This window comes from Phycisphaerae bacterium, from assembly GCA_035384605.1.
Lineage (GTDB): Bacteria > Planctomycetota > Phycisphaerae > UBA1845 > PWPN01 > JAUCQB01.
Genome location: DAOOIV010000006.1, coordinates 1 through 57,671 on the forward strand (window position 1 = coordinate 1; position 57,671 = coordinate 57,671).

Below are 57,671 nucleotides of genomic sequence, written 5' to 3' on the forward strand. Positions count from 1 at the left end.
ATCGTGTACCCCCTCCTGCGGCGAGGGAATCCTTGAGAATCAGGCATTTGATACATAATCGGGCCGTCTTACCCGGACAGGAGTGATACGACCTATTGAACGCTGCCGGTGGTCATCGCTTTCGACGTTGACATCTTGCCGGCGGACCGCTCTACTTCTCCCAGCGAGGGAAGACCCGACATGCGTTTGGTTCAAACCACCGTCGCGTGGGCACTTGTGACCTGTCCGGCTGCAGCGACCGAGCCGGTAACGATGCAGTCGCCGGATGGAAAGATGTCTTTTTCGCTTTCAACCGGTCCTCAGGGCCCGGCCTTTGACTTGACGATGGACGGGCAGGCCTTGCCGTTCGACAGCCCTTACACGATCGGGTCGCTGTCAAAGCTCGGCGAGACGCTTATCGGCCCGCCAATGACGCCGGAGATGTCTTGCGGCGAGTGCATGGCGATTACTGAGGCACACCTTCAGGACCATGCCGGACTCTGTCTTGCGACGAGTCCGCGGATGCCCAAGACCCTGCTGACGCGGTTATCGACGCGAGGCAACGAGCGGGCCGTGGTTCGGGTGGCACCTTTCGAGACTCCTTGGCGCGCGATCCTCCTCGGCTGCCGGGCGGGCGATCATCGAGCACCACGGCGAGAAGGGCGTTGGCGTCTGGTTGTGGCTGAGGTGGAGTCACTGCGATGCGGAGATGGCCAAGGCCTTTCCGCTCCACGAGGAAAGGGGCATTGCCGGCATCAAAGTCGACTTCATTAATCGCGACGTCCGGTGGATGGTGAACCGGTGTCGTTCCAGGCGGGATTCGCAGGCCTGGTGAGACCACCCGGCTCATCGCCAAAGGGTTGTCAGATACCGCCCTTGGTTGGCAGAGATGTGTTTCTCGATTGGCAAGCGCCTCAAGAGTAGAATGGCGTTTTGCCTGCGAGCTGGACGGGCCATCCGTACCGCCCGCGGCTCTGGGGTCATGAAACATGGCCGGCTTGATGGACTGGCTCAACTCTCATCCGCTGGTGTTGCCGCTGTTCATCTTCTTCGCGCGGATCACGGATGTGTCGATTGGCACGTTGCGGACCATCTGCATTGTGCGCGGCTTTCGGTACCTGGCGCCGATACTCGGCTTCTTTGAGGTCGCGATCTGGATCATCGCGGTCTCGGGCGTCTTCAGCCATCTGGACCGTTGGTACAATATTGTGGCTTATGCCGGTGGTTTTGCCGCGGGCAATGCGGTGGGCATGTACATTGAGCAACAACTGGCCATCGGCATGCAGGCGATTCGTATCATCTCGCCGGGCCATAGTGCGGCGGTTGCCGCCGGTTTGCGCCTCGCGGGTTATGGTGTCACCGAGATCAAGGGCCGCGGCCTGAATGGCGAGGTGTCCATCTGTTTCGTGGTCGTTCCTCGCAAGGAAACCCCCGTGGTGCTTCGGGTGGCACGAAGCATCGATCCCGACGCATTCAGTACGGTTGAAGACGTCTCTTCGGCCGTCGGGCGGGTCTACCGCGACGAGGTCCGCAAACGTGGATGGCGAAACCTGTTGAAACGCAAGTAGTAAATGTTGCGGGTATGCCTTCGTAACCCGGCCGGGGTGGAGGCTCGCCGCCAGGGCCGCGTCTTCCGCAAGTAATCGGTCAATTGGCAGCCTGTGTCGTCGATGGTGTCAGCGCGAGGATCGGGGTGGCGCCGAGTCCGCCGCGTCCCGGGGCGATTTCCATTGCAGATACCACGGCTTCAGCGTCGTTGACGCCGCGGAAACGGACCTCGATCACCCCGTGGTTTGGGCGGATATCATCAAACACGAGGTCAACCGCACGGTTCAGGCCGTCCCAGATCGGCCTGTTGTTTGCGGTGAAGGCGACGGACGCCGGCCGTCCTGTGGCTGTAGCCGCGATGTCCAGATTGCGAAGCATCGGGCGGCCGTTAATGTCGATGCTCATCAAACGAGTCTCTGGGGTCACCCATCTGGACTCCATCAGTTTCAAGCGGACGTGATAGTCACCCGGCCCGACGGTCACATAGGCGGTGAAGTCCCGGCCGTGCATGCCGTGTCGATACAAAACCGGATCGGCAGTACCGGCAACTGTCAGTCGTCGCGGCGTTGTGTACCAGCAGGCCTCGACGGGATCGGTCAGTTCGCCCACACGAATGACCGCCTCGGTGGCAGGCCGCCACGAGCGGCCCTGTGAATCGACATAGTCCTCACGGCCAGGATAACCGAATACCCATCGCTGCGCGTCGGTCGGACCGCCTCCTTCGCCGAAACCCGCATCGCCGGTCGCCGCGGAGAACTGGACTGCGTCGGCGGTGACGTCGGCGCCATTCGAGCGAGGATTGCCCTTCCCGAATGCGACGATTCTGATCGTATGCCGATCGTTGCTCAGGCCGCTCTTGTGGTACAACACCTGCTGCCGAAGAACATATGGGTTCCAGCAGTCAATCCCGCAGAGCTGCTTGACGTCATCAATGTAAACGTTGGCCAGGCCGCCGTTGGGGCTCACCGCCCCGATCAGACGGAACTGGTTGCCCTCGAACGTGAACGAGAGCTCTGCGCCGGCCTCCGCGGTGAGACGGACCGCGCCGCCGAAATGCCCGGCCAGACTCGCCTCGTCCCACCTGCCGGAGAATGACATCGTGCGTTCGTCGCTCTGTTGTTGCGGATCATCACCCTCGATTATCACCGTCCTGCTGCCGTCGTGTCGAATCGTGACGATGCAGTCGCCGTTGTTCAGCGGCCGGGCAGCATAGCCATTTCCGTCGAGCGAAGGCGATTCAGAAAGCGGCTTGCCGTCGGCCAGGATCCGCGTCGGGCGAAACGCCAGCCGAAGAACATCTTCCGTCCCTGCAGGAGCATCGAAGGTGGTGTACTCGATCCGGCCGTCGCCGTAGATTACTTTCGACACAACCGACGTGCTCCGCATGATGTGGTTCTCGCGGTGGGGACCGAGTACATCCGGCAGCCACGCCATGGCATCCAGAACATAAGCCAGCGGCAGCGGGTGCGCGATTTGCAGCCAATTTCCGGCGACGACGTTACCGCCCTCCATACCGTCCTCGACCACGCCGGTTTCATGGGCATCGTACGTTGCCAGAATGAACTGTCGCCGGGCCAGCTCGCGTGCCCATTCGCTGTCGGCCCGAACGCCGTACTCCGCAAACGCGGCCCCAACCTGCATCGGCGGGTACGACAGCGAACGCCCGCAACATTGAGCCCCCTCCGGATACGCCCAGGCTCCGCTGTAGACGTCTCCGTTCGACTCGGGGGCCACGCACGCACGCTGCAGGAACAGCGACATGATGTTCCGGGCATCAACCCGCCAGTTCCGGAAGACATCCGGCACGGCCATCAGGTATCTTGGAACCATCTCCGACAACGTCTCGCTCTGCACGGGGTGAGACCAGTCCCAGTAATCCCGGCCAAAAGCGTCGTTTTCGAGCCATCGCGGCAGCAGCACGTCCCGAAGGTACGCCCGGCCGGCATCGCGAGCTTCGATCAGGGCGTTGTTCACGCCCGTGTAACCGACGCGGATCAGCTCGTCAAAGAGCCGCAGCAGGACCACGACGCCGCCGGTCTGCCTGTCATCCCAGAACACGTCCTCCGGATTGGCATATCGGTTCCACGGAGACAGGCCGGGTTCGTGGCCTCGTTTAGCCGCCAGCAGGTCTGCCCAATGCCCGGCGGTGTCGAGCCATTCGCGGTTGCCGGTGATCTGGTAGCCGCGGACCAGACCGAGGCCGAACAGGGCAACGAGGTCGAGCTGGATCATGCCTTGCGGGTTGCATTCGCCGTAGGGGGTGCCCTGGTTGGGCACACTGATCAGGAACCTCGGCCAGGGGTGATCGTCAGTCGTCTGACAATGGTTCAACAGCACGTCGGCGATCATGCTGATCTGGGCAATCGCGGACGGGTCGCCGCTGTAGCGGTAGTAATCCACCCATCCGATCATGGCATATGCCCCGCGCTGAGCCAGGTCGCCGTTGCCCCAGTCCTCCAGCTTGCGCGGCCTGATTGTGCCGTCCGGCTTGATCTCCCAACGGCCGTTGTAAATGTAGTCCGGCGCCGGCAGGCCGGTCTTGGGATTCGTCGCCCACGGATAGCGTTTCAGCGTTTCGGCGGCGACGCGCACCCGGAAATCGCACTGACCGTTGAGGCCCTTGTACCACGGAGCGATCACGCCATGGCGATCCTCGACGGCATCATGTGCGAAGTATCGCGGCTGCGTTCGCTGCGCCGACGCCCAGGCGGGGAATACGAGGCAAAATAGAAGTGGTAGGGATATAACCGCCTTCGCAGATGCTTCTTGAGAGTGCTTCATGCAGTGCTCTCCCTGCGCTTCGGCTTGGGACGTCGCGCCGTACAACACCTGCGGAGGCGACATCCGGCATATCGTACAGCCAGGGCTTGGAGCCTGTCACGCCGAGCCGGACAGCCGTCAGGTTTTGTCCACGAAAGCCGCGAGGCTATACTGATTCAGAGTCTGGTTCACCTGGTGTATAGGAGCCGACCTGACGTGATGCCGTATCAGCCGCCATTGCCGCCTCAATATACCGACCTCTCGATCGAGGAGATGTGCGAGCGGATCCGGGCGCACAAGCAGGCCTTCGGCCGGCGTCTGGTGATTCTCGGCCATCATTATCAGCAGGACGACGTGATTCAGTTCGCCGATTTCACTGGCGACAGCCTCAAGCTCAGCCGGCAGGCCTCGCAGCAGAAGGACGCCGAGTTCATCGTCTTCTGCGGCGTGCATTTCATGGCCGAGTCAGCGGACATTCTGTCGGAAGGCCGGGTGGCTGTGATTCTTCCCGACCTGACCGCCGGGTGCAGTATGGCGGACATGGCAGCGCTGGAGCAGGTCGAGGACGCGTGGCAGCGTTTGACTGCGGCGACGGACGCAAAGGTCATCCCCATCACGTACGTGAACAGCTCGGCGGCGATCAAGGCGTTCTGCGGACAACATGACGGAGCCTGTTGCACCAGTTCCAATGCTCGCAAGGTGCTCGAATATGCGTTGACGCAGGGCGACAAGGTCCTTTTCCTGCCGGACCAGCATCTCGGCCGCAACACGGCGTACGCGATGGGGCATCCACTCGATTCAATGGTTCTTTACGATCCGGTCCTGGACGCCGGGGGCCTGACCGACGAGCAGATCCGCAATGCCCGCTTCCTGTTGTGGAACGGCTACTGCAGCGTGCACCAGGTGTTCACGCCGCAGCAGTGCGAGCGTGTTCGGGCAGCCGATCCGGCCTGCAAGATCATCGTCCATCCGGAGTGCCCGTGGGAAGTGGTGCAGCGGGCGGACCTGGCCGGAAGCACCGAATACATCATCAAGATCATTACCGAGGCCCCCGAGGGCTCGCACTGGGCGGTAGGCACGGAGATCAACCTGGTTAACCGCGTGGCCAACCGCTATGCCGGTCGCAAGCTGGTGCGGTCGCTGGCCGACGTACAATGTCTGTGTTCGACCATGTATCGCATCGATCTGCCGCACCTGTTGTGGAGCCTCGACGAGCTGGCCACCGGCCGCGTGGTCAATCAGATTCGGGTCGATGAGCAGACCCGCCATTTCGCCCGAGTCGCCCTTCAGCGTATGCTCGACAACGTCAGCGCCACGCCGATGGCGGCGAAATAGTGGGGACGGGGGATTGGAGGCTGGGGACTGGAGATGAGCAATCGATCGCAGGGCGTGATGTTCCCTTGTCCGTTGGCTGTGATCATCATATCAACTGCCATGTTGCTCGCGGTGGCGTCGGCATTCGGCGAGTCGCCCGCAAGAGTCAATGTATCCACGTTCTACCATGCCCAGGCAAGAGCCAACGCCCAGACAAACGGCCAACGATACGATTGGGCCCGCAAGCAGGTTGATGAGGCGATTGCGGCGGCCGAGCCGTGGCTCAAGACGCCCGATGACGAGTTGTGGCGGATGATCGTGCCGCCAAAGCTCAAGCGGGCGATTATGGTCAACGTCAACCAGGGTTGCCCGAAATGCGGCATGGGCATCTATGGTGACCGCGGACCGCATCCGTATCCCTGGCTGGCGTGGGTCGAAGGCCATCCGTGGAAAGTACAGTGCCCTAACTGCAAAGAGCTGTTTCCGAAGAACGACTTCGGGGCGTTTTACGAAAGTGGAATTGATCCTGAAACAGGCTTGTTCGATCCGGCGCGGGCTGACCGCAAGCTGCTGTTCAACGCGGAGCATGCTGATCCGAGGGATCCGCAGCACTTGTACGCCGTCGATGACGGTAGCGGCTGGCAGCGCTTTCCCGGTGGCCTGAAGGAGCGGGACTGGTACATCGGCTATCATGCTTACTTCGGGCGCAGCGGCCGGGTGGCGTCGGCGATCCGCTCGCTGGCCACGGGCTACGCTCTCACCGGCCGGCCGATCTACGCGCACAAGGCGACCATCCTGCTCGACCGCCTGGCTGATGTGTTCCCCGACTACGACGGCAAGCGGGAGCAGTTCTACAACAACGTTTGGGGCGAGTATTCGGACGGCTTGCTGGGGCCGAACTACTGGGATGGCGGCATGTGGGCTCAGCGGGCGATCGATTATGACATGATTCGTGAGGGCATCGGCCAGGCGCCTGAGACGCTCACGTTCCTGGGCGAGAAGGCCCGCCAGTTCAAGGTGCCGATGCCCAAGACCAGTGTCGAAGACATCCGCCGCAACATCGAGCAGCGCATCCTTATCGACGGCGGCCGCCGCCGCGAACGTATCTGGATGAACGGCACGATCACCGAAATGTGCCGGCTCAAGGTTGAGCTGGTGCTCAACGGACGTGACGCGCTGAAGGAACTGGTCGGCAAGTACATGCCCGCCATCGTACCGCCTGAGCACCTCAATGCGGACGGTTCGGGGAATGAGCGTTCCACCGGCTATGACGCCGGTGCTTTTGGCCAATACTGCAGCCTGATCGAAGAACTGGCGGCGATGGACAAAGACGTCGTACGCGCTGCCCTGGAGAGTCACCCGAATCTCCGCGCTGCCTTCGATTTCTGGCCCGACATCTGGTGTCTGGAGAAGTACATCCCCCAGATCGGCGACGTGGGCGAACCCGGCGCGACCAGCGGGCCGCGCGGCTCGGCGGGTGCCTACCTGGTGCTTTTCGATCTGACTGGCAACGCCAGGTATGCCCAGGCGGCCATGCGCATCGCAAACGGTGACGCCTCCGCGCTTCCTCGCAACATCTACGCCGCAGAGCCCGAGGAATTGGTTCAGCGGGCGATCGAGGCTGACAAAACATCCGGGCCGTGGCACACGCCCAGCATCGTCAAGCGGGACTATCAACTTGGCATTTTGCGCAGCGGCCTCGGTCCGGACGAGCAAGCGCTATGGCTGTTTTACTCCCCCAAGGCCGGAACCAGCAGCCATTCGCACTTCGACGCGCTGAACATAGGTTTGTTCGCCTTTGGCCTTCCACTGATCTGCGAACAGGGTTACCCGCTCTACACCGGCGACTGGCCGGCCCGCTGGGCGTGGACCAGCAACACCCGCAGTCATGCGACCGTCAGCGTGGACAACCGCTGCCAGCGTCATAGCGACGGCGGCAAGCTCTTGGCCTTTGCCGGAGACAACGGCGTGCAACTCATCTCGGCCGAGGCCCCGACGGCTTATGAGAATGTTGCGGTCTATCGCAGGACGCTGGTCGCGGCGGAACTTGGTGCCGGATGTGTCTGCTACCTGGACGTCTTCCGCATTAAGGGCGGCCGTGAACATACGTACAACCTGCCGCTGTTCTACGGCAATCTGCGCGTTCAGGGACTCACGATGATACCGCACGACGATCTGCACGACGGCTATGTGAGCCAGGTGCAGGCTTCGCCGGCCGAGTCGCCGTGGCAAGCCGAAGCAGATCTCTGCGAGGAATACGAAGGGCTGGTCCGTGCGCACATGCGCATTCACGGTCCAGCCGCTGACATGACGATCCTGACCGGCCGGGGGGAGGCGCGTTGGGGCAAGGATGATCCGCGGCGACTGCCATACCTGTTCTTGCGTCACCAGACGAACGCTCGCGAACTCGATAGCTGCTTTGCTCTCGTTTACGAGCCGTATCGCGAGCGGCCGTTCATCGATGAAGGCAGCGTGGTCATACGACCGGAGGCACAGGCCGTTCATTTCGAGGCCCGGCTGGCCGACGGGTCAGGTTCGTTCCGACTGACCTGTCGGGACATGGGCGATTCGCCGGTGACGGCGGAGGGCACACGCACGCTGGCGGGCAAGTCGCAAGACGTCAAGCTCTCGGGAATCATCTCAACTCTGCCGTCGCGCTGAGCCAATTTAATGGTTCCGCATTCTGAAAGTAGGGTCTTTCTCAATAACGCTATGCGCAGGGGCAAGAAGTGGAACCTGATCCTCTTCGATACGGTCAAACTGGGCAGGCTGAACTGAGCGGCCGGATGGAATGAATATCGCGAAGGTGAGCGCCAGGTGAACCGACGCTCACAGTTGTCTGCATCTTGATCGCCTCGGTTTCGATGCTCACCGTCTGTCGCAAGCTGCTGCACCTCTGCAAAGGTGACACGCCTTATTATAGCAAGTGCGGCTACAACTTGACGGACCTGACGTCTCCGCGATGTCCCGAGTGTGGAGGTCTTCCATCCGAGGTGCCCGTGGTGCGAGGGGAGTTGGCCATAGGGCGGTCCCTGCGCATATGGCTGGTCGTCGGGATGCTGTTGATGCTGGTTATCGGCGTCGCCGCTGCCATCGTATGGTGATCAGACCCAGCATCTCGCGGTTACGACCGTGCGATGAGTGAGAGGGACACGCAATGCGGGCATTTGGCTACGAGGGAGACGTTCGCTCAGCGGACCAGCTTGTCCGCCTCGCGGACCATTTCCGTGACGGACCAGTCCGACAGGATCTGATCCCGATCGCGGGTGTAGTCGCCCTGGCCGGTTTCGTATTGCAGGAGCAAACGCATGGCGTTGACGTAGCCCAGCTCGCGGACGAGGATCTCCAGGCCTCGACGTCGCAGTTCAGCAGGATTGGGGATCAGGCTCACGCGGGCAACTCTCTCGTCAACGTCATCAAGTCGACTTCTGTCTTCTCGAGACTCGGTACGGTGTAATATGGCAGGTCAAAGCGTTACGGAACAGCGAAGGGTTGGTGACACATGCTCTACAAAGTGCCCCTCCTCCTCACCCCTCAGCCAGAAGGGGGTTTCACGGTTACTTCGCCGCTCCTGCCGGAATTGGCGGCGGAGGGCGACACTGCCGATGAAGCGCTCGGGAATGTTCGGGATGCGCTCGCCGCAGTTATCGAGATTTACCATGATCTGGGCCGGCCATTGCCTGCCTACGGATAGACCTTGTCCATCATTCGCGGATAGGCGATGGTTTCGCGGATGTGTTTGAGGCCGCAGATCCAGGCGACGGTTCGTTCGACGCCGAGGCCGAAGCCGCCGTGGGGGACGCTGCCGTAGCGGCGAAGGTCGAGGTACCACTCGTAGGGCCCGGTGGCCAGCCCTTCCTCGGCCATGCGCTCCAGCAGCACGTTCAGGTCATCCTCGCGCTGTGAGCCGCCGATGATCTCGCCGTAGCCGTCGGGGGCCAGCAGGTCGAAGTTGCGGACAACCCGCGGGTCTTCGTGATCTCGCTTCATATAAAACGCCTTGCAGCCGCGCGGATAGTGCGTGACGAACACCGGACGGTCATGCAGCCGCGAGATGATCGTTTCGTCGCTGCCGCCGAGGTCCTTTCCCCACTCGAAGTTCGCCGCCAGTTCCATGTGTTTGGGTATGTTCGAGACCTGCTCTTCCAGTTCGGCCAGTTCTTCCCGCTCCGCGATGACCTCGGCCGCGAGTTTCTCCTGCTCATGCTTCTTGACGCCCTGCCGATCGCGGGCTGCTTCCTTGGCCGGGATCGACTCTTTGAGCTGGGTGATGCGGGCGCTCTTTTCGGCCAGGTCCTTCTCCAGGAGTTCGCGGGCCTTCGGGCCGCGAAGGATCTCGGCCGCCTGACTGTAGGTGATGCGGTAAAACGGCTGCTTCACGTTTTCGAGCGCGGCAAGGTCTTGGCCGAGGAATTCCAAGTCCGCGCGGTGTTCCTTCAGCACTCGTTGGACAATCGAGCAGACAAAATCCTCTGCGACATCCATGACATCCTCGAGGACAGCGTACGCGATCTCCGGCTCAACCATCCAGAACTCCGTCAGGTGCCGGCGCGTCTTGGACTTCTCCGCCCGAAAAGTAGGGCCGAAGCAGTAGACCTTGCCGTAGGCCAAGGCCGCCGCCTCGAGATAGAGTTGGCCGGTCTGGGCCAGGTACATCGGCTCGCCAAAGTAGTCCACCGAGAAGAGGGTCTGAGCTCCTTCGCCGGCCGAGGGGGCGAAAATCGGCGTGTCCACGAGCGTGAAGCCGTTGTCGTTAAAGAAGCGGCGGATGGCATCGATGACCGTGTGACGGATCTTCATAATGGCCGTCGGGCGTCGGGATCGCAGCCACAGGTGGCGATGCTTGAACAAAAACTCATGCCCGTGCGGTTTGGGGGTGATGGGGTAGTCGGTCGTGCTGTGCACCACCTCGATGCCGCTGACGTGCAGTTCGTGGCCGCCGGGAGCGCGCTGCTCGGCCTTGACTTGGCCGGTGACCTTGAGCGAAGATTCCTGCCCCAGCCGTGAGGCCGTTTCGAAGACCTCCGGCGGCACATCCTGCTTTCCGACCACGCACTGGCACAGGCCCGTACCGTCGCGGACGACAAGAAAAACCACCTTACTGCTGACCCGCGAGTTATAGAGCCAGCCGGCCAGCGTCACCGTCGAGTCAATGTGTTTGCCGAGATCCCGAATATGAACAGTCATGTCTGTTTCCTTGTGCCTGTTCGCCGAAAGCCTTCCTCAGTCGCATGCCGGGGGATGATACGCGAGCGGCACCGTCAGCAAAAGGGGGCAAGGCAGATCCGGATTCAGATCTTGAGAGAGGCTGACTCCTGCGACGCCTGCTCCGTCGAATTGCGCAAGTTGAGGAGAAACCGCCGCGCCGGCACAATGTTGATCGTTCCGCGTTCGGCATCGATTTGCCCGTCTTCACTGCGAGTCCCAACGGTTCCGATCCCGCCCCCGATTCACCCATCGCCTCGCCCCATGCCATCGCCGTGTCCGGCTTACAGGCAGCCGGTGGTCATTGTTGCCCCATGTGACCGACGCGTTCAGGGAGTATTCGCAGATTATGTCAAGACCGGTTTTTCAAGATCGCCAGCGGGCAATTCTTCGGGTTAACGCGACGGCCTACAACGTCGGCAACGTGTCGTCCGGGGTGTTGGCAGGCATACTCTGTCCCAGGAAATGCAGAAACTGGGTGCGCGTCAGGATCGGGATCGACAGCGACCGAGCTTCCTTGAGCATGGTCTCGAAAGCCGATAGGCGTTTGGCCGCTTGCTCATTGCGCTCGGTGACGGCCGCCTCGTCTTCCGAGCCGGGGATGACCGGGACAGGGCCGGTCGGAGGTGAACCCACAACCAGGAAATCCGTATCGGTATCGACCTTGTTCACGACCTTGCCGCCAAGGCGGTCGATCAGCCGACTCACTTCCTTGCCGGCTATGTCTTCGGGGCGACCGTCAAAGTTCAAATCGAAGTCCCCGATGACCGCGAAGGTGAACTGGCGCGACCGATCGAAAACAGGGTTGGCGATAATATCGTTTACCAAGATCGGCTCGCCGGGCGTGCGTGAGGTCACGCGACATTCTGCCGTCGTCTCGAATACGTTGACGACCTCGATGGTTGCCTTGCCCTTTCCGTCAGTGGGGATGCCGCGAACAGGGGAATAGACCGAGAAGGTCATGCCCAGCCTGACCCCATCACTGCGGCCGAGGTCAATGTAAACGATGTCCCCGGCCGGCACTGTGCGGACGATCACGCCGTCCTTGACCTGGAGGGCTGAGCCGCTGCTGGAGGGCTTGAATTGCGCTAACTGGGCCAGCAGCCCCTCCGTCCGGTTTTTCTCGGCATTCAAGGTCTTCTCGGCCTCATCCCGGGCTTTGCGGGCGGCATCAAGTTCACCGGCCATCTGGTCGCGTTCTTTGGTGCGGGCAGCCTGGAGTTCGGCAAGCTGTCGGTTGCACTCCTCACGGGACTGTTCGCTCTCTTGCATCAACTTCTTGAACTTCTCGTCCAGTTCGGCAACTCGGGTCTCGAAGGCCTTGGCGGCATCGTCTCTGGTCTTGACGGCCTGCTCAAGATCGTTGTTGAGCTTCTTGTGCTGAGCCTGAAGTTCGTCGGCCCGGCCGGCGGTTTTTTGATACAGGCTGAAAAGATTGTTCAGCATCGTGGCCACCGGCTGGTCGGCGGTGATTTTCGCATCCTTGACCTGCGGGTCATTGGCCACGGTTGTCCGGATCTCGTCAATCGCCGACTTGATCTCGGCCAGCGACTCGGCAGGTTTTCCGATGACCTCCTGGGCGACGTCGCTCAAGGCTTGTCGGGCGTCAGCGGCGGCCCTTTGCTGATCGCGGGCCTGCCGTTGGGCTTCGCTGGCGGTTGCCTCGAGGTCCGACTTTTGCGTAAACATGATGATGGTGAAGGTAATGGCGGCCACCGCTGCGACGGCAAAACCGATCGCCGCTGCTTTCAAGCCGCTCGATCCGACCGATCCTTGGGGCCTGGCCACTGCCATGATTCACTGCTCCGTTTCGACCGTTAGGCCCGACGTCGGGTGTCCATGCCGTCCGGTCGGGCTCGGACGGGCCGCGAGGTTCGCCCGCTTCGATTGTCGGCACCGTGGTCCGAGGGAAGTCGATCCAGCCGGCTTTCATCTCGGCGTACGGACGATTTCGAGGAGGGAACCACCTTCGGTCTCAGTGCCGGCAGAACGGCAGCCGCCTCGACTGCCGCCCGGCCACCTGCTCAGGCGGGTAGCCAATCCGTCATTCTCGTTTCCGGGCATGGGCCTGTCAATGTCTCGTGGTCGACCAGGTGCCGCCCGGGTGCGTGACAGTCTGGGCGGGCATGCCGACCAGTCCAGGTTGGGCGATCAAGGCCCTTCAGCGGGTTTTCCCGCCGAAGGCGGGCTGATAGGCCGGCCGTTGTGCGGCCGGTTGGCGGTCGCCCGCGGTTCTTCCTCCTTTCTATGGTCTCAGCCCGTTTCAACAGGATTACCTGACAAGGACAGGCCCGTTAAAACGGGCTTGATGGGGTAGCACAGAGAAGGAGGAGTTGGTCGACCGTGAACCAGTCGTCAAACGGCCGGCCTGTTTGTCCTTCGGGAAAGACCGCTGAAGCGGTCTGCTTCGGCTTGCGGTTCACGACAACCGGGTCAGCCGCGAGGACTGCCGCCGCTTCTGTCACGGGTCCGTGCCGCCCACGGCAGGGGTCCGTGACAGTTCGGGCAGGAGCCGGCCGTCTATTACAGATCCCGGAACATGTCCGTGGGGGGGGCGGCCTCCGTAACCACCGGTGTCCCCACGCATGGGGCAGCAGGGAAGGAGAGTGGCGATGAGCCTGATGCCTCACATACAACTCCAGGTGTTGCCGGTGGCTTGTGTCTTGCAGCGACCGGCGAGCGAGATTGAGCTTCCATCTCTTTTCAGCACGTGCTTGCCTGCAATTCCTCTGCCTCAGCCTCCTCCTCGGTATGACGGTCGTAAGTCTCCTGAAATTGCTGCTCCAATGCCAGGAACGCTTGCACAACGCGGGGGTCGAACTGTGTGCCGGAGGCGGCGGCAATCTCCTTTTTCGCGTACTCATGCCCCTGCGCTGCCTTATACTCGCGCTTCATTCGGATGGCGTCGTAACTGTCGGCGACCGCAACAATCCTCGCGGACAGCGGAATCTGCTCACCGGCCAAGCCCTCGGGATATCCCTTTCCGTCGTACCGTTCATGGTGGTAATGGGCGACGTCCATGGCGGTCTGAAGAAAACTGACCTCGTGTCCGCCACTCATGACGGATCGCAGGGTCTGCGACCCGATGGTGGTATGTCGCTTGATGATTTCGAGTTCTTCAGCGGTCAGTTTGCCGGGCTTGAGCAGGATCCCGTCGGGTATGGCGACCTTGCCGATGTCATGCAGCGGCGCGGCTCGTCCCAGATCATCGATGAATTGTTCGTCGATCGTTCCAGAGATCCTGGGGTCGTCGGCCAAATGTCGCGCGAGGAGGAGAGAAAGGTCCCGTACGCGTTCAAGGTGTTTACCAGTCTCGCGGTGCCGGTATTCGCTAAGTCGTGCGAGCGACAGGATGATGGAATCGCGGGTCACATCGAGCTTCTGTCGGGTGAGAGTGCTGTTGAGGGCCAAGGCGGCGGTGCGGGCGAACTGCCGGAGGATATTGATTTCCTCGGCGGTGTACTCCTGTCCACCGGCTTTCTCGGTGATATTGAGCACCCCGATCACCCCGCTGCCGGCGCTGAGCGGCTCGCAGATCAGGGGCAAACTGGCAAAATAGCAGGACTCATAGGGGCTGCGGGCGATTTGAGGAGCCTCTTGGCGGCCAACAACGATCTCTTGACGGGTTTGGAACACTCGTCCGGCGATGGGACTGTCGACGGGCACGCTTTGGTTTCGCCAGATGTCCGGAGGGATGCCAACGGCGTAGCCGAACCGCAGATGCTCACCGGACTCGTCGGGGATAAGCAGCGAGACGCGCCGGCTGTCGAGTAATTGGGAGGCGGTCTCGACGATGTGCCGGCAGTTGGACTCGATCGAATCGGCGACCAGGGCCGACTCGCTGAATTCGTTGAGTCTGGCCAGGATGCAGGTCTGTTGGGACAGCGAGGCGTTGGCCCGTTCGAGGTCAAGCTGGGCCTCGCGGAGCCGGACCATGGACCGGACGCGAAGCCGGAACTCGCGGGCATGGATGGGCTTGAACAGGTATTCATCGGCCCCGGCAGCCAGTCCGGCAGTGAGATCCTCCTGGTCGGTCTTGGCGCTCACGATGATGATGGGGATCCGCGCGGTTCGAGGATCCGCGCGCAACCGCCGCGTTGCCTCCAGCCCATCCATCACCGGCATCATGATGTCCATGATGATGACATGGGGAAGATGCTGCGTGGCTAATTCGACGGCTTCCTGGCCGTTTACGGCATGCACGGTCACGAGACCGTCCTTGACCAGCAGCCTTTCGAACAGGCGCCGGTTTGCGGGGCAGTCGTCAACCAGCAGTACTGTAGGAGCGTCGTTCCCTTCCATGTGCTCACGGTTCCTCTCCCGGCCGTCCGTTGGTCTGCTCGGGAGGATGTCTACTTGGCCGGCACAGCAGCCGGATTTGTCGCCCGGATTCGAGTCGACCGCACGGGTGACCGGCCGGCAAAAGTGCGTTTGTCGGCAGACCTGTGCTTGCTCAAACCCGGGTTCGGCCGGGGGCGAACTCTCGGGAACTTACTCAGGGGTTGTCCCCGACCTTCAGTCTATGTATCGTTTCGATGAAGGGCCGGCGTAAATACCGAACTCTCATGTTGCTGCTGGAGTCTTGGACTGATGCTTGACGGCAGGCAGCTTACCCGGACGTGGCCGATAATGCTCCTGGCCAGCGTCGGCTGAGCTGACGGTTCTCGGAAACATGGTGTGTCTTCCCCAAAAAAGACCCTTCTGATCTTGGCCTCGGGAGAAACGACGTGTCGAGTATGATGGCCTCCATGGATTGGTTCGGAGATCTTTACAAGGCAGTGCCCTTGCCGCTCTGCGGACTGATCCTCGTGTCGTGCGCGGTTTTCTGCGGAACGCTGATCGGCCTGGAACGGGAACATCGCGCCAAGCCGGCCGGGGTTAAGACCGTCAGCCTCATCTGTATTGGCAGCACGATCTTCACCATTGCCTCCATCCTCATCGCAGGCGAGGGCGGAGCCGACCGGGGTCGCATCGCCGCGCAGGTGGTGACGGGGATAGGGTTTCTGGGTGCAGGGGCGATCATTCGCGATCACAAGACGATTATCGGGCTGACGACGGGAGCCACGATCTGGGTGGCGTCGGCAATCGGTGTCCTGATCGGAGCGGGTTACGCGGCCGGTGGCATCGCGATGACCGTCGTGGTCCTGGGGGTCCTGATTGCGCTCCGCCGTAGCGAGGACTATTTCAGGCGCCGGGCCGGGCAATCGCCTTCCGCGTCATGTCGGGATGACGATGACGCCTGACGCAGAAGGTCGGGGAAACACGGTCTGTCGTCGCTCACGCCGCTCTGATCGGGAGGCGGCGCAGGTTCAGCCGGTGCAACCTGACGACGACGAACGTCCCATAGCTCGTTGGGAACACCGCTGCGACAATTCGTCATTCCTCAGCCGAAAGCCAGGGGTTCATTGAGTCGATGGTGAGGATGGATTCGTGGTTGTTTGTCGAGTGAACGAACTGGGTTGGGCTGATGCTCGATCTGGACCTGGCCAGATTGTCACCGGAAGTCGCCAAGATCATTATGCTGCGCGGCGCGCGGACGCCGTCGTTGCAGTGGCAAGAGCACCAGAACACTGGGGCTAAAAAGACGCTTGACGCGATTGACGATGCCCGCCTCTTCGGTTCCGGGGTCGTGATCAACGAAGGCATGGCAGCCGCAACTCGAAGCCTGCTCTACCTCTGGAACGGCTGGATCGGCGAGTGCAAGATGTACGCCCAAGCCGTGCCGGAGAAAGAGCGGTTCCACATCATAGCCTTCTGCGAACGAATGGAGGGAAACAGCAAATCCGCCAAAGAGTGTTTCCAGAGAATTGGTGAAAGTCCGGTATTCACAGAGTTGCGGACGTATGCGCTCGAGGCGATCAGCCCGGGTGCCGCCCCGGAAGTGCACCGTTTCCGAAAAGTGCTGGAACAGAACGAGGCATGGGAGCCATACGCGTTCTGTGACTTATACATGCAGGTTTTGAGCGGCCAACTGGGCACCAGTTCAGCTTCGCTGGTCACGGGCATCCAGACACGCGAGTTTGCGCTTCTGTTCACTCACTGTTACCAGGCGGCAACAGGCACGGACCTCAAGAAACGGGCGACCGGGGGCCCGCAGACACAGGCACGATCGCCGAAGCTGTTGAAGAAGCGAAAACCGCCTACATCTCGAACAGGGGCCCAGCGGGCCGGAAGGCTGGACAGAGAACCCGAAAGCAAGTTGTTCGGAAAAACAACAGGCGCAGAAAAGACCGCCAGGCCGGCCGGCAGTCCGCCCGTCGTGATCCAGGTCAAGGTCATCTGTCCCTCATGCCGTGAGAAGCTTACCTTTCCGGTTGCCGCGCGGGGCAAAAACCACACGTGCCCCAAGTGTCACACCGAGTTCCTGATCCCTGAGAAGAAGGGCACAGGGACCGGAACATCGTCTTCGGTCGTTCCGGAGAACACAGAGGGGGCTGGAGTGAAGATTCTCTGCCCGCGATGCAAGAGTCTCATGGTTTTTCCGGATTCGGCGCGTGGTGAGCAAAGGAATTGTTCAGCTTGCGGCACACCCTTCATCGTTCCCATCAAGAAGACCGGCGCTGAACCTCAGGCTGAGCCTCTCCAAATCACCTAGAGGGAGCCGGTTGGCGGTTTCTTGTCGGCAGCGGCCGATCATCAGGCGGCTCGATCCGTCCATTTCGACTTGCTCGTGCGGCCGGCGGCAGCGCCTGGAGCCGACGATCCGGGATCGTCGTCGCCGGCCAGACTCAGGATCTGAGACTCCTGCCGCGACGTCCATATGCGAACTTGACGAGGACGGTCTGGGCTGCATCCGATGAGTGAAGAACGTAATCCTTATTCAACTTCCGACTCGGATCGTTCGATGAATCTCATCACGGCAAAATGGGGAGGGAGAACACATGCCAATCGATGCGAATGGCACGGGAGCATGGTTCCCCCTCGGATCGACCTGCCCAAACTCGCTGACCGGGTCAGAGGACGTTCGGGCAAAAAAAAGATGGATTCGGAAAAAAAGGTGTTGACTCCGGACGCAAGGCGCATTAAAAAATCCGTGAATCCCGTTCGCGTCACACGGGATAGTCAACTCCATGAAAGGAGAGTATGCCATGGCTAAGAAGAAAGCCGCAAAGAAAGCCAAGAAGGCGAAGAAGGCCGCGCGGAAGAAGAAATAAGTTCGTAGTGGCCGAATGAAACAGGGCGGATTGCCCCATTTGTATCGGGTAGTCCGCCCGTTTCATGCGCTGACTGGACCGCTCGGTCGGTCGTTCTTCTGTCGCTATCGGCTACTGATTGCGCAGGCCAAACGTGTCATGATGTTCGTCGAGTTTGATGCGTCGATTATGTGCTTGCCTCATGTCACAGCAAAGAAGGCGCGTTACGCCTGTGATGTTGTCTTCGCCAAGCAGTGCGCTGCTGACGAATAATCGTCAACAGCCTGCGGGATGCATGTGTTGGCAGCGAGCGGCGCTATGCAGCGGGCGCCTTCGTCGCGCTGTTCCGGCGTAACCGGTTCTTGGGAGGTGGAAGAGCAGGGATCTGGGCGATGTTGAGAACATAAGTAGTGACCGGTATGCCCAAGAGCATGCCCCAGACGCCGAACAGCTCGTGAGCCACGAGGAGAATGATCAATACAATGACCGGATTGAGGTGAAACCGTGCGGCATAGATTCGCGGGTTGAACACGTAGGCTTCCAGCAGATGCACACCGACGATCATGCCTAGGGCAATCAGCGCCAGGGTCAAACCGTGGCTGTTGAAAGCAATCAGAATGATTGGCACCGATGAGATAAAGACACCGAGTACCGGAATGAGGCCAAAGAGAAACACGATGGTGGTCAGCAGAAGAAGGGGTTGGATGTCCAGGATAGCCATTCCGACGCAGGTGATGGTGGCGTTGAGAAGGGCCACCACGATCTGACATTGGAACGCTCGACCAACGACGCGCGAGAAGTCGACTACGCTGGCGGCAGCCTCGTGAAAGAATCGTCCGACCTGGCTTGTGCGCCACTTGCGAAGCTCGCCGGCGACGGCCTCATAGTCCAGCACGATCAGGAATGACAAGAGTATGGCCAGAAGAAACTGAAGTGTGCCCGAGATCACGCCTCGTATGAAGCGATTGAAGAGGCCGAGAATGCTCGCTCGCAGGTCGTCGCTGCGAGTGGAGCCTTTTGATTCAGGTTCGGATGCGTTCCCCTTGGCATCCTGAACTTGCATGCCGGGCAGCAAGCCGATCGCCAACGTCTGGAGGGTCTTGGCCAGTTCCTGAATGTTCACGCGCTCCGGACCCGACGCCATACCGTCTCCGTCGTTGGCCGGTGCCGTCGTGGAGGTTTCAGTGCCGGCATGGACGAACTTGGCGAGCATGGGCTCCATGCCGTAGTACTCCGCCGATTTCTGCACCTCCTTGGCAAGCTCTTCGAGCAGTCCGGGGACTTTCCGGCCGAACTCCGCCGCCTCGTCGACCACTCTCGGGATCGCCGTCATCATCAGTAAAACCAGGAGGGTCAGTGCCCCGAGGTAGGGAAACACCACGGCCGCCCAATAGGGCATGCGTGTGTTGGCGGTCAGAAACCTGGCCACGTTGCGCATCACGAATGCGAAAATGAAGGTGATGAAAACGAGGGCGAAGAACTGGCGGAGGAGAAACAACCCGGCGAAGAAGACGATCCACATCAGAACGGGCCGGTTGACTCGGTAGAAACGCTGGAGGTCAATTTCCACGGCCATTTCTCCGAAAGCCCCGGACTCCCGAGCCGATCCCGATAGGGAATCGCCTTGTCGTCAGCAACGGTCACTTGCGCGGACGGTTCTTGTCGTCCACGAGGACCACCCTGGGCTTGAAGGTACGGGCCTCTTCCTCGGAGACGTCGCAATAGGTCAAGATCGTGACAATGTCTCCGGGCATTCCCAGGCGGGCCGCCGGGCCGTTCAAGAGCACCGTGCCCGACCCTTTAGGGGCAACGATCGCATAGGTGATCAACCGGGCACCGTTGTGCAGGTTCAACACGTGGACCTGTTCCCCTGGCAGGATGTCGGCCGCTTCGAGCAGGTCCTGGTCAATGGTAATGCTGCCCTCGTAGTTAAGGTCGGTTCCCGTCAGGGTTGCCCGATGAATCTTGGATTTCAGCATGAAACGCCGCATGTCGCGTTTTTTCCCTTCAGCCGTCGTCGGTCGCATCAACATACAGGTATGGCTGAACGGATTATGATACCTCGACGAGTCCGGGAGGGAAAGCCGGTCATCTTGACATCCCGGAGCGGATGCCGGATGCTCCCCCGCCATGCAGACGGCTGATTCCCCGACCGGCATCGATCTGACCGTGCGCCTGGGCCGCCTGGTGCTGCGGAACCCGGTTTTGACGGTCTCGGGCACCTGTGGTTACGGCGATGAGTATGCCCCTTTCATGGACATCAGCGTCCTTGGAGCCTTCACCACCAAAAGCGTGACGCTTAACCAGCGTCGTGGAAATGAGCCCCCCAGAATCGTGGAGACCGCCAGCGGGATGCTGAACGCCATCGGCCTGGCCAACGTGGGCCTTGAACGATTCATCAACGAAAAGCTTCCCGTCCTGAGCGACCTGGATGTGCCCGTTCTTGTGAACGTAGCCGGCCATAGCATTGAAGAGTACAGGACCGTCTGCGGGCGACTTGACCCCTATGATGCGATAGCCGGTCTCGAATTGAACGTCAGTTGTCCCAACGTGTCCGACGGCCTGGTGTTCGGCACTGATGCCGACGCATTGAGCCGCTTGGTCGCGAGCGTCCGGAAAGTGGTCAAGCGGTCCCTGCTGATCGTCAAACTGTCACCCAACGTGACCGACATCACCAAGACGGCTCGGGCAGCGATCGATGCAGGAGCGGATTGCCTCTCGCTGATCAACACGTTCGTCGGCATGGCCATCGATGTCGAGAGACAGCGACCTATTCTGGCCAACCGCACGGGCGGTCTGAGCGGTCCGGCCATCAAGCCGCTGGCCCTGAATCTGGTCAGTCGCGTCTATCGCGAAGTGGCGGGCTCAGCGAACATCCCTCTGATCGGAATGGGTGGCATACGCACCTGGAGCGATGCCGTGGAGTTCATCCTGGCGGGTGCGACCGCCGTCGGCATCGGCACGGCCCTGTTCATCGACCCCACCACACCTGTGAAAGTCCTGGAAGGCGTGGAAGCCTATCTTCGCCGACACCGTCTCAAGTCGGTCAGCGAGCTGATCGGCCGTCTCAGGTTCGACAAAAATGAGCACCCCGCCGGCTGAAGTGTGAACGGGAAATCGAGAATCGGAGACAAAGCAAGCAGAGGCGCGAGACTGCGGCGTCGTCACGGTATCGTCTTACGTCGTCAAGGACCGATGGCCCAAACCTTGTCTAATTCATCGATCCGAGCCGTGGCCAGCGGTCAAGATCCTTCTGACGGACGGTCATCACCTGCACCAGCGTGCGCAGTTCATGTGTAAGAATTCCGGCCCGTCGGATAGGATTCATCTCTTCCAGCAGTTGCTGTTTGAGCTCCACCATTTCGGCCGGCAGCAGAGCTGAGGCGACCCGGTCAACCAGCTCGCCCAGCGGCAGTTCGCTGTCAACGAGGTTTCTCACGCGTTGAATGACGTCGGTGGTCTCAATTTGCTCAAGGCCAAGGACAGCTCGCAGCGAGTTACGGGCGGCAAACTCGCCGTCGACCTCAATTCCCGAGCCCGTCGGTAGCATGGGGTCCAGCATGGCGATGCGGTACTCGCCGTCGCGATCTTCCTGGCGGACGCGAGCCCGGCAGAGCCCCAGCAGGTTGATGAAGTAGCGGCCGTCGGGGATCTGAACGTGATCGTTGATCCTGCCGACACAGACAACGGGGTAGATCTCGGCCCTGTTGGTGTGATAGACGGGTTCGTAACCCGGCCGCAACAGAGCCATGGCGATAATCCCTTGATCCTCAATGGCGTCCCTGACCATCGCCCGGTAGCGGTCTTCGAACACCTGCAACGGGAGGGTGCCGCCGGGCAGAAGCACGGCATTGGGCAAAGGGAAAAGCCCTACGGGCTCAGAAAAGGAAGGCAACTGACCTACGCTCATACACCGAATTATACCCATCTTGGCCTGTCGATCAGAAACGTGATTCAAGGCACCATCATCGGGAGAACAGCATCATCAGGTTCCGGCTCGGCGGGATGTCGCTTGGGTTTCTGGCGCACGATCTCTGGGGTGGACGCCAGCCGAATCTCGCCATGAACTGAGGCCTGGTCTCAACCCACAGCGAGAGAAAGTGCATCCGGGCCAGCATTGTTTATTTTGCCAAGCGCTTGCCAGAGCGAGGTTTAGCCTCAGGAATAAGGTGTTCACCTCCGGTGTTCCGGGTAAGCAGCTCGGCGAGTAGGCGAATCGTGCCCTGGACGAATTTGAGATTGGCGTGGCTGGGGATATTCAGCGGTCGCACCATCGCAAACCCCACTGCCGCGTGGATGATCTGCCAAGCCAGCCACTCGGCGGGCAGATCGGTTCGGATCTGGCCGGCTTTCTGGGCTTCGGACATCACCGCTGCGAGGGTCCGGACATACCGTTCGTAGTGATCGCGGATGGCCTGCTGGATGGCCGGTTCGGAGACCTCCGTCGAGGCATGAAACAGGAGCTGGTACACACTGGCCGTCCATGGGTCAGCCGTGGCTGGGTTCCGGTAGAGCAGACTTTGCAGCTTCTCCAGCGGGCTGCGGGCATTGCGGATGGCCTGGTTCCAGTTATTCATGACCTCGTCGCCGACTTTCTCGATCAGGGCAATGAACAGCTCCTGCTTGTTGCGAAAGTGGCGATAGATGATCGGTTCGGAGACCCCGGCCTCGGCTGCGATCTTGGCGGTGGTGGTGCCGCGATACCCGTACTTGGCGAAGCACCGGGCCGCCGTCTTGAGCAACTGCTCGCGCCGAGCCTCGGCTTTCATCCGAACCATTACCGGCCCTCCGGGCCCGAATGACCCATGACGAGACGCCAATGCCGGAGATCCGTCGTGGGCGGACCAAAGAAGACCGGAACAAGGGATCAGTGATCAGTCATCAGTAGTCGGTAATCGGCCAAATGAGAGACTGAAAACTGACCACTGACGACTGACAACTTGCTCTTGTCATTCGCCCTCACGCTCTCGGCGTGTACTTGATCTCGTTGATCTCCGGCCCGACCTTGGGCTCATAAAACGCTTTGCCGTCCTTCACGCCGACGATACCGTAACCTGCCGCTGTCGCCAGGAAACACTGGAAGTCGCCCTTCACCCTGGGTTCCAGGTACAGGATCTTGTCCACCGCGTCATAACGGGCGCCGCTAAGGCTCTGCAACAGGGCGTACGAAGACATGGCCCGGGCGTACCAGTGGCCGCACTCGTACTCGTTGAAGGGGTTGCGGACCCGGCCGTCATACCGGTCACGGCAGGTTCGAACGATATCCAGCGCCTCGTCCACCAACCCCATCAGTATCAAGTGCGACGCCACCTGGTATTCGATACCCGTCCACACCTCATCGCTGTAGACGAACGGCAACGAGAGCTTGCCGCCCTTGGGCCATGTGCACAGCAGCAGACCGCCCTCCGAATTACACGCATAGCTGGGGCGCTGCGGGTTGGCGTGCTCGGAAAGGTCATGCTTCAGGTTGTACTTGTACACGCTGTTGAGGTGGCTGGTCACCTTGCCGGGGTCGAGCACCTGACCGACTCCGCAAACCATCGCCATCCACGAGCCCAGCACGCCGTCCGAGAGACAGCCTGTGCCGTACTGATACTTGGGCCCTTCCTTCTTGAACAGCTCGATGGCCTCAGGCGAATAATGGCTGTGCAGGCTTATGGCCTCGAGCGGATTCGAGGCCTTAAGCCCGGTCCACTGGATCTTCTGGAAGAAATACTCGCCGTTGAAGAGTTGCTCTTCGATAAACCTGGTTCCTTTGGCGGCCAGGTCTTCATAGACCGATACATTCTGATCCAGAGCCTTGCCCATCTTGACCGCTGCGGTCAGCGCCCCGATGTAGAAGCTGCTGCACATGCCGTCGGGGCCCCAGAACTCGATGTCGTAGGTGTTGTGGTGCGGTTCTTCCAGCACGCCCTTGCGACCGGGGTCCCACGTGTTGATGCAGTAATCGAGGCTCTGTTTGACCTTGGGCCACATGGTCCTGAGCCACTCAGTGTCGCCGCTGATCCGCCATTCACGGTACGTCTTCATGATCCCGCCGAGCTGGCCGTCGGCGGCGGCATGGAAACCGTGGTCCGGCGGGCGGATCGGCAGCGAAACACGAAACGCCTGGTGGCCGCGCTCATCCTGGGACACATGAAACTCCGTCTCTCGAAGCGTCCGCTCGAGTGACGGGAAGAGATGAGGAATTGCCTGGGCGTAGTTCCAGACGTGCGTGCAAGAACCATGGCAGCAGCCATGATCGTCACAGCAGCCTTCCCAACACCATAGCTTTCCGTCGGTCTGCCGCAGCACCGTCGGCGACTTGAGGATTGTCAGGTTGGCAGCAACCGCCTCAATCACCTCCGGCGGGAACGAGGTTGCGTAAAGGCAATCGGCGAACCGCTCAGCACGCGAACGGAGATCGGTATATCGGTCGCGCCAGTACGCAGCCACCGCATCAACGTTGGCGAAACGACCGGAGTACCACGGGCTGAAACGGTCCTTCTGGCTTTCGGGGAGATCCTTCGGGTCATACCCGACTCGCAAGGTTGTCTTGCCGACGTACCAGGCAACCTGAAGCACGACGGTCTTTGACTCGCCAGGGGCCAGCGAGAACGGAACAAACAGGCTGGCTCCGGGAGGGGGCCCGCCTTCGGTCACCGGGGGGCGGTCGTAGCAGGCGCCGTTCTGGACGTCGTTCCAGGCCATGGTCAGCGGGTCCCACCAACCACCCCGGAACCAGGCGTGGTTGATCCTCACGTCCGGATCGGTGACGGATACCGAGAACTCGCCCTGCTCCCAGGGCTTGTCTTCGCTGCCCTTTTGCCAGAGGACGAATCCCTGATGGCCCTGTCGAACACCGTGGCCATCGTTGCCGATAGCCATGAAGTTGCGGGTGTTGAACGAGAACACCGCATCAATGGCCTGTTTGCTGGTGTTCGTAAACCTGTACTCCAATCCGGCGACGGGCAGCGACGAGTTGTCGGGGTCGCCCGGCTCAAAAGGGCTCCAGCCGGTGATTTCGACGGCCAGTGGTACCCGGCTGTCTGACAAAGCCACGATGCCAAAGGGGAAACGTGCTTTGAAGGACGCTTCGCGGAAGCGAGGCAGACCGTACGTCTTTCCGGCTGCCCCGTTGCCGCTACCCGGGGCCCCGAAGACCTTCCAGGCCGGGACAGGACCTTCGAGCACGCGGGCGATATTCTTCTCGCCTTTCACGCATACAGCGGCAAAGGTGCAGGGCTCGTTGAACACCTCCGGCTGGTGGCGCAGCGAGAGGTGCGAAATCGCCCCGGTCCCTTCCAGGCAAAACATGCCGGCCCCGATTCCACCAAGAGGGAAGGCCACCCGGTTGATGTACCGCCCGGCGTAAACGTCGTTGTAGCCTCGCTTATCGCTTGGAGCAGCCATATCTCCTGCCTCGATTCCGTGAGGGCCGATCTCGTGTGGGTGGTGAGAGCACCCGGCGGTCCCGGCGCCCGCCCCGGCACCGATCACTCCGGCCGTAGCAACGGACTTTTTCAAGAAATCCCGACGCGGCATGCATGTGTCGTTGATCTCATCGGAAGCCATGGTACGCTCCTTGGGGTTAGATTAAGCAGCCTAACTTTGTCCTGCCCGACCGGCGGAGGTTACCATCTTACCCGGGCAAAGGGATGGGGCAAGACGAGCGTAACCGGCCCGCAGGACGCCATCGCCGTCAGGCCGATATCGCGTGCCAGGATGGCCGTTTTCTGGTACGATCCGGGCGACCTGTGTCAGATGTTGACCCGACATTTCCTGGAGGTTCATCATGAAGGGCAGAATTCTTGTGGTCACTTCCGCGATTGCGCTTGGCCTGCTGGCCGGTTGCCGAACGGGGCCGCGCTTTGACGGACCGGTCCGGGCCGTCTGGGTCGTTCGCACCGATTATGGGAGCCCCGAGGATGTCAAGCAGGTCATGGCCAACTGTGCCGACGCCGGGTTTAACAACGTCATCTTCCAGGTTCGCGGCAACGGCACGGTTTACTATCCGTCCAAGATCGAGCCGTGGTCGGAAGAGTACGACTACAAGTCGCCGGGTTTCGACCCGCTGGCGGTGGCGTGCCGGGAAGCTCATGGACGCAAACTCAAGATCCACGCCTGGGTCAATGTCATGCCCGCCTGGAAGGGCGAAGCCCCGCCGAAGTGCCCGGACCAGCTTTACAACAAGCATCCTGAGTGGTTCTGGTATGACCAGCACGGCCGGCGTCAGCCGCTGAACTCTTTTTACGTCAGTCTCAACCCTTGTCTGCCGGAGGTTCGGACGTACATCGTCGACGTGTTTCGCGAGCTTCTTGCCAATTACCCGCTGGACGGGCTGCACATGGACTACATCCGCTTCCCCAACGAGCCGCCGGCCATTCCCGTGGGCTCGGACATCGATTACCCGCGCGACAAGCGGACGCTCGAGCTATATCGGGGGGAATCATGGTTGTGGCCGAACCCGGATGACAACAAGGCCAACTGGGACCGCTGGCGGACTCGTCAGGTCACCAAGCTGGTTGCCCAGATTCGTGACATGGTCCGCGAGACGCGGCCACAGGCAATACTGTCCGCTTCCGTCGGGACCAACCGCAGGCAGAGTCTGAGCCACTTTCGCGATGAGCTCTATTGGGCGCGTTGGGGGCTGATCGACGCCGCGTTTCCGATGAACTACAAGCCCGATGTCCAGAAGTTCGATCAGGGGCTGGAGATGTGGATGCCTTATCGCCGTCAGATCGACGTGGTGCCCGGCTTGTGGTTTGACGGCAAGCTTCCGACGGAGCAAGGCATTTCAGTCGTCCGACAGCAGATCGCGTCCGCCGTGGACAAGACGGGCAATTTCTGTCTGTTCTCCTATACGTCGCTCTTTGACCCGCCTGCCGGTCGGCGCGATCAAAGGACGCGACCCACTGACTCCGCTCGACCGCGCGCCCGAGGCACCGGTCAACGCGAACTCCGCCGACACCAGTTGGTGCCCTACATCCGTTCGCTCGGCAGCTCGACTGCAGACCGAGTGGCGATGACCAATGCTGGGCCTGTCGCCAAATAAGGGCCAACCTGGATCCTGCCAGCTCACCAATACATCACCTCGCGGCCTCGTGATTGCAGGAGGGGCTGTAGCAGCGGAGGCCTTCTCTCACCCGTTTCCCGAGGGGGTTGACGCCGGTTTCGTTTCCGGATCGGTCGTTGTTTGCAGGTCGGCCCAGTGGATCACGCGGGGTTCGTAGGCATCGCCGGACGGGCTGCTCATGGCCATTCGCCCCATGATGCCCATCAGGGCGGCGTTGCGAGCCGTTTCCAGACTCGCCCGCGGGGCGCGGCCGCCGCCGTCGCGGATGACGGCGAAGAAATCCCTGAGCATCTCGCTTGTGCCTTTCATTGAATCGTCACCGCTTGCCTCTCCGATCCGTTTCTCGGTGCTGTCAGCGTCATAGAACATCCCGCGAATCAGGTCCAGGCAACCGTTCTCGCAGAAGATCTGCAACTGCTCGTCGGTGAACCGCTTGGGAAGGCAGAAGAGGTGTGTGTAGGCGAACAGTCTGCCGTCGGGAAACCGGAAGGAAGCCGTAGCATGCGTGGGGCTGAAGGCTTTGGGGCCGGCCTTCGGACGCGCCTGATGATAGCCCATGGCGGTGCAGGTGATCGGCGGTTTCTCGTTCATGGCCCAACACATCACGTCGAAGTGATGGCAGGCCTGATCGAGGAACATGCCGCCCGTCCTGTCGATCGGATGAGTCAGTAGGGCCCACGGCCAATGCCAATGGCCCTGCATGAAGGTGATCTTCCCGAACTCACCCTTCAGCAGACGCGGCAGGGCCGCGGTGAACCCGGGGTGGTACCGCCGCTGTGCCCCGATCTGGAATACCACCTTCGCCTTGCGGGCTACGCGGCTGAGCGCATCGATCTTCTCGACGGTCGTCTCAAGCGGGGCCTCCTGGAGACAGTGGATGCCCGCCTGCATGACCGGGATTGAAACCTCGGCATGCGTCGCCGGGGGGTTGCCACGATCACCGCATCGAGGCGCTCGTGCTCGATCATGGTGCGCATGTCGGTATAGCCTTTCGGCCGGTCTAGGGCCGCCAATTGAAGGCCCTTGGCGACGCGGTCAGCAAGCAGGTCGCAGACCGCCACGGTGCAAGCCTCTCGCACGAACTGGGTCGTCACCTCCGTCAGAAGCTGCTCGCCCCGATTGCCGATCCCGATCCAGCCCAGGCGGATTCTCTCATTGGCAGGGTATCCCCGGGCCACCGTGGGCACGGCCGCAACGGACGCCCCGATGGCGACCTGTTTGATAAAGCCCCGGCGTGTCAGTTCTGTGTGCATGTTCGGTCTCCCCGTCTTGCCTCCCGTGGTTTCCATCATCCTGACCCATCCGCCGCCGACAGTCAAACAGCAATGGGCCACCGGTCATTATCCCCAAGCGGGTATTGCTTCGATGTCTTTGATTGTGTACAAGTACGGGCGACTTACCGCGCGGAGTCTTGCGACCATTCGGAGACGCGTTCATGCCTTGGCTGGCGATCTCACTTACGCTGACCGGTCTGTATGCCCAAGAGCCGACAAGAGGAATCGAGACCTTCGACGGCCCAATCGTTTTTTCTCAGGAGCAGATCATCCTGGCCAGGACGTGGGAGCTGACCGGCGATCTGGGTGTCAAGGCGGTCACTCCGGCGGGCGAAACGCTCGTTGTCCCGGCGAAGGACGCCCTGCTCTTGGAGACCGGCGCGGCCACACTGCCCGGCTTTCGACCTCGTGTCGTGCTCCGTAACGGCGAATCGATCATCGCAGAGCCCCAGGCCGGCGGCAACGATCGGCGCTGGTCATTCACAAGCCCGCTCTGGAAGTCCCTCCAACTGGATGGTTCCCGGATTGCCCGCTACCAGGCTGCACCGGTCTCGCTCGCCGGCGATCATCCGGCACCGCCCTTCGTGCTGCTGCGCAACGGTGATGTGGTAGCCGCCGGTGTCGACCGGATCAGCGACGGACAAGTGACCGTCAACACCGAGTTCGGTCAGACTCACATACCACTCGAAACGGTCTCGGCCATCATTTTGGCCGCCGACTCGGCGACGACTGATGGCCGCGAGGCGAACCAGTTCCTGGTGGAACTGGCGGACGGAGAACGATTGTACTGCGACAGGATCGGCGAGTCGGACCAAGACGTCGTTCTTGAACGCAGCGGTTCACGGTGCCGCGTCGGCCGGGAGGCCATCCTGCGGGTCGTTTGGCCTGGCACCGCATTGACGCCCCTCACGCAGTTGCCGTTGCGGGGAGACGGACGAGCTTACTTCGGTGCGCCGGCATTGCCTCGAAAGGATCGCAACGCCCTTGGGGGTCCCCTGCGGATCGGTGATCGCTGGTTTGAGCGCGGTCTAGGAATGCGCCCGCGTTCGCGGTGCATGTTTCAGTTGAGCGGCAGGTGGATGTACCTCACGGGGCACGTTGGGCTTGATCCTTGGTTGGGCCGGCGCGGCGATTGCCAGGTGGCCGTGTGTCTCAGCGGCAAAGAGGCATGCAAGGAGATGCTCCAAGGCGGGCAGAAGGGGCGCCGGCTGCTGCTGCCCCTTGCGGAAGCAAAGGACATCGAGCTGCAGGTCGATTTCGGGCCGGGCGGCGATCTCGGCGACTACGTCAACTGGTGCGATCTCATGTTGATCGGGCCGCGGGGAGAGAACAGCAAATGAGAACGTGGGGGCAGGTCGGCAAGTGTGGGCGCGGCGACCACCGAGGTCTCTGATGAGGGATTATGTATCTCGAGTCTCAGTTGGTGAGTTCGGCATTGCAAGTCTCAAATCTCGAATCCCGGATCTCGGATTCCGGATCGCGGACGGCCGATTCGCGTGCCGATGGGCAGTATCGCTGACTGCCCTCCTGCTGCTGACCGCTGCGACGCAAACCCTCGCTCAACAACCGGCAACTGCCCGGGCATCCGTCGCCGCGGATCCGGCACAAGACGCCGCGTTCGTCTCGATGCTTGAGAAGGCAAACCGACACCATGAAGCGAAGGCCTTCCATCTCGAAGCCGAATCGATCGAGAAAGCCATAGCTTTGCTACCGCCGGGTCACCTCAAGCGAGCGGAACTGGCCAATCGGCTGGCGGCGGTGTATCGAGGCAGCTTGTGGCGCTTCGAGCGAGCCCTGTTCTGGGTGAAAACAATCGCTGACGAATTGGGACCGCAGCCTGAGGGAATCAATCCGCTGTTCGAGCTTGCTGATACGCTGTTCAATCACGGCAAGCCGGATGAGGCCCTTGCCATCTATCGCGGCATCCTGAAGCGGATCATGGCCCCGGATCCGCCGTGGGACCGAAACGACCACCGCTGCTCCAGGGGCTGGCGAGGCGAGGAACTCTGCAAGTTCCCGATGGGTTGCGATCCGCTCTTTCCGTCGGATCTGTCCGCAGCCGGCAAGCTCGGCAGACTGCCACAACTTGTTGAGAACCGTGACTGGAGAAGCATCCGCTCGACCCTCGACCAGAACCTCCCGCTGCAATCGTTGATCCAGCAATCGGATGGGGGAACTACGTGGATTTCCCTGCGGCGATGGGTCGGCGAGTCGCTATCAAGCCTTTCTGCGGAGACGGCTCAGGCCCTGGTCGCCGCCTATGAACCGGTCTTGAGGGAACTGGCCGACAATCATGACTGGCGGGCCCTCGTGGCGTTTCGTCTTTCGCATCCCATTCCTCAGCTTGAGCGTCGTGTCGATGTCATGATTGGCGACAACCTTTTGGATCTCGGTCTTCCGGCGTTGGCTTCGCTTTACTACGGGCGGGCCGTTCGACAGGCAGGAGCCTTTGATCCCGATCTGCTGGCCCGCGAAATCTTCTGCCGCGTTCAGTCTGGCGAGTCTGTTTCACCTGAGTCTGTCCCTGACGTGGTTGTCGAAGCGGGCGGCGCCAAGGAGTCGCTGCGCCGGCATCTCGCCTCCTGGCAGTCGTCATCGCCGGGAACGTCCGTAGCGGAACCGGCACAACTGGATCTGGCCGCCTCGGTCGTTACCCGATTGCCCGTGCTGCGCGCGACACTGCCGTTGCGCAGATGGCAGTCTCATTGGGAGGCCAGAGCTGTGGTCGAAAGCGACGTTCCGCCGTTTGCGGAAGAATTCGTGCCCCTGATACCGCTCGGGGATTCAAAGTGCCTGGTGCTCAACATGGGTGACGCCGTCCAGGCCTTGGACCTGCGCAACAATCGGACGCTCTGGACTTTTCTGCCTCCCGAACACAATGCCATGACCTTCCCCAGTCAGAAGTACGAGCCTCAGAAGACGTTCATCGAATGCGCGCGAGCCAGAAGGCCGGTTGTGACCGGCAACCGGGTTTACTGTTACCTCGCCTGGGGCCACCATGACACCTACAGGCACGCCGGCGCGGTTTTTGCGCTCGATCGATCCGACGGCCGAATGCTCTGGAGCAGTCTGTATCTGCCGGAACTGGCGGACATCATGATGGCGGGAGATCCGGCCGTGAGCCGAGGGGTGGTCGTGGCCCTTGCATGGCGACCTCGCGAAGCCCTGCCGCTGTTCTTTGTCGTCGGTCTGTCGGCCGAGACCGGAGAACTCCTCTGGCTCAACCACCTTTACAGCGGCGGCTCGCTGATTGCTTATGAGAACCAGTTTTTCATCGATCACCCTTTGGCCAACGCGGCCCCGGTCATCGCCGACGGAGTGGCTTATCTGTGTACGGGAGCAGGAGTCGTCGCCGCCGTGGACATCATGGATGGAACAACTCGCTGGGCCATGTCGTATCCACGCCTCAAGACGATGAACTCAGCCAAGTGGGCCTCCCACATGACCACCAGCCGCCCCGCCGGCATTGTCGCCGTTTTTGAGAATACGGTTCTCTTCGCCCCGGTCGATTCTCATGTGCTTCTGGCAGTGGATCGTTCAACAGGTCAGACGCGCTACTGTCGCGAGATGCTCGATCTCAAGGCCATCGCTGCGGCCGATGACGAGCGGGCGTATCTGGTTAGCGGTACCACCATTAGCGCGATCAGGCCCGCGGATGGCCGGCCCGTATGGGAGCAACCTCTGCCCGTCTCTGGCATGGTGGGGCTGCCGACCCTCGGACCGAGAGGTTTGATGTGCCCGTCTTGGGAGGCGCTCTACGTGCTCGACGCCGCCACCGGGGCGGTCCGCGCGCAGAAGAACTGGAATCGCGAGGATGCATGTGGCTACCTGTGCGATCTGGGCGACCGTCTCGCAGGCGGGAGCCAAACCGGCCTGAATGTCTTGATGGAGCAAAAGCTCGATGAAATCGCCCCATCCTGGTTGAGCCCCGAGACTGACGCCAAGCCGGTGGAAATCGAGGTCCCGTCTCGAGCGGACAAGTGGGTTCGGTGGGGCCTGCCCGCCGTGGATCGTGGCGATTTCGTGCTCAGTGACGACGACCCGGACCACCTTCTGATCCGCTCTGAACTGCTGCAAATGCGCAACATGGAGCCCGTGCCGACTCTCCGGTGGCAAAGGCAATCGCCACTGCCGTGGGGATATGAGGCCACGTTCAATCGGCATTGGGTGGCGGTGTGGACCCTCGACGATGTATTCATACTGGATGCGGAGACGGGCCGCACCATCTGGGAGGACCACCCGAACAAGCGGATGAATCGCCCGATCGCCGGCGTACGGACTGTCGAGCATCAGGTGCAGGTGCATCTCGGCTGGCACGGTGGCAGGGCGTTATCCCAGACAGCTCCGACGTTCATTTTGTTCGACGGGCAGGAAACGAGAGAGGTTCCGATCAATGACCCGTCGATGCTTGCGGCCACGACTGGGCAACGAGATGGAGATGAACAGGATATTACCTATGCTTTCGAGGCACGACGCATCCGGGCCTTCGACAAGGATCGCCGCCAGTTATGGCAAACCCTGACCCTGCTTGATGAGCCTCGCCTGATCAAGCGGATGGGCCCGTATGTCGTCGCCGTCACTCAAGATCGAACGTTCCGTCAGAATCACCTTCGGGACGTAAGCCATCTTCGCGTTTTCGACGCCGCGAGCGGCGAGTCCCTCAAGAGCATCGCGTTCCCCAAGCGATGGTTCCATCTCGTGGGACAGGGCAACGGGCGGCTACTGCTCTGGGATTGTGCCTTCTTGTATTGCATTTCGACGCCACAAGCCGTTCCTGCTGACCGGCGGATGATCACCATCCGCCAGGACCGGCCCGATCCCGATGCGGTCGCCGCATTGCGTATGGCACGTGATCTGGAGGATCCTCCGGCTTTCGAGATTCCAACCTTGACGTCGGCCCCGCGTGTCGATGCCGAGTTTTCCGAATGGTCCGGCGTTGAGCCCCACCGATTGAGCGGTGTGATGGATTGGACGCCTGATTTTGTCCATCGTTGCAGGACGAAGGCACGCTCGTATGCCGGCGGCGAAGGTTACGCGGCCGATGTTCGCATGGGACTCTTCGGCGAAGATCTCTATGTGGCTGTGCAAGTCAGTGATGATATTCACTGCACCTCACCGGTTCCGGGACTCTGGCGGTCCGACAGTGTAAGCTTGATCTTCGGCGAGCCGAAAGGCGAGGAAATCGATCCGTTATTGCTTACTGTCTCACTGGTCAACGGTGTGCCGAGGTTTGAGTTGGGCACGGCGGTCGGCGTCTTTGCCGTATCTGATCCGACGGTCCAGGATCTCGTGTCGAATCATGGGCCTCGGCGCTTCCTGCTGCCGGCCCTGAGCGTTGGGGTGATCTCGCTGCCAAAGCCGACCCAGTCGTTGGAGATTGCGGCCCGCCGCGACGAGGCAACGCGACAAACCTGGTACGAATTCCGTGTTCCCAGGCTCCTGCTGCGATACGGCCCTGATTTCTACTGGGACCTGCTTGTCAACGAGAACGACGGTGCCGGACGTGCTGGTGCCTTGCAGATGGCCTCGGCAACCTGGGGCACCGAGGAAACCCAGATCGGCAGCCTGCGGGGCAAGGGTGAACAACCCCGCCGCCGAGCCGCCACACCTTTGCCATAATCCGCTTCTGCCGGCGAGGAGTGAGCGGCGGGATACCGATCGAGCGGAACCCACCGGCGGGAGCGCTGGCAAATGTGATAGAAGACCCAATCGAGATGGAAATCCTCGCCATCGACCTTGAAATGCACCTGGCGGCTCACGAAGACAAAGCCGTCAGTATCCGTCGGGCCGGCCTCCTTTGCGTGGGTCGCTGGCCCCGATGAGGCCGTCATCGCTGACGAGGACAGCCTGAACAACGGCACCGCGTTTTTGATCGGAAATCTGGTGGCCTCGCCGCTTGAGACCGATCACGACCGGGTGATCGGCGGGGTAATCGTTTCGGTAGAGCAGGTCGGGCTGCCATTGATGGTGATACCTTGGCTCGGCAACCGCTTCGCCGGGACCGAGATCATACTCAAGAACGTTGAGCAAGACCTGGAGGACGGATGAAATGATCCTCGGGCCGCCGGAACCGCCGACGGCAAGAAAAGGTCGATCGTCCTTCAGGACGATGGTCGGCGACATGCATGAAAGCGGCCGCTTGTGCGGGCCGACAAGGTTCGCATCTGACTGTCGCAGGCCGTAGACGTTGACCTGGCCGGGCTCAGTCGTGAAATCATCCATTTCGTTGTTCAAGACAATCCCGAGGTCCTCGACGTAGAGCAACGAACCAAAGCCGGTGTTGATCGTCTCCGTGGCCGACACGATGTTGCCCCAGCGATCCACCACGCAGAAATGCGAAGTCCCGCTGTCCTCAGGCAAAGCGGATGTCGGTTCCGTCTGGCCGTAGGCAGCGGAGTCGGCGACCGACTGCTCATTGATGCGAGCGGCAAGGCTCCGGGCGTGGGGTTTGCCGGTCAACACGGCGACAGGGACATTCGCATGGTCCGCGTCGCCCAGAAACCGGGCGCGGTCGGCAAACGCATGTTTCATTGCCTCCACCGTCAGATGTGCCGCCAAGCCGGGATCCTTGCGGTGAATTGCTCTCAAGTCCCAGCGTTCGAGAATACTGAGAGCCTCAGCGATGCAGATGCCGCCGGACGAGGGCGGCGGCATGAGGAAGAGATCAAAATGTTCGCGGTATTGCACACGGATCGGTTTCCGCCAGACCGGTTTGTAGGCGGTCAGATCGCCGGCGGTCATGACACCGCGATCTTGCCGGACGGCTTGAACCAATTGGGCGGCCATGTCGCCGGTGTAAAAAGACGCGAGGCCTTGAGCCGAGAGCGCCTGGAGCGTGCGTGCCAGTTGCGGTTGTATAAGGATGGTTCCGATTTCAGGCACGCGGCCATCAAACAACAGAGCTCGACGCAGTGCCGCCGTTCGCTGCGGCAGGCCTGGGTGGTCGTCGATCTGTTGCAGGGTACTCCTGACCGCGCCGCGAAAATCGGCGTCGATCGCGAAGCCGTCCGCCGCAAGTGACCGGGCCGGCTCGACAAGGTCCTTCAATGGGCGGGTACCGAAACGTTCCAGCAGTGCGCGATGGCCGGCCGGCAGGCCCGGTACGCCGACCGCGAGACCTCCAAATCGGCTCAGAGGAGGGGCGTCGGGCCATCGCTCGCGGCTCTTGGTGAAAAGGTCGGGCGTCGCGGCGGCCGGGGCACACTCGCGAGCATCGAGAACAAACACTTCACCGGTCGCGGCGAGACGCACCATGAAGAAGCCGCCTCCGCCGAGGCCCGTGCTGTAAGGCCGCGTGACCGCAAGGGCCAGCGAGGTGGCAACCGCTGCGTCGACCGCGTTGCCGCCGGAACGCAGGATCTCGCCCCCGGCACGGGAGGCGTGGATGCTGTCGCTGGCGACCATGGCCTGACGGCCGGATTTTACCCAGGGCCGGGCGTGATACGTCGGCGGCGCCGCCCCACAGCCGATCGGGACGAGAGCAAGGACGCTGACCAGTCCAAAGACGCAGGTCCTCCACGAGGCGCGTCTTGGTTCGCGCCGGCCGGCCATCAGATCGGCCGGCGGGTCGGTCTCAGCCGTCCCGCCTCGGGCGGCTGCCTCACAGGTTTTGAGACGCGCAGGGGGTTTGTTTCTCATACTCAGCGACTCGGCCGGGCGCACCTGCAGGGCATCAACCCACAGCCTTCTCCTTGGCAGCCTCGTGCGCCCTGAAGCCCACCAGACTTCAGGGTCGAAGGCCGCAGCACACCGGGTCGGCGAGACTATGGTAACAGAATCCGAACGAAGAAACCCGCAACCCGGTTCTATCCTTCATTCTCACAACCGCCCTCTGGCGAGCTTGCCCCGGGCCGACCTCAAATGCGATCCTACAGGCTGCAGTCGCTCGGCGGGTTTGCCGGGTCAACTGCGATACCGGGCCCCGTCGCGCACTTCTCGAATTCGCCGAAGTCCACCATGTCCACGGTGCCATTGCGATCGCGATCGAAACACCGGCACGGCTCGCGTCCCTCAGGAAGGGAGACTTCGGTCATGCACGCCTGAAACCGGGCGAAGTCCGCTTGGTCCACGTCCTTGTCCTGGTCCGCGTCAGCCCAGACAGCGCGGGCCCCGCACGAATACACGTCCAGCGCTTGAGAGGCGTTCAAGGCCTTGTCGAAAATCATCACCTCATCGAGCAGCCCGGCGAATTCGTCCGCCGGCGCGTTCGAGGTGAAGGAACCGATGGTCATTTCGGTGACCGCCGTGGGGTTCTGCATGATGCCCAGACCGGTCGCTTCCTTATCCAGGACTCCGTTGAGGTACCATCTGACGGTGCCATTGCCCTCGTCCGTATAGACCACGATCCAGTGCTGGAGGGTGTCCAACTGCGAAGCTGTAGTAGTCGTGACGTTCTTCCTTGCTCCTCCGGTGTCGTAGAACCTGAACGTCAGGGGCGAGTTGGTGGTCATTTTCGCCCCCCAGAATCCTCGCTGAATAAGCCAGGATTCCTTGACCACAGTGGGCTTAATGAAAAACGCCAGGGTCAGTGCCGTATTGACCGCACCTGCCTCGGGCGGGACGGTGATCGAATCCCCGATCTGGTCCAGGGGATTAGGCAGGAACAACCCTCGAGTCCCGTTCAGCGGATTGTCGGCGAAGCCGATCGTGCCCACTGGAATGCCGTGGTACTCGTGACCAGAGGAGTCAACCGTCTGGTCGTCGAGCCGGTAGTAGGCCCGAAGCCCCGGCACAGAGATGATTGATGACGGGCTGACGACGTCGAGCCAGACTCTGGCGTTTTCCTGATCCGAAGGACTGCATGCGGCGGTGACAAAACAGAGGTCGCAAGAATAGGTTCCCAGAGCAAGGCCCGACGGGTCGATCGTCGCGGTCACCGTGTCGGAATCACCGTTGTTGAGCGGGCCGACCGTGCTCTTATCGATCGTCAGCCACGCGCACGGGGTCACTTTCTCGATGTCGTACGAGACGTTGTCCTTCCCGGGGTTTGAGACGGTGAAGACCACGGTGTCCACCGGATCATTTGAACCCAGGACGTAGGCGCGCGCCGCTGCGTGCGGAGTCGCGTCGACCCTGCAACCGATGATCGTCAGGTCGATCTGCCGGATTATCTCGTAGGGTTCGGGACTGCGGTCGTCGGTAAACTTGATATAGGCCGTGTGGAGACCGTCCGACAGCGGCGTCCCGCCCGGGTTGACGTCGATCGTCGCGGTGACCACCTCCTGGCCGTGGGCCGCGACAGTCAATTGCGATGCGCTCAACGACAGCCAGTCGTAGTCGAATAGAGCCCCGTTCGCATCGACCTCGGCGATATCGGCCGTATGTGAACCAAGCCCGTCGCCATTGGCCACCGTATAGGCGATAGGTCCCGGGGACGTGCCTTCTTGCAGGGCGGTGAGGTTCTGATTGAGACCCGGCGTGACTGAGATCGGCCAAGCAACACCACGGGCGTAAAGCTCGGCGATTTCACCCGCGTCGAGCACGCGGTTCCATATGGCCAGCTCATCCAGCTTGCCGTCATAGTAGCCCGCGGGGTCTCCTGGCTCCTGCCCGACCGTCATCACACCGCTCGAGCTGTGGCTCAGCGGAGCCAGGCCGCTGGACACAGTGCTGATCAGTACCCCGTTCTTGTAAGTCTTGGCTACCGCTCCGTCAAAGGTGCAGGCCCAGTGTTGCCAGACGCCGGCGGTCCAGACGCCGTTGGCTGTGTTCAGGGTTTTCTTGCCGGCGGTTGTCTGCAGAACCAGCCCGAACGCCCCGTTGTCCTGGAGCTTGAGGCCCCACCCGCCGACCGCCATGTTGCTCACCACCCACCTCTTGAGCTGCTGGTCACTGTTGATCCAGCAGGCCACCGTGACGGTTGTGCCCACAGAGCCGGGGGCCCCGGGGAACTCCACACGGTTGTCCGTGCCATTGAAGTCGAATGCCTGGCCCACCACCCCCGCCGCATAGGCCGGCGAACCAATAATCGTCCCGTTGTAGCCGTTCTCGGTAGCATCATCGACGTTGTTCTCGAACGGATACCACGCATCGACGTCCGCTGATGCACTTGTGGCAAAGGTGATGCTCACCACGGCCGTTAGTAATGTGAAAAGCTTAGGCATGACAACCTCCTTCCTGAACCAGATGCTTTGGACAGACGAGCAGTAATTCCGCCTCGATAAATCACACCCCGCCGATGAATGCCGCCGCTGGGCCATGCGGCCTGCAATCAAAGCGGCTTTCGGCCCGTGTGGGTTTCAGGCTTGTCTTATCCGGCTACCCGTTTTCCCTGATCTCCGATTCGGACGGGTCCTGGGTCATCCGGCGAACCGCGAGACCCTTTGTGCGCACGCACGGTTTCGCCTCGGCCCCGGCAACTCTGTGTGCTCCGGTACTCGTCGCTCCCCAAACCGGGGGTCGATCTCGAACGATCAATAAGAATTGACTGTCGCCGCCGACAGCAAAAACGATTCTACGACTCCGATTCCCGAAGCGTCAAGACAATTCCTGTCGACTTCGGTGTTCCTGAGGGTTCATCCGTCGCCCCGCAACGGGCGGTGCCGGCGTTGTGCTGAGGTCAAGCCGTCGGCGGGACACGGACGTCCTGGAGTACATCAGCAAAAGATCCATTCAAACTGATATGCGGGTCCGGTCGAGGAGCCCGGTTGGGGAGGGACGCCGGCTGAACGGTGCTCATCCCTTGTTGGCGGGTTCTCTCACCGTCAAGACCATGCGTACGAGTTCGGCCACGCTGCCGGCTTCCATCTTCTCCATGACGCGAGCGCGGTGGGTCTCAACGGTCTTAGCGCTGAGCTGCAGTTGGGCGGCGATTCCCTTGTTGGACATCCCGGATACGACAAGGTCCATTACCTCGCGCTCGCGCGGGGTGAGCAAAGCAACCTTCGCAGCGATGGCGGCGCGAACGGCCTCGTCCCGACGAGTCCGGGCATCCTTGGCCAGCGCCTGGTGGACGCGGTCCAGCAGGCTCTGATCGTTGAACGGCTTGCTCATAAAATCGACGGCCCCGGCGTGCATGGCCCGTACGGCAGAGGGTACATCGCCGTGGGCGGTGATGATGATCACCGGAAGTGTGTAGCCGCGCTTCGCCAGTTGCTCCTGGAGTTCCAGACCGCTCATTCCCGGCATTCGAATATCCAACACCAGGCAGCCGGGCTGATCGGGCGTGTAGGCAGCGAGGAATTCGTCCGCAGAGGAGAACGTCCGGACCCGCAGGCCCACCGACTCGATCAGAAAACGAAGCGAATCAAGGACGGCGGCGTCATCGTCCACCACAAAGACAATGGAATCAGACGGCATAACCGTTCTCTCCATGACAGGTCTGGAGCGCGAAGCGGAAGGTCACGCCCCGGTCCTCATTCCGCGTCACCCACAGCCGGCCCCGATGAGCTTCGATGATCGAGCGGCTGATCGACAGACCGATGCCCATGCCCTCGGGCTTTGTCGTATAGAAGGCGTCAAACACCTTCTTTACGGCGTCGGCCGGCAAGCCGGGCCCGGAATCCTGAATGGCAACCTCCACCTCGCCGGGCCCGCCGGCACTGGTGCTGACAAACACTTCCCCGCAATTCAGGCGGGTGTTGCTCATCGCCTCCAGCGCGTTGCGAACGATATTGAGCACAACCTGCTCGATCTGAATCGCATCCGCCAACACCGGCGGCAGATCCTTGGCCGGCACGAATCGGATGGCGATGCCTCGCACTTTAGCCTCCGGCCTCGCCAGGTCAACCGCCGTCTCGGCGATTCTGTTGATGTCGGCAGGAACCCGTCGAGGCTCGCGTGCGGCCACAAAGTCCCTCAGGCTGCGGAGGATCTGCCCGGCCCGCTCCGCCTGGTTCCCAGCTTCGGCCAGGGCCTGCATCAGCTCGCTCTCATTCCAGGTTCCCGAGCCCAGTCGTCGTTGGCATCCGCGGACGTAATTGGCGACCGCAGCCAAGGGCTGGTTGAGCTCATGGGCCAGACTGGAGGCCATCTCTCCCATGGTGCTGAGACGCGAGACGCGAGCCAGTTCCTCCCGGTGCTGGTTCAGTTGTTCCTGAACCTGATGCCGCTCCGCGATCTTGCCAAGTCGCTCCGCAATGGCGGTCAGAAGTCGACGCTCTTCTGGAACAAAAGGAGCACCATTCTCAGGCCACCGCTGCTCCAAATAGCCTACTTGAACCTCGCCGCAGGAACGCCCGAAAACCAGAATGGGTTCGCTCATCAACCATGAGGTGACCTTAAAATTGCTCGTCCGATACTCGCGACCATCCATGAGCACGCGGGCATAGGCAACATCCGACAATCGCCATGCTTTCGGGATCAATTCCACCGTCTCGCGGATGATGTCCTCGAGTGAGGCGCCAAACCGGTTAACCACGTCGGCCATACCAAACAGGCAGTTCAGCTCGCGGATGCGGTGATCCAGATCCTCGGCCTGGCGGCGGAGAGCTTCGCGTGATTCGTAAACCGACCTGAGCAATGGTCCGGCCCACGCGATGCCTGCCACCATCAGAATGGATATAGCCAGTCCGACCCACTCGTTGGTTAGCTCGGCAGGATCAGCATTCTCGCCGTGCGACAGGTGGTAGCCAAGCAGGTGCGAGTAACTCATGATGCGTCGGGCGGCCATCAGCAGGGCGACGATGGAGATGATCAGCCAAACGGGAGATCTCCCGGTAATGCGCCAAACGCGAACCGCCAATGCGACGGCAACTAGCTGCAGGATTGTTGCCACTGAGGCGACGGTCCCGACAAGCATACGCGAGGCTCCACCAGTCTCAGAGGATGCCGAAGAGACCCGCAAGATCGGCACGAATGCCCCGGACTGGGACAGTCCTGTGGCTGCGGCTCCCGAAAGGGCAAACCCATGCCGGTTTCTCACCTCGGGTATGGTAACCGGTTGCCAAGCGAGCCGCGAGTTCAATGAGACTCAATGGGCAGGCCCATGCCCCGGGTTTCGGATCACCCCTGCCCCATCGGCTGCCTCACCGCAAAACAAGCTCGTAAACCGCCTCCAGTACGCCAGCGGATCGTGATAAACCGCTCGCTCAGCGTTCCGGTCTCCCGGAATGTCCGATAAGCCCAGCTCCCCTCCAGCAAGGTATGTGGCTCCAGTACGGTCCGAAGCACTGAAGTCGCGAATTTCCGGGGCTTTTTTGGGGGACGTGAATCTTCGCCAAAACGGCATCGGACGGGTTTCCGTCTCGCGCAAGGGTACCTGTGAACGGCGCTGTTGCTGAGTTCGTGACAGCCTGGGCGGATGGCGCGGCTGCCTTATGGTTTCGCCGCTCGCTTGCGGTCGAGGTTCTCAAAGAGGCCCCTGAGCCGTCACGGACCCCTGTGTTGGCCTGCCCAAACCAAGCGACAGCCGCCATCGTATGATGTAAGATACGTGGGCTTCGCGCTCGTCGTCCCGACGGCGAAGAAGCCGAGCTGGAACGGACCATCGAGACCTCCAAGGCTGCGGGGAATCGCTTCCAGCAGGTCAGCGACCCAAGCCGGCGGGGCCGACCTTGTCGAGTGGCACCAAGCTGGCCGGCGGCTGATCAGACCTTCGGGCCGGCGAGAGTAGTCGGCCGTGATGACCAATAGCCAGGGAGACAAACCGCGGATATGGCACACGATCACCTCAAAGACTCGATCGAAGCACAAACCGGACGATCCACGATTCTGCTCATCGTAACTCTGATGGGCGGGTTGCTGGTCATCAATTCCTTCGTTGCGGAATGGATATTCCCCGACAAGCAGTACAGCGCGATTTTCGCCCTGATTGGGGCGATCTGTCTGGGGGCGCCGCTGGCGTTCCACTCGCTTAAACACATCGGGCACGGCAACCTGCCGATGGAACTGCTGGTCACCCTGGCCATCGGCGCTGCATTGAGCATTGAGAAGTACCAGGAGGCGGGGGTCATCGCTTTCTTCATGGTCATCGCGACGCTCATCGAGACCCGCACCGCTTTGGGTGCCCGAGCTTCGATCGAATCACTCATCCGGCTGACGCCGACCAAGGCTCATCGGATTCTGCCGGACGGAACCGAGGAGGAGGTCGAGGCCAGACTGCTGAAGGCCGGCGATCTGATCCGGGTGCGGCCCGGGGATAACATTGCCGCAGATGGCGTCGTGGTGGCGGGTGAATCGACCATCAACCAGGCGACGATCACGGGTGAGTCGATGCCTGTGGACAAGACCGTCAACGACGAGGTCTTCAACGGCACCCTGAACTTGACCGGCTCGCTCGACATCCGCGTGACGCGGGCGGGTTCGGAGACGACACTGGGCCGGGTGCAGAAGCTGATCATGAATGCCGAGCAGACACGCATCCCGCTCATGCGGATCATTGACCAGTACGCCAACTGGTACACACCGACGATTATCATGCTGGCTTTCCTGGTGTGGTTCTTTATCCGTGGACCGGAAGGCATGTCGCGGGCCATCGCCATGCTGGTTGTGGCGTGTCCTTGTGCTCTGGTTCTGGCTACCCCCACGGCAATGGTGGCGGCTCTCTCCTGCGCTGCTCGGCTGGGGATCCTGGTCAAGGACGTTTCAACGCTGGAAGGGGCCCGCAACCTGACCGCGATCATGTTTGACAAGACCGGCACGCTGACGACCGGCGAACTGACGGTCACGCAGATGAAACCAGCACCGGGCGTGGACGGGGCGACGCTGCTTAAGCTGGCAGCCTCGGCAGACTCGTTATCCAAGCACCCGAACGCCAAGGCAGTGATGGCCGTCGCCCAGAAGGCCCGGTTGTCGCTGGTCCGGCCGGAGCAATTCGAGGAGGTGACCGGCAAGGGCGTGGCCGCAAGAATCAACGGCGACGAGATCCTCGTGGGGCGCAACACCTTCCTGGCCGATCGCGGCGTCGACCTGGGCCTGCTGAACGACCCCAATTTCAAGGAGCCGGAAGGCATCAGCGTTTTGTACGTCAGCCGCAACGGGCGACTGATCGGCTGGATCGGCCTTGAGGACCGGACCCGCGAGGAAGCCAAGGAGGCGATCGCCGAATTACGGGATCTGGGCGTGCGAGCCATTACCATGGTCACCGGCGACAAGTGGTCGGTGGCCCGACGAGTAGCCGGGGAAATGGGGTGCACCGACGTTTATGCCGAGGTGTTGCCTTCTCACAAGCTCGAGCTGGTCGACCAGATGAAGCGCAAGGGACACCGCGTGGCAGTCATCGGTGACGGAGTCAACGACGCTCCGGCACTGGCGGCCGGCGACCTGAGTGTGGCCATGGGAGCGGCGGGCAGCGACGTGGCCATCAACTCCGCCAGTATCGCTTTGATGAACAACGATCTTCGCCGGTTGCCTTTCCTGGTTCGCCTGTCACGAGCGGCCACCAGAGTCATCTGGCAAAACATGCTGCTCGGTATAACCTACATCGTGGTTTTGGAAACCCTCGGGGCCCTCGGCAAGATCTCGCCGATGTTGGCGGCGTTTTTGCATGTGGTGGCCAGCGCGATCGTGATTTTCAACTCCGCGCGTCTGGTTCGGTTTGGCGAACATCTGCAGACGACCGAACCCCCCTCGGCCGAGCGACCGCCGGTCAAGGCATACGGCGGTGCGCGTTCGGCACCCTCGGCAGCCCCCATGCCGGCATGATCGATGGTTTATCGGCCTGTGCCCGTTGCGTCATTGTTGTGTGAAGCCCGGCCAAGCCGTCCGATATGGGTTCGCTCGCGCTCATCAGCCCGAGGAGTCTTTCCCGCGTTCTCATTGGTGTAGAGCAGCCCCCAGTGAACCGATAGCAACTTCGGAGGCGGGCTTGCCGCGCGCCCGCCATCGAGTCGGGAACCTGGTCGTCAAAGCGGGCATTATAGGAACCGCCGAGCCAAGTACATGGATCTAGCGACCTTAATAGGATTGGTTGCCGCGATCGGCATGGTGGTCTGGAGCCTGTGGGTCGGAACCAGCGGCCAAATCAGTGTTTACTGGGATACTCCGTCGGCCATTCTGGTCCTTGGCGGAACCGTGTTTGTTCTCCTGACGACCCAGACGGTAGAGCGCTTCCTGCGACTTCACAAGGTGTACATGCGGGGATTCTTCGGGAAGGCCATGACCATCCCGGAAACCATCGAAAAGCTTGTGACGCTCGGGGAGCAGGCCCGCCGCGAGGGGGTATTGTCACTCGAAAACGCCCTCAACGAGATCGAAGACGAGTTTCTCAAGAACGGGATCAGGCTGGTGATCGACGGCACGGCCGCCGGCGAGATCGAACAGATTCTCACTTCCGAGATGGAAGCCATGGACCAGCGGCACAATCAGGGCAAGAGCATCATTGATATGGCCGCCAAGTATGCTCCGGCCTTCGGCATGATCGGGACACTGATGGGGCTGGTTGCCATGCTGCGAAACATGGACGATCCCAAGGCGATCGGGCCAGGCATGGCGGTCGCGATTCTGACCACGTTTTACGGGGCGATCATTGCCAATGTGCTCTGCCTACCGCTTTCCGACAAGCTGTCCTATCGAAATGAGGAGGAGATGCTGTTGAGAACGGTAATGATGAAAGGCATCTTGTCGTTGCAGGCCGGCGACAACCCGCGAATCACCCAGGCCAAGCTGGCGGTCTATCTTCCCGTGGACAAGCGGGCGTTGATCAACGGCGTCGAGGGTAAGAAACGGCAGTAGCGGGGTCAACCGCTCAGCAGGAACGCGCCATGGCTCTCTCGAAGAAACCTGCGGCCGAAGGCGCTCCGGCGTGGGTACTTACCTACGGCGACATGATGTCGCTGTTGCTGTGTTTCTTCGTTCTGCTGGCAGCCTTCGCCGACTACTCTCCGGGGGGCGGCACGCCGACGCCCGAGTTGAAAAAAGCACTTGAATCCATCCGTGCCGCCTTCGGAGCGGGGGGCACGATCGGCCCGAACGATGAGATCGACTACCAGGCGTTGATCAAGAAGCTGGAGGCCATATCGTCGAAGGAAACGGGTGGTTACCGGGGTGACACGCGAGAGGAAGGCATCTACGGCAAGCATTTCCGGCTCCGGAAGATTCGCGACGGCATGGAGATCACCATGGGCGGTCCGGTGGTGTTCGAGCCGTTCTCGGACAAGCTGACCCCGGAGGGCAAGCAAGCCCTGGAACAGATCGCCGAAACGGTCCGGGGCCACCGCAACAAGATGGAGATCCGAGGCCACGCGGCGGAGGAGCCTCGGCCGGCGGACTGGACCGATGATGACGCTCTGCAGCTCTCATTTCGAAGGGCCAAGGCAGTGGCTGATGAGCTTGTCCTGCGCGGCGTGGACCGGCGGGCACTGGTCTGCTCGGCCGTGGGAGCCAACGAGCCGTTGGCAACAGGCGTCTACGACGTGAACAGGCGGGCCCAGGCGCGCCGCGTTGAAATCATCGTTCGTGAATCGCTGATCGACGATTACGTCAAACCGTCGAGCGAACAAGACGCTCGCGCCAAGATACTGGCCACGCCGCCCACCAGCACACCCTCGACGACTCCCAGCGCTCCGGCCAGTCAAGACTCGCCCTGACGCCTAATCGTGCGTCGGGGCCCCGGCCGGTTCGGCCATCGGCTCCTCTCGCACTTCGTAGCCCGGCAGGCTGGGAAGATTGACCTCGCTGGCGGCCATGCCTTTGTTCAGTCGGACGTTGGAGAACGAGGCAACGATCTCCTGCTTGTCCTCCTTAGCCACCGTCGCAACCCGAACCGGTACGTCCAGCGTCCGGTCGATGTGGAAGTGGACTTTGCCGTAGCGGCGATCCAGTTCCGTTCCCGGCAACGGTGTGCATTCCAGGTGATCCGAGTTCGGCGGGTCTGTCGGGCCGGGAGCAACAAGCTTGATGGTGAAGTGACGAATGATGTCACCTTTCTTCTGGCCGAAGGGCATCGGGAAAGGCCCCTTGCCAATTCGGAAGAGATCTTCGGCCTTCTCGCCCGGTCCCACGACTTCTCGCTTGATCACCTGTTTCGACCGCTCACGGACCTCGATGTACCACCGACCGTCAAAGACATGCCACTCCTTCTCTTTCTCGACCACCCCTTCGACGATGCACTCATCGAAACGAATGAAGAATCGCGGGCTGGGCTTGTCTTCGATGAAACGAAGAACACCCTTGTACTTCTGCTCGTAATCGATTAAAGGGTCTTTCTTGATATACACCAGATCGGCCTGCACATCGCGCACATCCTTGTTCTCCAGCCGGTCGAGGATCTTCTCGACCGCCGGATCCAACGGCGCGGGTTGAGAGGCGGGCTCAGTTGCCGGGCGGCTCGCCGAAGGCCCCTCCTCGCGGCTTGCCTGCCCGCCGGAGGCACCGCAGATCAAACAAACCGCCGAGAAGCACGCGATGAATCGTACACCCATCGTCACAATCCTTTCAGAACCAAGATCTCGTGGCGACACACGCGCACCGGCCGCGCGCTCATCCCCCAGAATTGTAAATACCGAGTGGCGGGGTAACAAGATCCGGGTGCACCCCGTTTTCGGTGGCGTTACGAAGGTAGGGTATGGTCAGAATCCGCGCAGCGCATGAGACCTGCCGACGATTCTGTCTTACCCGCCGCAACCATCGACCGATGTCGCCACCGTTTCAGAAACATGCCCATAAGACTCGGATCACCGAATGAGTCCGTGACAGAAGCGGCGGCACTCCTCGCGGCTGACCCGGTTGTCGTGAACGCAAGCCAGACCGCTTCAGCGGTCTTTCCCGAAGGGCAAAGAGGCCGCCTTTGGCGGGCAAACCCGCTGAAGGGCCTTGATCGCCCAACCTGGACCGGTCGGCATGCCCGCCGAGACTGTCACGCACCCTCACCGAATCGCCCGCGGACCCTGTCGGCAAGGTCAGACAGTCTGAGCTTCCGCGCCCGTTGTTCACGAGGTACCATCTATCGGCAGCACACCACTGGGGCTTGCCGGCCAGTGCGCAATTGACCTAAGCGGACCGCCTTTTTGCACGCCGCAGCTCAAGCGCACTGCGATCCAGAAGCATTCGAGCAGGCCGCACGGTTGTCGGGCCGTAAGGTTCTGTTAGAGGCGACACCGGCATCAGTCGAAAGGAAGCCAATGGAGTCGCGCAGTCTTCAACCACTACACGGTCGGACGGTCGCGGTCACCCGCATGCGTGATCAAGCGGACACTCTCGGCAGGTTCCTGCGGTCGGCCGGCGCGGAGGTGATCGAGGCCCCGACCATCGAACTCGGTCCGGTCGAGGACTACCGCAAGGTGGATGACGCCCTGCGACATCTCGATCGCTACCAGTGGCTGGTGCTCACCAGCGCCAACGGCGTCGACGCGATGTGTGACCGGATCAGGGCCATCGGGCTCGACACCCGCTGCCTGGCTCGGGTGAAGATCGCCGCGATCGGCTCTGCCACGGCCCGGCGGCTGACCGAACAAGGTGCGCGGCCAGACCTCGTGCCCCCCGAAGCGGTCGGTGAATCAATGGCCCAGGCACTGGTCGAACAGGGAGTGCGGGGCAGCCGCATCTTGCTGCTTGTGGCCGACATCGCCCGGACGCAACTGCCCGACGCGCTGCAAGCCGCCGGTGCCCAGTGCGACAGTCTGGCCATCTACCGGACCAAACGGCCTGCGGCCCTGCCTGCGGTCTTCGTTGAGCGACTCGATCGCGGCCAGATTGACTGGATCACGCTGACCAGCCCGTCGTCGTTCGTCAACCTGTTGTGGTTGCTTGGGCCGCAGCACTGTGAGCGGTTGCACACCGTGGGCCTTGCCAGCATCGGTCCGGTCACCACACGGGCCATCCGCGAGGCCGGGTATTCGGTGGCCGCCGAGGCCGACCCACATGATATTCCCGGCTTGGTCTCGGCCATTATCGACGCCTCAACGCGAGACTGAAACCCGTTTGAGTTCGTCCCAGCCTGTCGGGACCCCTCCCACCCGTCTTTGAGCTTTGATCTTTTCCTGCTGCAGGCCCTCGCCCATGGCTCAACGCCTCGGTTAGAATGTGGCGGTCGCTCGTCAACCCGAGTGCCATCTGTACGTTGAGGAGAACGTATGAGTCTGCAATACCGGGTCATCAGTATTGGGACGCTGAGCCGAAACCGTTTCTGGGGCGAGACCGAGCCCAAGCGATTTCCACACGCCACCACAACGCTGATCCGGGCGGACAATGAAACGATCCTCGTGGACCCTAGCCTTCCGGCGGAAGTGCTGGCACAGCGGCTGGAGGAGCGATCAGGTCTCAAGCCTGAGCAGATCCAGGCGGTTTTCCTGACCACATTCCGCCCCATACATCGACGCTCCCTGTCGCTCTTCTCCGGAGCCACGTGGCTCATGTACCGGCCCGAGATCGAGGCAGTACAGGCACACCTGAACGAAATGCGCGAACGAGCCCAGGAGGGACCCGAGGACCCGGAACTCTGCAAGCTGCTGGATGAGGAGGAATCTCTTGTGGCTCGTATCGAGGCGGCCCCGGAACACCTGACAGCCCAGACTCATCTTTTTCCCGCGGTCGGTGCAACGCCGGGATCAGCAGCTTTGCTGCTTGCCTTGCCGACGCAAACCGCCGTCATCACCGGAGATGCGATCGTCACTCAGGAACACTTCGCGGCCGGGCAGGTATACGAGCATGTGGCCATGATAGAAGCTGCCCGCAAGTCGTTCGAAGACATTCTAGAAGTGGCCGACGAGGTGGTTCCCGGTCACGACAATGTCTTTCGCATCGGTGGCCTTTAGTCCCCCCAGAGGCGTTTGTCAAGCACAGGGGCCATCTGGCAGGAAAGGCGTCGGCAGGTCACGAAGCCGCACGGTATAGCTGTCCTTGACACCCACGGAAGGGCTGGGTAGTCTCGACTGCGATGATCGGAGCGTGAGAGATGGAAGTCCGCATGGACCTCGCCAGGATCGTGATCAGCGATACGAGCGAGCAGCAAATCATTGTCCTGCAGGAACACGAGGGCTCTCGCCAATTCCCGATCGTCATCGGGCTGGCGGAAGCTTTGGCCATCGATCGCCGGGTCAAGAACATCAGCACGCCACGGCCGCTGACGCACGACCTGTTGGCCAACGTGATTCGCGAACTGAATGGGGAACTGGAAAAGATCGTCATCCATGATCTCCGGGACCACATTTTTTTCGCGAAGCTTGTGATCCGAAGCAACGGCAAGCTGATCGAGGTCGATTCCCGGCCGTCAGACGCGATTGCCCTTGGCGTGGCGAGCGATGCGGCCATCTACGTGACAGAAAACGTCCTCCGTCAGGTGTGTGAGTCTCCCGAAGCCTGAGGAGGAGAAGGCCCTGCGAACGCTGAAGAGGTAGCAGTGAGCATTACGGGAACCGAGAACGGCTTGTCGACCCGGACAGATCAGTTTCTCCAACTGTGCGAACAGCGCTGGCCGGCTCATCAGCCGCGACCCGCCGTTGTGACGCGCGCTCCTGGCCGGCTGGATTGCATGGGCGGTATGGCCGATTTCAGCGGTGCGCTGGCCCTGCAGACGACCATCGAACAGGGGGTTTACGCAGCCGCCGGTCGCCGCGACGACCAGCGAATTCGGGTTGAGTCGGTGGGCTGGAATCAAGACGGACAGCCTTCCGTCTTCGAGTGGTCTTTGTCCTGGTTTTATCAGTCCGACGGCCAATTCGTCACCGCAGAGACACTCTCGTCGAAGTTCGATGCCTGTCCATGGGCCCGTCACGTTGCGGGCGTCTGTCTGGCTTTACTGGAATCAGGCGATCTTCCGCATCTGGCCGGCGGGGTCAATTTCCTGATCCAATCCGATATTCCGCCTAAGGCGGGCTTGGCTTCGTCGGCGGCTCTGCAAGTGGCGTGCGCCAAGGCTTTGGCTGCTCTGTTCGACCTGGAACTGACGGCACAGCAGTTGGTGCGGGCCTGCCAACTGGCGAACACCGAGGTAGTCAAGAATGAGTCCGGCCTGGTGGATCATGTGACCTGCCTCTTGGGCGAGCCTGATTCCCTGCTGGAGATTCGCTGCCAGCCTCAGGAGGTCATCGGATCGCTGGCGATGCCCAAGTGCGCGGCCTTTGCGGGTGTGTATTCGGGTTTGAGGCTTCCCTTTTACCAGGAACGCTATGCCGACAACCGGGCTGCCTCCCTGATGGGCAGGTACATCATCGAGCAGATCCTGCGGACCTCGGGGGATCCGGGTGAGCTTAACAGCGCCTACCTGGCGAGTATTCCGCCCAACGAATACGTTCGACGATTCCGCAACTATTTGCCGCCCAAGCTTCGTGGTCGTGATTTCCTGGACCACTTCGGACAGCCCCCGGAGTTGGACATCATTATCCGGCCCGGGCAGGTATACAAGGTCCGCTCCCGAACGGAGCACCACATCTACGAGAACGACCGTGCGCACCGTTTCATGGAACGGCTGGCCCGCGTCTACCGCACCGGCGACCTGGACACCCTAATAGAGGCCGGCGAACTGATGTATGCCTCCCACTGGAGTTACGGCCAGCGATGCGGGATGGGAAGCATTGAAACAGACGTCCTGGTCAATTGCATCCGCGAGCGCGGTCCGGCCTGTGGCCTTTACGGAGCCAAGGTCACCGGCGGCGGCTGCGGTGGAACAGTGGCCGTCCTGATGGCCGACACATCGGCGGCCCTGCAGGCACTTTCCGATGCATGTGCCGCATACGCGGCGAAGACGGGCAGGCAGCCCATGTTGCTGAGCGGCAGTTCGCCGGGGGCAATGGCGTTCGGCCACCGGAACATCGGTTGACCGGCCTTGCGAAGACCGGCGATTTCCAGTGACTACAGAACTTGACGGCCGGAAGTCTGTGCGTCTTGGTTCCTTCCGTCGCACCCGACGTGCATTTTGCGCCCATTTTTCCGGCCCCGCCCAGCCGCTTCGATTGCGGCCTTCAATCCCCATCGGACGCCCCTCGTCCTCCGAGCGGATGCTCTGGCCCCAAGTCCCCAGCCCTGCTGCTTTGGTCATGGATCGGGATCACAGTGCGCTTTGGCTGCCGCCTGTAAGAAGTGGTTCGCCTTCGATCACCGGCGCTTGCCGCCCTGAAGCGATCTGACGTCCTTGCCCGGCGCCGATGCCCCCGGTTTCCTGTGACATTTCGTCCGGTCTTATCCTGGTGCAGACGAGGTGGCCGGCTCGCGACGATCGATCTCCACCTTGAGGGCCACGAGATTCCGCTCGCCCTCTCTCTTTTCCACGCGGCCGAGCACCTTTACCCGATCGCCGATTCGCACGTCATCAAGGCTGGCGGTCACGCCGTCGATGAAGATCTCCGCCTCGGGAGAAAGCCGTCCGTGAATCTCAACCGGCTTGCGGTGTTTCTCGCTGAAGTAGGACATCGAGACCTCACCGCTGGTCTTCTCGATCCTGGTGACCTTCCCGGAAATCTGGTCGTATTCGGGTAATTCCGAATCCTCTCCGCATCCGCCAGCCAGGAGAGCACCGAAGAGCAACCAGAAGGCAAAGATGACGACAATTGAGGATCTCGTGGTCATAGGGGCACCTTCTCAGTATCGTCAGGCAAGCTTCAATCGATGGGCCGTCTGAAGCCGGCCGGTGTTGCCGATGTTCGTATACCTCATCTGGCCTTGCCTTGGCAAGTTCTGACCCTCTCTTCTGGCGATCCTTCATGGACCGGATCCTGATCGGCCATCGGCTCGCCCGCTTGTGGCATCCCTGCCGCCTAACGCCTATAACGTACTCGATTGGGCTGGAGGAAACGAGCATGGCGGATGGGCCTTCTCAGGTGGAAGAGATGTTCGGGGTCGGCAAGGCCCTTGTGGGGATGGTTCACGTGGGCGCATTGCCCGGCACGCCGCTGTTCTCGCGGCCGATGCCGGCGATCATCGAGCAGGCCGTCAGCGAGGCTCGACTGCTGGCCGACGCGGGCTTTGACGGCATCATGATTGAAAACATGCATGACCGGCCGTACCTGCGCCAGAGGGTCGGGCCGGAGATCGTCGCGGCCATGACCGCCGTTCTCGACGCCCTGCGCGCGGCGGTCAGCAAACCGTTGGGTCTTCAGATTCTGGCCGGGGCTAACCGCGAAGCTCTGGCGGTCGCGGCCGCCGCCGGGGCTTCTTTCATTCGCGTTGAAAACTTCGTTTTCGCCCACGTTGCCGACGAGGGCCTCATGTCCGAGGCTGATGCAGGCCCATTGCTTCGCTACCGGCGAGAGATTGGTGCCGAGCACATTCGCATCTTCGCCGATGTGAAGAAAAAGCACTCCGGCCATGCAATCACCGCCGACGTGAACATCGCGCAGGCGGCCCGGGCGGCGGCCTTCTTCGGGGCGGACGCCATCGTGGTCACCGGCCCGATGACGGGCGAGGCCGCGACAGTCGGGGACGTCCGGGAAGTGGCTGCTGCCGTGGAAATCCCCGTGGCCATCGGCTCAGGCATCACCCCCGACAACCTGCCGGTCTTCTGGGACCTGGCGGATGTGTTTATCGTGGGCTCTTTCATCAAGCAGGACGGGCGATGGTATCACCCGCCCGATCCTGACCGGGTCAACGCCCTCATTCGGGCCGTCAACCAGCTCCGGCGAGTCCAAAGGTCCGGACTCTGAAGAATCGGCTGGCCATAGGGGAAGTGGAGGACTAGAATACGGGCACAAAACATGGGAGGCGTGGGCCTGCCCAGTATGAGGTGAATTCACCGCGGAGAGACGCTCATGACAAGATTGCTGAGGTTGATTATGTCGGTTGGCATAGTGGTCGCCCTGGCCGGTTGTGCGGCTACCGATGGCGGCAGCACGCAGAGGCAGGCGAGCGAGCAACCCGGCGTGGCAAAGGTCTCGTCAGAGACCGGCGGCGAGAAGGCGGGCTGTCCGAAGACCAAGTGCTGCGGTGAGAAAGCCGCCGGCTGTTGCCACAAGCCCTGCGAGAAGAAGTAGGCTTCTACAGGTCAGCACTGCATTCGAGCGACGCTCACGCGAGCTGCTTCGGCGGCTCCTGATACTTGCGCTGGCAACCTACCGTAATCAGCAGCATCGGTTGAAAAAGGGGCGGGCACTCGGCCATGCAGGCCCGCCCACTCTTATGCGCATGCCGTCCTCGATCAGGTCATCAGCCGTCGTTTGAGGCTTGCCAGTTCATCCCGCAAGGCATGCGGCAGTCGGTCGTTGAAAAGCTTGTAGAACTCCTCGATGTCCTGTGTTTCCTTGAGCCACGCCTCGCGATCGACGGTCAGCAGCTCCTGCAAGACCTCTTGTGTCAAGTTCAGGCCGCCCAAGTCGAGCGAATCGGGCGTGGGCACGTAACCGATAGGCGTGGCGGTTGCTTCCGCCTCGCCCCGACACCTGGCTAGGACCCACTCGAGTACGCGGAGATTCTCGCCATAACCGGGCCAGAGGTACTGGCCGTCCACGTCCTGTCGGAACCAGTTGACGTGGAAGATCTTGGGCGGCTTGGTCATCTGCTGGCCCATCTGCAGCCAGTGCATGAAGTACTCGGCCATGTTGTAGCCACAGAAAGGCAGCATGGCCATGGGGTCGCGGCGCACCTCGCCTTGTTTGCCGTACTGGGCAGCCGTCCGCTCCGAAGCCATGGTCGACCCGATGAAGACGCCGTGCTGCCAACTGTAGGATTGGTAGACCAGCGGCGCCAGTCGGGCCCGCCGCCCTCCGAAAATGATGGCGGAAATCGGTACGCCGTGGTGGTGCTCCGTTCGGAAGCTGTGCGATGGACACTGCGACAGCGGCGCGGTAAAGCGAGCGTTAGGATGCGCCCCGAGAACGGGCTTGCCGTTCGCGTCCCGCATATCGGGTGTCCACGGATCACCCTTCCAGTCGATTCCCTTGGCGGGGGGCTCGCCATCGCCGTCCTCCCACCAGACCGTCTTGTTGTCGGTCAGCAGAACGTTGGTGAAGATCGTGTTGCGCCGGACCGTAGCCATGGCGTTGGGGTTGGTTTTCGTATTCGTCCCCGGCGCCACGCCGAACATACCTGTTTCGGGATTGACGCCCCAGAGCGCACCGTCGGTGTCTATTCGCATCCAGGCAATGTCGTCACCCACGGTCCAGATCCGGTAACCCTTGCGGGTCATGCTTTCAGGGGGAACAAGCATTGCCAAGTTGGTCTTGCCGCAGGCACTCGGAAAAGCGGCGGCGACGTACTCGATCCGTCCGGACGGATCTTCGATGCCCAGAATCAGCATGTGCTCGGCCAGCCAGCCTTCCTTGCGGGCGGCACAGCTTGCCAAACGAAGGGCCATGCACTTCTTGCTGAGCAGCACGTTGCCCCCGTAGCCCGAGCCGACGCTCCAGATGGTATTGTCCTGCGGGAAGTGCAGAATCAGACGGCGTTTGTCATCGAGGTCCGCCTTGCCGTGCAAGCATCTGGTAAACTCGCCGTCGGCGCCCAACTTGTCCAAGACGGCCTGCCCGCAGCGGACCATGATCAGCATATTGAGTACGACGTAGATGCTGTCGGTGAGTTCGACACCGTACTTGGAGAAGACCGACCCGACCGGTCCGAGCGAGAAGGGAATGACATACATGGTCCGTCCCTTCATCGAGCCCTTGAAGATCTCGGCGGCTCGGCGATATCCCTCTTCTGGAGGCATCCAATTGTTGGTGGGCCCGGCCTCCTCCTTCCTGGGCGTGCAGATGTACGTGAGGTGTTCCGTTCGGGCGACATCATTCTTGGCCGTGCGGTGATAATAGCATCCGGGGTACTTCTTCTGGTTAAGCTTGATCAGCTCGCCGCTGGCTACGGCCTCGGCCGCAAGCTGCTCGCGCTGTGCGTCGCTGCCGTCGATCCAGACGATCTTGTCCGGCCGGCACATGGCTGCCATTTCCTGCACCCAAGCGTTGAGTTTTGCGTGATTGGTCATGTCGCCTCACCTCTTTCGGTATTCCCGACGGGTCCTTCTCCTTCACGTTGTCCGGGGACCATTCGTGTTCTGGTGACGGCACGTTGGTCCCTGCGGACGCGCCGTCACGACGCCCCGGCCCGGGGTGACAGGCGCACAAGTACCCCTGGCCGAAATCGACCCTTTTGTCGCCTGATGAACCCTGTTAGGATCCCGGAATCACGCCAAACCGGTGGTACACGCGGCTGGCAGACCGATGGGAGGCCGGTCCCGATCTCTCGTCGGACCGGCTCACTAGTGCCTCAGGGCGGTCCGAAAGTCCACAGGCAGAATCTCATGCTATCCGCCCGGCGGGAGCGCCGCAAGTCGGCTTCGACGGTGCCCTCGTCGGTCAAGGCAGGTCTGCCAGAGCTGTGCGGGCCGTATCACGCCTGGATCCACAGGGGCGCCGGCTGGCCCGGACAACCGAGCGTCGGGTAAAATCCCGTCTTGAGCACGTGAAGGCCGCAAAGACAACCCATGGGGCTCCGGAGGGCACCTGGCCATGTACAGCCGGTCCGAAAACGCCGCAACAATCGTTCGGGGAAACGCAAGGGGGTCTCTGTTAGAGGCAGCCTTGCTGCTGGCTATCGGATTCTACTTGCGATGGAGCGGCCTCGAGGGGATCAGTCGCTCACAACTGTACAACTGGTCTGTCGACGTGGTGGTCTGGACATTCCTGATAGGGGGCTTCCTGATCCTGGGGGTTATGCTTCTCTGCTGGACGGGCCGGCCGTGGGCATTGATCGTGGATGGACTAGTCAGTCTCCTGATTGGGGCCGCGCTGGTGGGTTGCGGCATCGTCTGGCTGATCCACTCGGACATCCAGGGTATCCTCATCTTGCTCTCTGGCCTCCTTGTCCTCAGTGCCGCCAAGGGGAGCTGGGCCAACTACCGCCTGGCCCTGCAGGCAGTGACAACGGTCCCTTCCGGAGAACCTTCCTTGGTGAGGCCGGTGGAAGAGGCGGTGCCTGCTGTACCAGACCCTCAAGCCAAGGCCGAAACCATGGAGCGATTGCTGTCGACCAAGCAGGCTCGACCGGCCGTTCCTGCCAAGGTGGATATCGCTCGCAAGGACGAGCCGGTCCCCGACGGATTCCTTGCCCAGCTTGGCAGGGAGCAGGACCCCAAGGGCGAATAAGCATGGCTTCGCGTGATTTGACGCCCGATTCATGCTAACATTTTCCCCCGTTTCGCCCCGGAGCGCGTGTGAAAAGGGTAAACAACGCGGCAGGTCTCGGTCGTTGCGGCGACCTCGACTCTGTCGTCCAACATGGCTCCGTTGCCCTTTGCACCGGCTCCTGATTTACTGGGATGAACTAAGCTGGGTGTGTGAGATCATGCACAACGACACCATCACCGCTCCGGCGGGTTTCAAGGCCGGTGCGGCCGCCTGCGGGATCAAACAGGTCAACAAGCTCGACATCGCGGTACTGGTCGCCGATGACATCTGCCCGGCAGCCGCCATGTTTACCTCGAACCGCTTCTGCGGGGCCCCTGTCATTGTCGGCCGGGAACACACCCGCCGGGGCCGTCTGCGGGCTCTCGTGGTTAACAGCGGCTGCTCGAACGTGGCCACGGGCAAACGCGGCATCGCAGATGCCCGAGCCATGTGTCGGCGGCTCGCCGAAAGCATCGGTGCCAAACCGATTGAGGTCTTGCCGTCGAGCACGGGGGTGATAGGCCGATTTCTTCCCATGGACAAGATCCTTCCGGGGATCGATGCCGCCCTTGAGACCTTGTCGGCATCGGCCGAGGCCGGTGAGCGGTTTGCCCAGGCGATCATGACCACGGATACCCGGATGAAGCAGGCCTGCGAGCGGGTGCGCATCGGGCGGACCCTGATCACCGTTGCCGGTTGCTGCAAGGGCAGCGGAATGATCGCCCCGAATATGGCGACCATGCTGGCTTTCCTGACGACTGATGCCGGGGTGCCGCCGGCAGTGCTCAAGAGACTGCTGAAAGAGGCGGTTGCACCAACCTTCAACCGGGTCACTGTGGATGAGTGCCAGTCCACCAGCGACACGGTGGCCATCATGGCCAGCGGGGCGGCCGGCGATCTCAACACCCGACAAACGGCCTCATTTTCCAAGGCCCTGAGAGCCGTCTGCGAGTCGCTCGCCCACCAGATCGTCCGCGATGGAGAAGGAGCCACCAAGGTGCTGGAGGTGATCGTCCGGGGCGCAAAGTCTCCCGCAGATGCCCATGCGGTGGCACGGGCGGTGGCCGTCAGCCCGTTGGTCAAGACGGCGGTCCATGGCGGAGATCCCAATTGGGGTCGGATCGTCCAAGCCATCGGGGCGACCTCTGTGACCTTTCGCCCGGAAAAGGTAACCGTGAGACTTGGCAAGGACCTGCTCTTTGCCAAAGGCGCTCCTGCTCCCCGCCTTGATCTTGTCAAGCTGGCCGAGGCGATGAGGCAACCTCACGTGAGCTTGATGATCGACCTTGGAGCGGGGAAGGCAGCCGACCGGGTGCTGACCTGTGATTTGTCGCGGGAATACATCGCGATCAATGCCGATTACACCACGTAGGATTCGGGCTGCCGCAGGGGTCATCCCTCGCCATCGAGCATCACCGCATGTCGGGCGCTCTTGAGCAGCCAAACGATCTTTTCCGCGAGTCTCGAAGCGGCAGGAACAACCGGCAGCTAAGCAGACGCCTTC

At 61.5% G+C, this 57,671-nt stretch carries 41 protein-coding genes; 22 read left to right on the forward strand and 19 right to left on the reverse strand.

Features of this window, described 5'->3' with window-relative positions; all coding sequences use genetic code 11:
• Positions 1 to 968: 968 nt before the first annotated feature.
• Positions 969 to 1,547, forward strand: a complete 579-nt coding sequence (locus tag PLL20_02810; protein ID HPD28899.1) for a DUF2179 domain-containing protein — start codon at positions 969 to 971, stop codon at positions 1,545 to 1,547.
• Positions 1,548 to 1,626: 79 nt separating this feature from the next.
• Here PLL20_02810 and PLL20_02815 read toward each other — a convergent pair whose 3' ends face one another.
• Positions 1,627 to 4,167 carry a malectin domain-containing carbohydrate-binding protein gene (locus tag PLL20_02815; GenBank protein ID HPD28900.1) on the reverse strand — a complete coding sequence of 847 codons (2,541 nt, stop codon included), beginning with the start codon at positions 4,165 to 4,167 and terminating at the stop codon, positions 1,627 to 1,629.
• Positions 4,168 to 4,506: 339 nt separating this feature from the next.
• Here PLL20_02815 and nadA point away from each other — a divergent pair, with 339 nt between their 5' ends.
• The 3 genes from nadA (at position 4,507) to PLL20_02830 (ending at position 8,705) form a co-directional block, all read left to right on the forward strand.
• Positions 4,507 to 5,622, forward strand: a complete 1,116-nt coding sequence (nadA, locus tag PLL20_02820) for a quinolinate synthase NadA (GenBank protein HPD28901.1) — start codon at positions 4,507 to 4,509, stop codon at positions 5,620 to 5,622.
• 33 nt (positions 5,623 to 5,655) lie between these two features.
• Positions 5,656 to 8,262 (forward strand): heparinase II/III family protein, encoded by a 2,607-nt coding sequence (locus PLL20_02825; GenBank protein HPD28902.1) that lies wholly within the window; start codon positions 5,656 to 5,658, stop codon positions 8,260 to 8,262.
• 203 nt (positions 8,263 to 8,465) lie between these two features.
• Entirely contained in the window at positions 8,466 to 8,705 is a 240-nt protein-coding gene (locus PLL20_02830) for a hypothetical protein (GenBank protein HPD28903.1), read from the forward strand.
• A gap of 86 nt (positions 8,706 to 8,791) precedes the next feature.
• Here PLL20_02830 and PLL20_02835 read toward each other — a convergent pair whose 3' ends face one another.
• A complete protein-coding gene (locus PLL20_02835) occupies positions 8,792 to 8,992 on the reverse strand; it encodes a hypothetical protein (protein HPD28904.1) in 201 nt (66 codons plus the stop codon).
• A 111-nt stretch (positions 8,993 to 9,103) separates the two neighbouring features.
• Here PLL20_02835 and PLL20_02840 point away from each other — a divergent pair, with 111 nt between their 5' ends.
• Positions 9,104 to 9,295, forward strand: coding sequence for a type II toxin-antitoxin system HicB family antitoxin (locus tag PLL20_02840; GenBank protein ID HPD28905.1), 192 nt, complete (start codon positions 9,104 to 9,106; stop codon positions 9,293 to 9,295).
• Here the strand turns inward: PLL20_02840 and PLL20_02845 are convergent.
• The 3 genes from PLL20_02845 to PLL20_02855 all read right to left on the reverse strand — a co-directional run bounded on the left by PLL20_02845 (position 9,286) and on the right by PLL20_02855 (position 15,108).
• The gene (locus PLL20_02845) at positions 9,286 to 10,788 is read right to left on the reverse strand and encodes an asparagine--tRNA ligase (GenBank protein HPD28906.1); all 1,503 of its coding nucleotides are present in this window, start codon (positions 10,786 to 10,788) and stop codon (positions 9,286 to 9,288) included. The genes PLL20_02840 and PLL20_02845 overlap by 10 nt on opposite strands.
• Positions 10,789 to 11,214: 426 nt before the next feature.
• A complete protein-coding gene (locus tag PLL20_02850; GenBank protein ID HPD28907.1) occupies positions 11,215 to 12,600 on the reverse strand; it encodes a hypothetical protein in 1,386 nt (461 codons plus the stop codon).
• 909 nt (positions 12,601 to 13,509) lie between these two features.
• Positions 13,510 to 15,108, reverse strand: coding sequence for a response regulator (locus tag PLL20_02855; GenBank protein HPD28908.1), 1,599 nt, complete (start codon positions 15,106 to 15,108; stop codon positions 13,510 to 13,512).
• Between the two features lie 434 nt (positions 15,109 to 15,542).
• Here PLL20_02855 and PLL20_02860 point away from each other — a divergent pair, with 434 nt between their 5' ends.
• Positions 15,543 to 16,049, forward strand: coding sequence for an MgtC/SapB family protein (locus PLL20_02860; GenBank protein HPD28909.1), 507 nt, complete (start codon positions 15,543 to 15,545; stop codon positions 16,047 to 16,049).
• A gap of 224 nt (positions 16,050 to 16,273) precedes the next feature.
• Complete coding sequence (locus PLL20_02865; protein ID HPD28910.1) at positions 16,274 to 17,401, forward strand: hypothetical protein; 1,128 nt, start codon at positions 16,274 to 16,276, stop codon at positions 17,399 to 17,401.
• Between the two features lie 854 nt (positions 17,402 to 18,255).
• Here the strand turns inward: PLL20_02865 and PLL20_02870 are convergent.
• Positions 18,256 to 19,509, reverse strand: coding sequence for an AI-2E family transporter (locus tag PLL20_02870; GenBank protein HPD28911.1), 1,254 nt, complete (start codon positions 19,507 to 19,509; stop codon positions 18,256 to 18,258).
• Between the two features lie 70 nt (positions 19,510 to 19,579).
• Complete coding sequence (locus PLL20_02875; protein ID HPD28912.1) at positions 19,580 to 19,930, reverse strand: aspartate 1-decarboxylase; 351 nt, start codon at positions 19,928 to 19,930, stop codon at positions 19,580 to 19,582.
• 139 nt (positions 19,931 to 20,069) lie between these two features.
• Here PLL20_02875 and PLL20_02880 point away from each other — a divergent pair, with 139 nt between their 5' ends.
• Positions 20,070 to 21,041 (forward strand): dihydroorotate dehydrogenase, encoded by a 972-nt coding sequence (locus tag PLL20_02880; GenBank protein ID HPD28913.1) that lies wholly within the window; start codon positions 20,070 to 20,072, stop codon positions 21,039 to 21,041.
• A 109-nt stretch (positions 21,042 to 21,150) separates the two neighbouring features.
• On the opposite strand, the gene PLL20_02885 is transcribed toward PLL20_02880, so the two are convergent.
• The 3 genes from PLL20_02885 to PLL20_02895 all read right to left on the reverse strand — a co-directional run bounded on the left by PLL20_02885 (position 21,151) and on the right by PLL20_02895 (position 25,331).
• Positions 21,151 to 21,849, reverse strand: a complete 699-nt coding sequence (locus PLL20_02885) for an LON peptidase substrate-binding domain-containing protein (protein HPD28914.1) — start codon at positions 21,847 to 21,849, stop codon at positions 21,151 to 21,153.
• A gap of 211 nt (positions 21,850 to 22,060) precedes the next feature.
• Positions 22,061 to 22,717: a TetR/AcrR family transcriptional regulator gene (locus tag PLL20_02890; GenBank protein ID HPD28915.1), complete on the reverse strand. Its 657-nt coding sequence runs from the start codon at positions 22,715 to 22,717 to the stop codon at positions 22,061 to 22,063.
• Positions 22,718 to 22,898: 181 nt separating this feature from the next.
• Positions 22,899 to 25,331, reverse strand: a complete 2,433-nt coding sequence (locus PLL20_02895; protein HPD28916.1) for a GH116 family glycosyl hydrolase — start codon at positions 25,329 to 25,331, stop codon at positions 22,899 to 22,901.
• A 382-nt stretch (positions 25,332 to 25,713) separates the two neighbouring features.
• On the opposite strand from PLL20_02895, the gene PLL20_02900 reads away from it, so the two are divergent.
• Positions 25,714 to 26,973: a family 10 glycosylhydrolase gene (locus PLL20_02900; GenBank protein HPD28917.1), complete on the forward strand. Its 1,260-nt coding sequence runs from the start codon at positions 25,714 to 25,716 to the stop codon at positions 26,971 to 26,973.
• Positions 26,974 to 27,060: 87 nt separating this feature from the next.
• Here the strand turns inward: PLL20_02900 and PLL20_02905 are convergent, their stop codons facing one another.
• Positions 27,061 to 27,885: a Gfo/Idh/MocA family oxidoreductase gene (locus PLL20_02905; GenBank protein HPD28918.1), complete on the reverse strand. Its 825-nt coding sequence runs from the start codon at positions 27,883 to 27,885 to the stop codon at positions 27,061 to 27,063.
• Positions 27,807 to 28,247 carry a twin-arginine translocation signal domain-containing protein gene (locus tag PLL20_02910; GenBank protein ID HPD28919.1) on the reverse strand — a complete coding sequence of 147 codons (441 nt, stop codon included), beginning with the start codon at positions 28,245 to 28,247 and terminating at the stop codon, positions 27,807 to 27,809. Before PLL20_02910 ends, PLL20_02905 begins: the two co-directional genes overlap by 79 nt.
• A gap of 182 nt (positions 28,248 to 28,429) precedes the next feature.
• Between PLL20_02910 and PLL20_02915 the strand changes: the two genes are divergently transcribed.
• Both PLL20_02915 and PLL20_02920 read left to right on the forward strand, forming a co-directional pair.
• Positions 28,430 to 29,608 (forward strand): NPCBM/NEW2 domain-containing protein, encoded by a 1,179-nt coding sequence (locus PLL20_02915; GenBank protein ID HPD28920.1) that lies wholly within the window; start codon positions 28,430 to 28,432, stop codon positions 29,606 to 29,608.
• A 52-nt stretch (positions 29,609 to 29,660) separates the two neighbouring features.
• A complete protein-coding gene (locus PLL20_02920) occupies positions 29,661 to 33,887 on the forward strand; it encodes a PQQ-binding-like beta-propeller repeat protein (GenBank protein HPD28921.1) in 4,227 nt (1,408 codons plus the stop codon).
• Positions 33,888 to 34,040: 153 nt separating this feature from the next.
• On the opposite strand, the gene ggt is transcribed toward PLL20_02920, so the two are convergent.
• The 4 genes from ggt to PLL20_02940 all read right to left on the reverse strand — a co-directional run bounded on the left by ggt (position 34,041) and on the right by PLL20_02940 (position 41,007).
• A complete protein-coding gene (gene ggt / locus PLL20_02925; protein HPD28922.1) occupies positions 34,041 to 35,906 on the reverse strand; it encodes a gamma-glutamyltransferase in 1,866 nt (621 codons plus the stop codon).
• Positions 35,907 to 36,136: 230 nt separating this feature from the next.
• Entirely contained in the window at positions 36,137 to 38,371 is a 2,235-nt protein-coding gene (locus PLL20_02930) for a LamG domain-containing protein (protein HPD28923.1), read from the reverse strand.
• Between the two features lie 571 nt (positions 38,372 to 38,942).
• Entirely contained in the window at positions 38,943 to 39,566 is a 624-nt protein-coding gene (locus tag PLL20_02935; GenBank protein HPD28924.1) for a response regulator transcription factor, read from the reverse strand.
• Complete coding sequence (locus PLL20_02940) at positions 39,556 to 41,007, reverse strand: ATP-binding protein (protein HPD28925.1); 1,452 nt, start codon at positions 41,005 to 41,007, stop codon at positions 39,556 to 39,558. The genes PLL20_02935 and PLL20_02940 overlap by 11 nt, the downstream gene beginning before the upstream one ends.
• Positions 41,008 to 41,861: 854 nt before the next feature.
• Here PLL20_02940 and PLL20_02945 point away from each other — a divergent pair.
• The 3 genes from PLL20_02945 to PLL20_02955 all read left to right on the forward strand — a co-directional run bounded on the left by PLL20_02945 (position 41,862) and on the right by PLL20_02955 (position 45,733).
• Positions 41,862 to 43,850 (forward strand): cation-translocating P-type ATPase, encoded by a 1,989-nt coding sequence (locus PLL20_02945; protein ID HPD28926.1) that lies wholly within the window; start codon positions 41,862 to 41,864, stop codon positions 43,848 to 43,850.
• 237 nt (positions 43,851 to 44,087) lie between these two features.
• Complete coding sequence (locus PLL20_02950; GenBank protein HPD28927.1) at positions 44,088 to 44,879, forward strand: MotA/TolQ/ExbB proton channel family protein; 792 nt, start codon at positions 44,088 to 44,090, stop codon at positions 44,877 to 44,879.
• Positions 44,880 to 44,908: 29 nt separating this feature from the next.
• Positions 44,909 to 45,733, forward strand: coding sequence for an OmpA family protein (locus PLL20_02955; protein HPD28928.1), 825 nt, complete (start codon positions 44,909 to 44,911; stop codon positions 45,731 to 45,733).
• Between the two features lie 3 nt (positions 45,734 to 45,736).
• Here the strand turns inward: PLL20_02955 and PLL20_02960 are convergent, their stop codons facing one another.
• Positions 45,737 to 46,567: a hypothetical protein gene (locus PLL20_02960; protein ID HPD28929.1), complete on the reverse strand. Its 831-nt coding sequence runs from the start codon at positions 46,565 to 46,567 to the stop codon at positions 45,737 to 45,739.
• Between the two features lie 753 nt (positions 46,568 to 47,320).
• On the opposite strand from PLL20_02960, the gene PLL20_02965 reads away from it, so the two are divergent.
• From PLL20_02965 to PLL20_02980, 4 genes are all read left to right on the forward strand, one after another.
• Positions 47,321 to 48,058, forward strand: a complete 738-nt coding sequence (locus PLL20_02965) for a uroporphyrinogen-III synthase (GenBank protein ID HPD28930.1) — start codon at positions 47,321 to 47,323, stop codon at positions 48,056 to 48,058.
• Between the two features lie 159 nt (positions 48,059 to 48,217).
• Complete coding sequence (locus PLL20_02970) at positions 48,218 to 48,898, forward strand: MBL fold metallo-hydrolase (protein ID HPD28931.1); 681 nt, start codon at positions 48,218 to 48,220, stop codon at positions 48,896 to 48,898.
• A gap of 140 nt (positions 48,899 to 49,038) precedes the next feature.
• Positions 49,039 to 49,446 carry a bifunctional nuclease family protein gene (locus PLL20_02975; protein HPD28932.1) on the forward strand — a complete coding sequence of 136 codons (408 nt, stop codon included), beginning with the start codon at positions 49,039 to 49,041 and terminating at the stop codon, positions 49,444 to 49,446.
• 36 nt (positions 49,447 to 49,482) lie between these two features.
• Positions 49,483 to 50,901 carry a hypothetical protein gene (locus PLL20_02980; protein ID HPD28933.1) on the forward strand — a complete coding sequence of 473 codons (1,419 nt, stop codon included), beginning with the start codon at positions 49,483 to 49,485 and terminating at the stop codon, positions 50,899 to 50,901.
• A 359-nt stretch (positions 50,902 to 51,260) separates the two neighbouring features.
• On the opposite strand, the gene PLL20_02985 is transcribed toward PLL20_02980, so the two are convergent.
• Positions 51,261 to 51,647 carry a hypothetical protein gene (locus PLL20_02985; GenBank protein ID HPD28934.1) on the reverse strand — a complete coding sequence of 129 codons (387 nt, stop codon included), beginning with the start codon at positions 51,645 to 51,647 and terminating at the stop codon, positions 51,261 to 51,263.
• Between the two features lie 230 nt (positions 51,648 to 51,877).
• On the opposite strand from PLL20_02985, the gene PLL20_02990 reads away from it, so the two are divergent.
• Together PLL20_02990 and PLL20_02995 are read left to right on the forward strand one after the other, a co-directional pair.
• Positions 51,878 to 52,720: a BtpA/SgcQ family protein gene (locus PLL20_02990; protein HPD28935.1), complete on the forward strand. Its 843-nt coding sequence runs from the start codon at positions 51,878 to 51,880 to the stop codon at positions 52,718 to 52,720.
• Positions 52,721 to 52,825: 105 nt separating this feature from the next.
• A complete protein-coding gene (locus PLL20_02995) occupies positions 52,826 to 53,047 on the forward strand; it encodes a hypothetical protein (protein HPD28936.1) in 222 nt (73 codons plus the stop codon).
• Positions 53,048 to 53,211: 164 nt separating this feature from the next.
• Here PLL20_02995 and PLL20_03000 read toward each other — a convergent pair whose 3' ends face one another.
• Entirely contained in the window at positions 53,212 to 54,987 is a 1,776-nt protein-coding gene (locus tag PLL20_03000; protein HPD28937.1) for a phosphoenolpyruvate carboxykinase (GTP), read from the reverse strand.
• A gap of 523 nt (positions 54,988 to 55,510) precedes the next feature.
• Here PLL20_03000 and PLL20_03005 point away from each other — a divergent pair.
• Together PLL20_03005 and argJ are read left to right on the forward strand one after the other, a co-directional pair.
• Positions 55,511 to 56,146, forward strand: coding sequence for a hypothetical protein (locus PLL20_03005; protein ID HPD28938.1), 636 nt, complete (start codon positions 55,511 to 55,513; stop codon positions 56,144 to 56,146).
• Between the two features lie 199 nt (positions 56,147 to 56,345).
• Positions 56,346 to 57,539 (forward strand): bifunctional glutamate N-acetyltransferase/amino-acid acetyltransferase ArgJ, encoded by a 1,194-nt coding sequence (argJ, locus tag PLL20_03010; GenBank protein ID HPD28939.1) that lies wholly within the window; start codon positions 56,346 to 56,348, stop codon positions 57,537 to 57,539.
• Positions 57,540 to 57,671 lie beyond the last annotated feature (132 nt).

Bases quoted from the DNA above. Each gene is read 5' to 3' on its own strand.
- PLL20_02810 (HPD28899.1), top strand. From the start codon at position 969: ATGGCCGGCTTGATGGACTGGCTCAACTCTCATCCGCTGGTGTTGCCG.
- nadA (HPD28901.1), top strand. From the start codon at position 4,507: ATGCCGTATCAGCCGCCATTGCCGCCTCAATATACCGACCTCTCGATC.
- PLL20_02825 (HPD28902.1), top strand. From the start codon at position 5,656: ATGAGCAATCGATCGCAGGGCGTGATGTTCCCTTGTCCGTTGGCTGTG.
- PLL20_02830 (HPD28903.1), top strand. From the start codon at position 8,466: ATGCTCACCGTCTGTCGCAAGCTGCTGCACCTCTGCAAAGGTGACACG.
- PLL20_02840 (HPD28905.1), top strand. From the start codon at position 9,104: ATGCTCTACAAAGTGCCCCTCCTCCTCACCCCTCAGCCAGAAGGGGGT.
- PLL20_02845 (HPD28906.1), bottom strand. From the start codon at position 10,788: ATGACTGTTCATATTCGGGATCTCGGCAAACACATTGACTCGACGGTG.
- PLL20_02850 (HPD28907.1), bottom strand. From the start codon at position 12,600: ATGGCAGTGGCCAGGCCCCAAGGATCGGTCGGATCGAGCGGCTTGAAA.
- PLL20_02855 (HPD28908.1), bottom strand. From the start codon at position 15,108: ATGGAAGGGAACGACGCTCCTACAGTACTGCTGGTTGACGACTGCCCC.
- PLL20_02860 (HPD28909.1), top strand. From the start codon at position 15,543: ATGATGGCCTCCATGGATTGGTTCGGAGATCTTTACAAGGCAGTGCCC.
- PLL20_02865 (HPD28910.1), top strand. From the start codon at position 16,274: ATGCTCGATCTGGACCTGGCCAGATTGTCACCGGAAGTCGCCAAGATC.
- PLL20_02875 (HPD28912.1), bottom strand. From the start codon at position 19,930: ATGCGGCGTTTCATGCTGAAATCCAAGATTCATCGGGCAACCCTGACG.
- PLL20_02880 (HPD28913.1), top strand. From the start codon at position 20,070: ATGCAGACGGCTGATTCCCCGACCGGCATCGATCTGACCGTGCGCCTG.
- PLL20_02885 (HPD28914.1), bottom strand. From the start codon at position 21,849: ATGAGCGTAGGTCAGTTGCCTTCCTTTTCTGAGCCCGTAGGGCTTTTC.
- PLL20_02890 (HPD28915.1), bottom strand. From the start codon at position 22,717: ATGGTTCGGATGAAAGCCGAGGCTCGGCGCGAGCAGTTGCTCAAGACG.
- PLL20_02895 (HPD28916.1), bottom strand. From the start codon at position 25,331: ATGGCTGCTCCAAGCGATAAGCGAGGCTACAACGACGTTTACGCCGGG.
- PLL20_02900 (HPD28917.1), top strand. From the start codon at position 25,714: ATGAAGGGCAGAATTCTTGTGGTCACTTCCGCGATTGCGCTTGGCCTG.
- PLL20_02905 (HPD28918.1), bottom strand. From the start codon at position 27,885: ATGCAGGCGGGCATCCACTGTCTCCAGGAGGCCCCGCTTGAGACGACC.
- PLL20_02910 (HPD28919.1), bottom strand. From the start codon at position 28,247: ATGCACACAGAACTGACACGCCGGGGCTTTATCAAACAGGTCGCCATC.
- PLL20_02915 (HPD28920.1), top strand. From the start codon at position 28,430: ATGCCTTGGCTGGCGATCTCACTTACGCTGACCGGTCTGTATGCCCAA.
- PLL20_02920 (HPD28921.1), top strand. From the start codon at position 29,661: ATGAGGGATTATGTATCTCGAGTCTCAGTTGGTGAGTTCGGCATTGCA.
- ggt (HPD28922.1), bottom strand. From the start codon at position 35,906: ATGAGAAACAAACCCCCTGCGCGTCTCAAAACCTGTGAGGCAGCCGCC.
- PLL20_02930 (HPD28923.1), bottom strand. From the start codon at position 38,371: ATGCCTAAGCTTTTCACATTACTAACGGCCGTGGTGAGCATCACCTTT.
- PLL20_02935 (HPD28924.1), bottom strand. From the start codon at position 39,566: ATGCCGTCTGATTCCATTGTCTTTGTGGTGGACGATGACGCCGCCGTC.
- PLL20_02940 (HPD28925.1), bottom strand. From the start codon at position 41,007: ATGCTTGTCGGGACCGTCGCCTCAGTGGCAACAATCCTGCAGCTAGTT.
- PLL20_02945 (HPD28926.1), top strand. From the start codon at position 41,862: ATGGCACACGATCACCTCAAAGACTCGATCGAAGCACAAACCGGACGA.
- PLL20_02950 (HPD28927.1), top strand. From the start codon at position 44,088: ATGGATCTAGCGACCTTAATAGGATTGGTTGCCGCGATCGGCATGGTG.
- PLL20_02955 (HPD28928.1), top strand. From the start codon at position 44,909: ATGGCTCTCTCGAAGAAACCTGCGGCCGAAGGCGCTCCGGCGTGGGTA.
- PLL20_02960 (HPD28929.1), bottom strand. From the start codon at position 46,567: ATGGGTGTACGATTCATCGCGTGCTTCTCGGCGGTTTGTTTGATCTGC.
- PLL20_02965 (HPD28930.1), top strand. From the start codon at position 47,321: ATGCGTGATCAAGCGGACACTCTCGGCAGGTTCCTGCGGTCGGCCGGC.
- PLL20_02970 (HPD28931.1), top strand. From the start codon at position 48,218: ATGAGTCTGCAATACCGGGTCATCAGTATTGGGACGCTGAGCCGAAAC.
- PLL20_02975 (HPD28932.1), top strand. From the start codon at position 49,039: ATGGAAGTCCGCATGGACCTCGCCAGGATCGTGATCAGCGATACGAGC.
- PLL20_02985 (HPD28934.1), bottom strand. From the start codon at position 51,647: ATGACCACGAGATCCTCAATTGTCGTCATCTTTGCCTTCTGGTTGCTC.
- PLL20_02990 (HPD28935.1), top strand. From the start codon at position 51,878: ATGGCGGATGGGCCTTCTCAGGTGGAAGAGATGTTCGGGGTCGGCAAG.
- PLL20_02995 (HPD28936.1), top strand. From the start codon at position 52,826: ATGACAAGATTGCTGAGGTTGATTATGTCGGTTGGCATAGTGGTCGCC.
- PLL20_03000 (HPD28937.1), bottom strand. From the start codon at position 54,987: ATGACCAATCACGCAAAACTCAACGCTTGGGTGCAGGAAATGGCAGCC.
- PLL20_03005 (HPD28938.1), top strand. From the start codon at position 55,511: ATGTACAGCCGGTCCGAAAACGCCGCAACAATCGTTCGGGGAAACGCA.
- argJ (HPD28939.1), top strand. From the start codon at position 56,346: ATGCACAACGACACCATCACCGCTCCGGCGGGTTTCAAGGCCGGTGCG.